General features: G+C 63.7%; 46 protein-coding genes and 2 pseudogenes. 19 read left to right on the top strand and 29 right to left on the bottom strand.

From position 1 onward, the window contains the following. Positions 1-1210 precede the first annotated feature (1210 nt). From JQ558_RS33725 to JQ558_RS33710, 4 genes are all read left to right on the top strand, one after another. Entirely contained in the window at positions 1211-4408 is a 3198-nt protein-coding gene (locus tag JQ558_RS33725; protein WP_212296440.1) for an acetoacetate--CoA ligase, read from the top strand. 688 nt (positions 4409-5096) lie between these two features. Further along, a complete protein-coding gene (locus tag JQ558_RS33720) occupies positions 5097-6938 on the top strand; it encodes a M48 family metallopeptidase (protein ID WP_212296439.1) in 1842 nt (613 codons plus the stop codon). Positions 6939-7152: 214 nt separating this feature from the next. Next, positions 7153-7809 (top strand): L,D-transpeptidase, encoded by a 657-nt coding sequence (locus JQ558_RS33715; protein ID WP_212296438.1) that lies wholly within the window; start codon positions 7153-7155, stop codon positions 7807-7809. Next, entirely contained in the window at positions 7806-9308 is a 1503-nt protein-coding gene (locus JQ558_RS33710; RefSeq protein ID WP_212296437.1) for a L,D-transpeptidase family protein, read from the top strand. Before JQ558_RS33715 ends, JQ558_RS33710 begins: the two co-directional genes overlap by 4 nt. 31 nt (positions 9309-9339) lie before the next feature. On the opposite strand, the gene JQ558_RS33705 is transcribed toward JQ558_RS33710, so the two are convergent. The 5 genes from JQ558_RS33705 to JQ558_RS33685 all read right to left on the bottom strand — a co-directional run bounded on the left by JQ558_RS33705 (position 9340) and on the right by JQ558_RS33685 (position 13521). Then, on the bottom strand, positions 9340-9984 hold the full coding sequence (locus tag JQ558_RS33705; protein ID WP_249142755.1) for a hypothetical protein: 645 nt from the start codon (positions 9982-9984) through the stop codon (positions 9340-9342). After that, complete coding sequence (locus tag JQ558_RS33700; protein ID WP_212296444.1) at positions 9984-10508, bottom strand: c-type cytochrome; 525 nt, start codon at positions 10506-10508, stop codon at positions 9984-9986. The genes JQ558_RS33705 and JQ558_RS33700 overlap by 1 nt, the downstream gene beginning before the upstream one ends. A gap of 93 nt (positions 10509-10601) precedes the next feature. Continuing rightward, the gene (locus tag JQ558_RS33695) at positions 10602-12389 is read right to left on the bottom strand and encodes a PQQ-dependent dehydrogenase, methanol/ethanol family (protein WP_212296436.1); all 1788 of its coding nucleotides are present in this window, start codon (positions 12387-12389) and stop codon (positions 10602-10604) included. A gap of 175 nt (positions 12390-12564) precedes the next feature. After that, the gene (locus JQ558_RS33690; protein WP_212208558.1) at positions 12565-13059 is read right to left on the bottom strand and encodes a copper chaperone PCu(A)C; all 495 of its coding nucleotides are present in this window, start codon (positions 13057-13059) and stop codon (positions 12565-12567) included. A gap of 204 nt (positions 13060-13263) precedes the next feature. Further along, positions 13264-13521, bottom strand: coding sequence for a hypothetical protein (locus JQ558_RS33685; RefSeq protein ID WP_212208559.1), 258 nt, complete (start codon positions 13519-13521; stop codon positions 13264-13266). A 130-nt stretch (positions 13522-13651) separates the two neighbouring features. Here JQ558_RS33685 and JQ558_RS33680 point away from each other — a divergent pair, with 130 nt between their 5' ends. After that, positions 13652-15145, top strand: a complete 1494-nt coding sequence (locus tag JQ558_RS33680) for a diguanylate cyclase (RefSeq protein WP_212296435.1) — start codon at positions 13652-13654, stop codon at positions 15143-15145. Positions 15146-15411: 266 nt separating this feature from the next. Here JQ558_RS33680 and JQ558_RS33675 read toward each other — a convergent pair whose 3' ends face one another. Beyond that, the gene (locus JQ558_RS33675; protein ID WP_212208561.1) at positions 15412-16290 is read right to left on the bottom strand and encodes a UTP--glucose-1-phosphate uridylyltransferase; all 879 of its coding nucleotides are present in this window, start codon (positions 16288-16290) and stop codon (positions 15412-15414) included. Positions 16291-16515: 225 nt separating this feature from the next. Between JQ558_RS33675 and JQ558_RS33670 the strand changes: the two genes are divergently transcribed. After that, positions 16516-17940 carry a lytic murein transglycosylase gene (locus JQ558_RS33670; RefSeq protein ID WP_212296434.1) on the top strand — a complete coding sequence of 475 codons (1425 nt, stop codon included), beginning with the start codon at positions 16516-16518 and terminating at the stop codon, positions 17938-17940. A 159-nt stretch (positions 17941-18099) separates the two neighbouring features. Then, positions 18100-19827: an SGNH family hydrolase gene (locus tag JQ558_RS33665; RefSeq protein ID WP_212296433.1), complete on the top strand. Its 1728-nt coding sequence runs from the start codon at positions 18100-18102 to the stop codon at positions 19825-19827. A gap of 229 nt (positions 19828-20056) precedes the next feature. On the opposite strand, the gene JQ558_RS33660 is transcribed toward JQ558_RS33665, so the two are convergent. The 3 genes from JQ558_RS33660 to JQ558_RS33650 are packed head-to-tail and all read right to left on the bottom strand — an operon-like array spanning position 20057 to position 21914. Continuing rightward, entirely contained in the window at positions 20057-20455 is a 399-nt protein-coding gene (locus JQ558_RS33660) for a CsbD family protein (RefSeq protein WP_212273419.1), read from the bottom strand. A 59-nt stretch (positions 20456-20514) separates the two neighbouring features. Continuing rightward, positions 20515-21249, bottom strand: a complete 735-nt coding sequence (locus JQ558_RS33655; protein ID WP_212208565.1) for an SDR family NAD(P)-dependent oxidoreductase — start codon at positions 21247-21249, stop codon at positions 20515-20517. A gap of 14 nt (positions 21250-21263) precedes the next feature. After that, positions 21264-21914 (bottom strand): GNAT family N-acetyltransferase, encoded by a 651-nt coding sequence (locus JQ558_RS33650; protein ID WP_249142754.1) that lies wholly within the window; start codon positions 21912-21914, stop codon positions 21264-21266. Positions 21915-21952: 38 nt separating this feature from the next. On the opposite strand from JQ558_RS33650, the gene JQ558_RS33645 reads away from it, so the two are divergent. Continuing rightward, positions 21953-22732, top strand: a complete 780-nt coding sequence (locus JQ558_RS33645) for an SDR family NAD(P)-dependent oxidoreductase (RefSeq protein ID WP_212296432.1) — start codon at positions 21953-21955, stop codon at positions 22730-22732. A gap of 205 nt (positions 22733-22937) precedes the next feature. Then, a complete protein-coding gene (locus tag JQ558_RS33640) occupies positions 22938-23828 on the top strand; it encodes a TauD/TfdA family dioxygenase (RefSeq protein ID WP_212296431.1) in 891 nt (296 codons plus the stop codon). 163 nt (positions 23829-23991) lie between these two features. On the opposite strand, the gene JQ558_RS33635 is transcribed toward JQ558_RS33640, so the two are convergent. From JQ558_RS33635 to JQ558_RS33625, 3 genes are all read right to left on the bottom strand, one after another. After that, the gene (locus JQ558_RS33635) at positions 23992-24927 is read right to left on the bottom strand and encodes a GTP-binding protein (protein ID WP_212296442.1); all 936 of its coding nucleotides are present in this window, start codon (positions 24925-24927) and stop codon (positions 23992-23994) included. Position 24928: 1 nt separating this feature from the next. Then, the gene (locus JQ558_RS33630; RefSeq protein ID WP_212296430.1) at positions 24929-26419 is read right to left on the bottom strand and encodes an amidohydrolase family protein; all 1491 of its coding nucleotides are present in this window, start codon (positions 26417-26419) and stop codon (positions 24929-24931) included. Between the two features lie 336 nt (positions 26420-26755). Beyond that, positions 26756-27418 (bottom strand): YqgE/AlgH family protein, encoded by a 663-nt coding sequence (locus JQ558_RS33625; RefSeq protein WP_212208571.1) that lies wholly within the window; start codon positions 27416-27418, stop codon positions 26756-26758. Positions 27419-27553: 135 nt separating this feature from the next. Here JQ558_RS33625 and JQ558_RS33620 point away from each other — a divergent pair, with 135 nt between their 5' ends. After that, the gene (locus JQ558_RS33620; RefSeq protein ID WP_212208572.1) at positions 27554-28393 is read left to right on the top strand and encodes a protein-disulfide reductase DsbD domain-containing protein; all 840 of its coding nucleotides are present in this window, start codon (positions 27554-27556) and stop codon (positions 28391-28393) included. 254 nt (positions 28394-28647) lie between these two features. After that, positions 28648-30024, top strand: coding sequence for a polysaccharide biosynthesis C-terminal domain-containing protein (locus JQ558_RS33615; RefSeq protein WP_212208573.1), 1377 nt, complete (start codon positions 28648-28650; stop codon positions 30022-30024). 238 nt (positions 30025-30262) lie between these two features. On the opposite strand, the gene JQ558_RS33610 is transcribed toward JQ558_RS33615, so the two are convergent. The 12 genes from JQ558_RS33610 to cysG all read right to left on the bottom strand — a co-directional run bounded on the left by JQ558_RS33610 (position 30263) and on the right by cysG (position 41755). Then, positions 30263-31051: a 3-hydroxybutyrate dehydrogenase gene (locus JQ558_RS33610; protein WP_192736915.1), complete on the bottom strand. Its 789-nt coding sequence runs from the start codon at positions 31049-31051 to the stop codon at positions 30263-30265. Positions 31052-31056: 5 nt separating this feature from the next. Further along, positions 31057-32235: a DUF3734 domain-containing protein gene (locus JQ558_RS33605; protein ID WP_212296429.1), complete on the bottom strand. Its 1179-nt coding sequence runs from the start codon at positions 32233-32235 to the stop codon at positions 31057-31059. A gap of 186 nt (positions 32236-32421) precedes the next feature. Then, positions 32422-32919 carry a CAP domain-containing protein gene (locus JQ558_RS33600; RefSeq protein WP_192736918.1) on the bottom strand — a complete coding sequence of 166 codons (498 nt, stop codon included), beginning with the start codon at positions 32917-32919 and terminating at the stop codon, positions 32422-32424. A 184-nt stretch (positions 32920-33103) separates the two neighbouring features. Further along, positions 33104-34153 (bottom strand): sulfate/molybdate ABC transporter ATP-binding protein, encoded by a 1050-nt coding sequence (locus tag JQ558_RS33595; RefSeq protein ID WP_212273427.1) that lies wholly within the window; start codon positions 34151-34153, stop codon positions 33104-33106. After that, positions 34143-35105 carry a sulfate ABC transporter permease subunit CysW gene (gene cysW, locus JQ558_RS33590; RefSeq protein WP_212296428.1) on the bottom strand — a complete coding sequence of 321 codons (963 nt, stop codon included), beginning with the start codon at positions 35103-35105 and terminating at the stop codon, positions 34143-34145. The genes JQ558_RS33595 and cysW overlap by 11 nt, the downstream gene beginning before the upstream one ends. A gap of 7 nt (positions 35106-35112) precedes the next feature. After that, positions 35113-35919: a sulfate ABC transporter permease subunit CysT gene (cysT, locus tag JQ558_RS33585; protein ID WP_283814204.1), complete on the bottom strand. Its 807-nt coding sequence runs from the start codon at positions 35917-35919 to the stop codon at positions 35113-35115. 76 nt (positions 35920-35995) lie between these two features. Then, positions 35996-36985: a sulfate ABC transporter substrate-binding protein gene (locus JQ558_RS33580; protein ID WP_212296426.1), complete on the bottom strand. Its 990-nt coding sequence runs from the start codon at positions 36983-36985 to the stop codon at positions 35996-35998. Between the two features lie 121 nt (positions 36986-37106). Continuing rightward, a complete protein-coding gene (locus JQ558_RS33575; RefSeq protein ID WP_212296425.1) occupies positions 37107-37838 on the bottom strand; it encodes a phosphoadenylyl-sulfate reductase in 732 nt (243 codons plus the stop codon). Continuing rightward, positions 37835-38350 carry a DUF934 domain-containing protein gene (locus JQ558_RS33570; RefSeq protein ID WP_212208579.1) on the bottom strand — a complete coding sequence of 172 codons (516 nt, stop codon included), beginning with the start codon at positions 38348-38350 and terminating at the stop codon, positions 37835-37837. Before JQ558_RS33570 ends, JQ558_RS33575 begins: the two co-directional genes overlap by 4 nt. After that, positions 38337-39992, bottom strand: a complete 1656-nt coding sequence (locus JQ558_RS33565) for a nitrite/sulfite reductase (RefSeq protein ID WP_212296424.1) — start codon at positions 39990-39992, stop codon at positions 38337-38339. Before JQ558_RS33565 ends, JQ558_RS33570 begins: the two co-directional genes overlap by 14 nt. A gap of 12 nt (positions 39993-40004) precedes the next feature. Next, positions 40005-40322 (bottom strand): DUF2849 domain-containing protein, encoded by a 318-nt coding sequence (locus tag JQ558_RS33560; protein ID WP_192737192.1) that lies wholly within the window; start codon positions 40320-40322, stop codon positions 40005-40007. Next, positions 40319-41755, bottom strand: coding sequence for a siroheme synthase CysG (cysG, locus tag JQ558_RS33555; RefSeq protein WP_212208581.1), 1437 nt, complete (start codon positions 41753-41755; stop codon positions 40319-40321). The genes JQ558_RS33560 and cysG overlap by 4 nt, the downstream gene beginning before the upstream one ends. Positions 41756-42009: 254 nt before the next feature. Here cysG and cysD point away from each other — a divergent pair, with 254 nt between their 5' ends. Next, the gene (gene cysD, locus JQ558_RS33550; RefSeq protein ID WP_192737217.1) at positions 42010-42804 is read left to right on the top strand and encodes a sulfate adenylyltransferase subunit CysD; all 795 of its coding nucleotides are present in this window, start codon (positions 42010-42012) and stop codon (positions 42802-42804) included. A 24-nt stretch (positions 42805-42828) separates the two neighbouring features. Continuing rightward, on the top strand, positions 42829-44745 hold the full coding sequence (gene cysC, locus JQ558_RS33545) for an adenylyl-sulfate kinase (protein WP_212296423.1): 1917 nt from the start codon (positions 42829-42831) through the stop codon (positions 44743-44745). A gap of 164 nt (positions 44746-44909) precedes the next feature. On the opposite strand, the pseudogene JQ558_RS37620 reads toward cysC, so the two are convergent. Further along, a pseudogene (locus JQ558_RS37620) lies at positions 44910-45142 on the bottom strand (transposase); the annotation flags it as partial. Positions 45143-45296: 154 nt separating this feature from the next. Here JQ558_RS37620 and JQ558_RS33540 point away from each other — a divergent pair. Further along, positions 45297-47465 (top strand): malate synthase G, encoded by a 2169-nt coding sequence (locus JQ558_RS33540; protein ID WP_212296422.1) that lies wholly within the window; start codon positions 45297-45299, stop codon positions 47463-47465. A gap of 62 nt (positions 47466-47527) precedes the next feature. On the opposite strand, the gene JQ558_RS33535 is transcribed toward JQ558_RS33540, so the two are convergent. Beyond that, the gene (locus JQ558_RS33535; RefSeq protein ID WP_212296421.1) at positions 47528-49216 is read right to left on the bottom strand and encodes a methyl-accepting chemotaxis protein; all 1689 of its coding nucleotides are present in this window, start codon (positions 49214-49216) and stop codon (positions 47528-47530) included. Positions 49217-49479: 263 nt separating this feature from the next. On the opposite strand from JQ558_RS33535, the gene JQ558_RS33530 reads away from it, so the two are divergent. Further along, positions 49480-49680, top strand: a complete 201-nt coding sequence (locus JQ558_RS33530; protein WP_212208585.1) for a CsbD family protein — start codon at positions 49480-49482, stop codon at positions 49678-49680. 45 nt (positions 49681-49725) lie between these two features. On the opposite strand, the gene JQ558_RS33525 is transcribed toward JQ558_RS33530, so the two are convergent. After that, a complete protein-coding gene (locus JQ558_RS33525; RefSeq protein WP_211999735.1) occupies positions 49726-49881 on the bottom strand; it encodes a Thivi_2564 family membrane protein in 156 nt (51 codons plus the stop codon). Positions 49882-50073: 192 nt separating this feature from the next. Between JQ558_RS33525 and JQ558_RS33520 the strand changes: the two are divergent. After that, positions 50074-52169 (top strand): annotated as a pseudogene (locus tag JQ558_RS33520) (methyl-accepting chemotaxis protein). A gap of 140 nt (positions 52170-52309) precedes the next feature. Here the strand turns inward: JQ558_RS33520 and JQ558_RS33515 are convergent. Together JQ558_RS33515 and JQ558_RS33510 are read right to left on the bottom strand one after the other, a co-directional pair. Continuing rightward, entirely contained in the window at positions 52310-52942 is a 633-nt protein-coding gene (locus tag JQ558_RS33515; protein WP_212296420.1) for a DUF2865 domain-containing protein, read from the bottom strand. Positions 52943-52967: 25 nt separating this feature from the next. Further along, the gene (locus JQ558_RS33510; protein ID WP_212296419.1) at positions 52968-53729 is read right to left on the bottom strand and encodes a L,D-transpeptidase; all 762 of its coding nucleotides are present in this window, start codon (positions 53727-53729) and stop codon (positions 52968-52970) included. Between the two features lie 438 nt (positions 53730-54167). Here JQ558_RS33510 and JQ558_RS33505 point away from each other — a divergent pair, with 438 nt between their 5' ends. From JQ558_RS33505 to JQ558_RS33495, 3 genes are all read left to right on the top strand, one after another. Further along, positions 54168-55220, top strand: coding sequence for an AI-2E family transporter (locus JQ558_RS33505; RefSeq protein ID WP_212296441.1), 1053 nt, complete (start codon positions 54168-54170; stop codon positions 55218-55220). 81 nt (positions 55221-55301) lie between these two features. Then, positions 55302-55670, top strand: coding sequence for a YqjD family protein (locus JQ558_RS33500; RefSeq protein WP_212208589.1), 369 nt, complete (start codon positions 55302-55304; stop codon positions 55668-55670). Positions 55671-55785: 115 nt separating this feature from the next. Continuing rightward, entirely contained in the window at positions 55786-56226 is a 441-nt protein-coding gene (locus tag JQ558_RS33495; protein WP_212208590.1) for a hypothetical protein, read from the top strand. The last annotated feature ends 575 nt before the right edge of the window (positions 56227-56801 follow it).

The following is a 56801-nucleotide window of genomic DNA, read 5'->3' as shown; positions in this document are numbered from 1 at the left end:
ACCCGGCCTTCCCTGCGCAATGGCTTTACGGCTTATGCCGTGATCTCCCCGGAGACGAGTTCTTGGTTGACTCCGTCACCGCCGGTTCAGCTCTCGCCTACCCGACAGCTTGACGCCAGCAACGGGCGCCAGGACCACACGGTTTTGCCGTACGCCTATCCACGCCATCGTCTCAGCGTAAACCAGCGTCCACCGCAACCCGCCCAACGTCCGTGACGACGGCCGACGCCCTTCTGAGTAGGACGGGATGGGCAAACACATATCCCTGATTTGCCTTCCGGTAAACAGAAATATTTTTTATTCTGGGGCTTGACACGATTTCCGCAAATCAGAACTGATTTGCCCGTCGGGTTGATTTGTCGCACCCCCGTGCAGATTGCATGACGCCGCGTCGGCGGCCGACGTGAGCATGTCTGCCAGCCAGCGTGCGCGGCGCGCCATGTCGAAAAGCCACGCCATCCACTCCTGATCGCGCTTGCGTCGTTAAACTTCATCGGCAACGATCCACGAAACTGTCCTGAAGTCATTTTGTCGCCAGCTCGAAATCTGCCCAACGCGATTTCCCGGTAACTTGTGCGTCAAGCCGTTCCTGCAAAGTTCGACGGCATGACTGTTTCACAGGTGCACTATGCGCGACGAATTTGCCTCAAACGCGTTTCTTGCTGTGACCGCTGCAGGTATCGTCCTGCTGTGCTCAGGCCTTATGGCTTTGGTGCTCACTTAGCGAACTGCAGTCGGCAGCTTCCTGGCTGCCTTCTCGAGCTTGTTCCGCGGTGCGCAAAGCAAACGATGTCCTATCAACGGAGTAAGGCAGACCCCACGGTCACAAACATTGTTGTCTCCAAATGACCCGAAGCTGCCCAAGTCAGCGACCGACCAGAAGCGGACTTAGCTGCGCGCTGCCGGCACGGAATTCGATTGCAAGCTGGTGATGGACGGCAAAGCTGGCGCGCTGTCGGTCTCCCTCCCAAGAGTAAAAGGCGACCCAACCGCTCAGCACCTCCGGGAGTGAACTGGGCTTTGAGGGAAGCGCGCACTCACAATTCTTATTCAGATGCGCGAGACACTCGCTGAGGCGATGAAGACAAGGCTCATGCCTGCGCGAGTACCGCTAAATGATTACCTACGGATTTTATCTGCCATTACCTTCTTCCCAATTCGCTACCACTTCTTCCCAATTATAGTGTTAGCGCTTCAGGGGGAGGGCGCCATGGAGTTGCCTCTGACCAATAGCGCAAGGTCTTTTCATGAGAGTTTCGAGGAAGCGGCGCTCCGCTCCGATGATCAGGCCGTCGCGCATTCGCAACTGACGGCCTTCATGCAATGGTGCGAGGTCCGGACCGGACAGCACTTGCCTGACCATTCCGCGATGGACCGCTTCTCGGTGGCGGAGTTCCGCAATTTTTGGCGCCTCTTCCTGGAGTGGTCCGACCTGCCCCGGCACGGCGCGCTCGAGCCGGTCTGCGTCGGCGATGCCTGCGAGACCGCCCGCTTCTTCCCGGATCTCCGTCTCAATTACGCCGAGTGCCTCCTCGCCGGCAGTCCCGACCAGACGGTCCTGACGGCCTGTCACGCTGGCGGCAGCCGCGACCGGTTCACACGGGGCGCACTGCGCATCGCGGTCGCCCGGCTGGCGACCTCGCTGCAGCGGCTGGGTGTGCGCCCTGGCCTCCATGTCGCGGCGATCGGACGCAACAATGCCGAGGCGGTCATTGCCGCCCTGGCCACCGCTGCCATTGGCGCGACTTTCGCTAGCTGCGCGCCGGACATGGGCGTGCCCGCCATCCTCGCGCGCTTCGCCCCTCTCGAGCCCGTGGTGCTGTTCGGCTGTCTCCGGGCGGAGCCATGGGATCCGGGCGTCGCCGTCGCCGAGCGCGTCGCCGGCGCGGCGGCCGGTCTGCCGGGCCTTGCCGCGATCGTCGCGTTGGACAACGGCTCGTTTCCCGCCGGCGAGAGGACGGTGCCCCTGCACAGGTTCGCCGATCTGCTCCGCGATGCCGTTGGCCGCGACGCCCGACCCGGCTGGCTGCGCCATCCGTTCAACCAGCCACTGTTCACGATGTTTTCCTCCGGCACCACGGGCGCGCCGAAATGCATTCAGCACGGCACCGGCGGCACGCTGCTGGAGCATGTGAAGGAGCACCGGTTGCACTGTGATCTCGGGCCGGGCGACAAGCTGTTCTTCCAGACCTCCTGCGGTTGGATGATGTGGAATTGGCAGCTCTCTGCCTTGGCCTCCGGCACGGAGCTCGTCCTCTACGATGGGCCGCTCGAAGGGCCGGACACCTTCTGGCGGATCGTCACCGAGGAGCGCGTGACCGTCTTCGGCACCAATCCTGCCTATTTGCACTTCTGCGAGCAGGGGGGCTTCTCGCCGGGCCGGGTGTTCGACCTTTCTGCGCTCCGGGCTGTGCTCTCCACCGGCTCCATCCTGCATCCCCGCCAGTACGACTGGGTCCGCGATCAGGTGAAGGCGGCGATGCCGCTGCAGTCGATCTCAGGCGGCACCGACATCATCGGCTGCTTTGTCCTGGGCAATCCGAACCTGCCCGTTCATCGCGGCGAGGCACAGTGCCGCAGCCTCGGCCTCGATGTCCGCTCGCTGCCGCCGCCTGACAATCCGGAGGCACTGATCGGCGAGCTGGTCTGCGCCAACCCTTTTCCCTCGCGCCCCCTCGGCTTTCACGGTGATGCCGACGGCACACGCTTCCATGCCGCCTATTTCGCCCAGAACCCCGGCTTCTGGACGCATGGCGACCTGATCGAGGCCACGCCCCATGGCGGTTGGCGGCTGCATGGCCGTTCCGACGGGGTCCTCAATGTACGCGGCATCCGCATCGGCACCGCAGAGATCTACCGCATCCTCGATCACACCGAGGAGATCCTCGAGGCGATGGCGGTCGAGCAGCAGGCAGAGGAGGAGCCCGGTGGCACGCGCATGGTTCTCCTGATCGTGCTGCGCGAAGGCCTGATGCTCGACAACATGCTGGCGAAGCACATCCGCTCGGAGCTTGCGCGCTGCGGCTCCGCCGCCTTCGTGCCGGCGCGCATCGCACAGGTCGAGGCGCTTCCTGTCACCTTCAACGGCAAGCGGTCCGAAGCCGCGGCGCGCGATGCGGTGAATGGCCGCCCTGTACGGAACCGAGCTGCCCTGCAGAACCCGGAATGCCTCGATGCCATTGCCACGCATCCGGTTCTCCGGGCGCCTCCGGCCGTCACGGTGCCGCGGGGGCCGCCGCCAGGCCGTGGGGTGATCCCGGACCCTGAGCGGCTACCACAGGAGCTGCAGGCGATCTGCGAGCGCGTGCTGGGCGTCGCGCCCATCGGCTGGTCCGACAATCTTCTTGGCCTCGGTGCGGACTCGCTGGCACTGCTGAGCCTGCTGCTCGAGATCGAGAGCTATGCTGGGCGTCCCGTGGCCCCCTCGGCCTTTCTGGCGGCGCCCTCGATCGAAGGCTTGATCACGGTCCTCTCCGGCGGCGAGGAGGCAATGACGGCGCAGCAGTTTGGTCAGTCCGGCCCGCATCTTCGTGCCGTGGGTCCGGAGGACTGGGAGCCGATCTGCCGCTTCCTTGAGGAATCCTTCCGCGACTCGGGCATCAATGCCGCGACGTGGCGTCGGTTGTTCGAGCATGAGTGGTCCGATCACGGGCGCGGCTTCATACTCCTCGACCGCAACGCAGTCGTCGGCTTCATCGGAGCTGTTACCGCCCGGCGTCAGGTGAACGGGGAGGCAGTGCTCGTCTGCAATCTGTCTTCCTGGGTCGTACACGCGCAGTACCGCGGCTGGGGCATGGCCCTGCTTGCCTCGCAGCTGGAAGGCGCGCAGCTCACCTACACCTCCTTCACCCCACAGCCGATCTCTTGGACTGCCCTCATGGCGCAGCGTTTCAAGCCGCTGGAGTCGCACAGGATCGCCATGCTTCCGTTGCTACAGGCCGAGACGATGTTTGGGCCGAACCGGCCGGTCATCAGCTTCGATCCGGCCGTGGTCCGCGAGAGGCTGACCGGCGAACAACGACAGATCTTCGACGATCACGCGCGGTATGACTGCCTGCAGCTAACCGTCAGCGACGGGTCCGATTATGCCTATCTCGTGGTGAAGCGCCGCATTCACCGTGTTGCAGCGGGCCGACTGGGAGGACTGGCGCGAGTTCTGCCGTTGCGAATCCCCTATTCGGACATCCTGCATTGTAGTGCACCGGAATTGCTGTTGCGGCATCTCGAGCGCGTCAAGCTGACGATCCTGCGTCGACAGCGGACGGCAGCGCTCGTGGCGGACGCGCGGCTCTTTCCTGTCCGGCCACGGGGCGTGCTGCTCCCGGTGAGCAACTGTTACCGCTCCGCGTCGATCGCTGCCGGTGAACTCGACAGGCTATATTCGGAAATCGTGCTCCTGCCCATCTGATTTTGGCACATTTCGGACCTCGGCAATTCCATGCTTGAGTCCGTCATGCGCACCAAAGCGGACGTAACGCCTACGTCGGCAGCGGCGTATCGGTCCCCCGACGCGCAGTTGCGCATCTGAGATCGTGTGCGCTGCGCTCCATGTCGAAGAAGCGACGCCACCCACTCTGGATCGCGCTTGAGTCGTTAAACTTCATCGGTAACGATCCACGAAACTGTCCTGAAGTCATTTTGTCGCCAGCTCGAAATCTGCCCAACACGATTTCCCGGTAACTTGTGCATCAGCCGTTCCTGCAAAGTTCGACGGCACGACTGTTTTACAGGTGCACTATGGGCGACGAATTTGCCTCATACGCGTTTCTTGCTGTCACCGCTGCAGGTATCGTCCTGCTGTGCTCAGGCCTTATGGCTTTGGTGCTCACTTAGCGAACTGCAGTCGGCAGCTTCTTGGCGGCTGCCTTCTCGAGCTTGTTCCGCGGTGCCCGAAGCGGAAGAGCAGCACCGCTGACCCATTGCGGCGAGCCGTCCGCCGACGCTAACGTGTCGCAGCTACAGACATTGCAGTCGTCTTGCAGAACGGACGGAAACGTCTGAAAATTCGTTTCAGGGCCTCTTTGGATCCAGTTCCGACGACCCGCTGAAGCCCCAGATCCGGCAGCTTTTTTCTCCGCCCGATTTTGGAGCCCACCATGGCGACATTCACGCAATCGCAAAGCCTGCTGGTTTCCGTAAGTCTTGCTGCACTGGGCGGCACGGCACTGGCGACGCTGCTGGCCGGGGGCGGTTTTATTCTCGCGGACGCACGCGCAACCGCCGTGGATGTCTCGCTGCCGATCGCCCACGCCGATATTCCGACCTGCGGGCCGCCGACGGGAACCGCCCGGCCGAACATGATGTTTCGCCTGGTGCAGACGGAAGTGCCGCGCGCCGGGATGAGCGCAGCCAGCCCCGCGCCGGCATTTGCGGACACCGAGCCGCCGCTGTGGACCGGCATCGGCTCCACCACCTGGAAGGTCACGACCGCGAACGAGCGCGCGCAGGCTTATTTCGATCAGGGCCTGCGTCTCGCCTACGCCTTCAATCACGATGAGGCGCGACGCGCGTTTCGCATGGCGCAAAAACTCGACCCTGACTGCGCCATGTGTTTCTGGGGCGAGGCGCTGGTGCTCGGTCCCAACATCAATCTCCCGATGCCGGAAGACGCGGTCGCGCCAGCCTATGACGCCGCGCAGAAGGCGAAGACGCTGGCCGGCAAAGCGAGCCCGCGTGAGCAGGCGCTGATCGGCGCCATCGCGGTGCGCTACGGCAGCGACCCCAAGGCCGCTCGCGCACCACTCGACGCGGCCTACGCGGCCGAAATGGCGAAGGCAGCAAAACAGTTTGCCGAAGACGACGAGATTGCCACGCTCTATGCCGAGGCGGTGATGGATCTCAGCCCCTGGGACTATTGGAAGCCGGGCGGCCGCGACGCCAAGCCACAGAGCGTGGCGATCGTGCCGACGCTGGAGCGCGTGCTGGCGCGCAATCCCAATCATGCCGGCGCTATTCACCTTTATATTCATGCCGTCGAGGCGTCGGACCGGCCCAAGCGCGCCGAGCCCTATGCCGACAAGTTGCGCGGCGCGGTTCCCGGCGCAGGCCATCTCGTGCACATGCCGAGCCATATCTATTATCGGGTCGGCCGCTATCTCGACGCGCTGGAAGACAACAAGACCGCGGTCAAGGTCGACGAAAAATACCTGACCGAGACCAACGCGCCGATGGGCGTCTACAGGCTCGGCTATTATCCGCACAACGTGCACTTCGTGATGGCGTCGGCGCAGATGGCCGGCGACGGCCCGACCGTGATTGCGGCTGCGGAGAAGCTCGGCCAGCTCATTCCCAGCGAGGCAGCCAAGGGCATTGCGATGGTGCAGCCGGTCAAGGCGGCGCCATACTTCGCGCACGCGCAGTTCAGCACGCCGGAGACCATTTTGGCGCTGCAAGATCCCGGCGATGCGATCCCCTATGTCAAGGCGATGTGGCTCTACGTGCGCGGCGTCGCGCTGGTGGCGAACCGTGACTTCGCGGGCGCTACTGCCGCAGCCAGCGCCATCGAGACGATCGAGCGCACCGCGGACTTCAAGCTGCTGACGGATTCAGGCATCCCGGCGCAGGAGGTGCTCCGCATCGCGCGCACGGTGGTCCTCGCACGCGTAGCCCAGGCCAAGGGCGACTATCGTACCGCCATCATCCGGTTCGAACGGGCGGCGGCATTGCAGGACAACCTAGCCTACACCGAGCCGCCCTATTGGTATTATCCGATCCGGCAGTCGCTTGCCGCCGTCCTGCTGCAGGCCGGCCGTTACGCCGAGGCGGAGCGGCAATTCCAGCGCGCGCTCAGCCGGGCACCCGCCAATGGCTGGTCGTATTACGGGCTCGCGGAACTGCACAAGTCACGCGGTAATGGCTCCGCAGCCCGCAAGGCCGAGGCCGACCTTGCCAGAACCTGGATCGGCGACCGCAAGCTGTTGCAGATTTCGAATCTCTGAAGCGAGCACCTCACTCGTGGCGATGAGATGATCGAATGAGGCGTCCCGGGACGCGAGCTGTTTCTGCACGCAGGTCGTTATCTTCCTTTTTCTGAGCGCGATTCCATCGACAGGCACCTGATCTCGTTATTGCACGGTTACTTTCCAGCGACGCCTTGATTTCTGCACTTTTTGAGAAGCAGATGGCCAATGTAACGCTTTGGAGGGACAGGCCATGCCGAGGTCCGGGCTGGCGTTGTTGCTTTTGGGGCTGCTCGGGTTTGTGCTCGGCGGCTGCATGCAATCGACGCTCGCGCCGTCGTCGAATGCCGGTTTGACCCCGAGGGACCGGCAGCTGCTGGCCCACACGCCTTATGCGCAGGCCAGCATTCCCGAGACCTATCGCCGGCATATTGTCGATTACATGCGCAAGGAGCAGCCGGGCACCATCCTGGTCGATAGCAGCGCGCGCTATCTGTATTACGTTCTGCCGGGAGGCAAGGCGATCCGCTATGGCGTGACGGTGGGAGAGGAAGCGCTGGCCTGGTCCGGCGTCGCAACGGTTGGCCGTGTGGCTGAATGGCCGGACTGGATCCCGACGGCGGAGATCCAGGCCAGGCTCGGCCCCTACCCCAAGCGCGTTCCCGGCGGTCCGGCTAATCCCCTCGGCGCGCGGGCGATCTACCTCTACGAGGGCAACAAGGACACCCTGTACCGTATCCACGGCACCAACCAGCCGGAATATATCGGCCACGCCATCTCGTCCGGCTGCATCCGCATGACCAACGAGGATGTCATCGATCTCGTGAATCGGGTGCAGCCAGGCGCGATCGTCGTCGTCCTCCCGCCCGGGCGGACCGCGTGGATGGGCCCTGTCGCGGGACGCGCATGACGTCTCGTTTGAACCCGAAGCACAGGCGGACGCGGCTGCGGCCCGTGTGGCTTGCCGTTGCGGGTCTGGCCGTGCTGATCGCGGCAGGGGACGATGCGCGTGCCAGAAGCGGCGAACGCCTGATCGAGTCCATCGAGACGCGCAGTGCCAGCGAGCCGCTGATCGCCATCGTTTCGCTCCGCGACCAGCGGATCACCGTCTACGACGCCAAGGGGTGGATCCTGCGGGCGCCAGTGTCGAGCGGCTCGAAGGGACGCGAGACGCCCGCCGGGATCTTCAGCGTCATCCAGAAAGTCGAGGAGCATTACTCGAACCTGTATGACGATGCCTACATGCCGCACATGCAACGCATCACCTGGTCGGGTATCGCACTGCATGGCGGTGTCCTGCCGGGGCGTCCGGCGTCCCATGGCTGTATCCGGTTGCCATTCGACTTCGCCGAGCGCCTGTTCGACGCGACCAAGATGGGCATGCGTGTGATCGTGGCGCCAACCGATGTTGCGCCCATTGAGCTTGCCCATCCGCTGCTGTTCCAACCCAAGCCGGGTGCCGGCGCCATGGCCGCCGTCCGCACCGCAGAGGCGCAGGAGGCGGCGAGGAAAGCGGCCCAGGCGAGGCTCGCCGCGGAAACGGCGTTCCGGGAGGCCTCGCGCGCCAGGGAGCCGGTTCGCGCGGCGGAACATCAAAAGCGCAGAGCCGAGGTGCAATTGGCGGCTGCCGAGGCCAGACTCGGCGCTCCCGGCTCGGCGGAGGCAAAGGAGCAGGCTGAGGATGACAAGGCAAAGGCCGCCGTCAGGGTCGCCGAGCTGCAGCTGCAATCGGACGCCGCCAGCGCGGACCTGCAATCGAGGCTCGATGCGGTCACGTCTGCGCGCGAAGCTGCCGCCGCGGCGGAGACGGCGCGGGCCGCGGCAGCCGAGGCGGCCCGCCAGGCCGAACGCGAACTGCAGCCGATATCGGTGTTGATCAGCCGCAAGACCCAGCGGCTTTACGTCCGTCAGGCATTCAAGCCCATCCATGAAAGTGAGGTGACGGTCGCGGATCCCGATCGTCCTATCGGCACGCATGTCTTCACCGCCGTCGAGCGCTCGAGCGACGATACCAGGTTGCGATGGAGCGCCGTCTCAATGGGCGGCGGTCGTCCACCCGGCGCCACGCTTGAGCCGGATGACCGGGCGCGTGCGAAGCGTGATCGCGACGCTGAGCCGGTGCCGACGGACCCCGGCAGCGCAAAGGCTGCGCTCGACCGCATCAGCATTCCGCAGGACGCATTGGATCGCATCGGCAACATGACGCCGCGATCTTCCCTGATCGTCACGGACGAGGCGTTGAGCACGGAAACCGGCAAGGGTACGGAGTTCGTGGTGCTGTTGAGCGGCGAGCCCCAAGGCGGCATCAAGAAACGGCGACGCAGTCCGGGGACCGATTTTCGCTACGCGCGCCCACGCAGCTCGCCTTTTTGGGGCTCGCCGTTCGGGAACAGCTTTTCTGCCTGGTGAGACCGTTCTTTGCGCGGCCGAAGTTTGCTCCCTACTCCCTGGCTCGCACGATGCTGATCCGCGTTTCGTCGACGAAGTTCTTGATGTCCTGATCGGGCCGGCGGAACAGGTTGCGTTCGACGGTGAGCGAACGGCCGCTGATCGTCTTGGTGCAGCGCTCCTTCAGGTAGACGCCGCCGACCGGCTGGTCTCCCGCATCGGGCTGACCTTCGCTGCAATTCCACCCCTCCGGCCCGTAGCGTGACTTGGCCTGGATCCCGAGCAGGAATGCCTTCTTCCGGATATAGAGCCGCGCCTTCGGATCGGTCTCGATCTGCAAGCCGGCGACGTGGCCGGTGTCGTCGATCAGCAGGGTCAGGATCGCCGGATGGCCCGCCACCATCGTGCCGTCGCGGCTGGTGAAGGGATCGTAGCCAAACCGGATCGCCCGCATCGCCTTCGCGTCGGCGGAACAGTCGCGCCAGTTCTTCCACCCGGTCAGCGTTCGCTTCGGATCATCGGCGCAAGCAAAATCGACATAGCCGGTTTCCGGCAGTTCGCCCGCGGACATTCCGAGGCGGATGTCACGCAGGTCGTTGCCGCCGAATTCTTCCGTTCGTGCCGGAGAGTGCGCCAATGCGACCGCCTGCCAGAGCAAGCCCGCAGCAACAACGCCCGATAGCTTCAATCTGTTCATCACTGGCTCTTCCCCGTGTTGGCGGTCGCGTGATCCGGCTTTTGCGCCTCGGCCTTGTAGACGTCGCAGACCCGCGACGAACTCGAGAAGAAGGCGACGCATTCGGCGTAAGTGGGCTCGCCCGCCCCCTTGATGTGGGCGATCACGTAATCGGCGACGGCTTCGATATCTTTCGGCCGCAGGAATGATCCGCCCTCGGGCGGCATCTGTGCCCCCGCATCCTGGCGGGTCATGTCGAAGCATTTCACCTCATCGTAGGCGCCGCGCACGAAGAACGGCATCCCGGTGCCCGGCCGTCCGCAGCCGACGGTCTCGATGATCTGTTCGCGCGTCAGCTCGGTCCTGCGCAGCGACAGCGCATCGCCGCCGTAACCGCCGCCGCCATTGCCGTGCCATTTGTGGCAGCCCATGCAGTTGGCGCGACCGAACACCGCCTTGCCGGCGTTGGTCGGATCCGAAGCCGTCGCCTGCGCCGACTGACCATAGGCAGAAAAATTCAGCGCGACGACGCTGACGAGCAGCATGCCCGCCGCCGGCAGTTTGTTTGACATCATCATGGCGTCTCTTGTCGGGGAAACGGGAGGGCCCGCCAGAGGCAGGCCCTCCTTCGGGGAATGTCAGAGCGCGAAGACGTAGAGCATCGATCCCGGCTGTATCTTCTTCAGTTCGGGCGTCGAATCGATGAACCACTTGTCCCAGGCGCCGCCGAGGCCGACGAGGATGGCGAGATATTGCTTGCCGTCGACCGAGAACGTCATCGGCGGTGCGTTGACGCCGCCGCCGGTGTTGAACTCCCAGAGCTTCTGCAACGACTTGGCATCAAGCGCCATCACCTCGCCGGAGGGCTGGCCGGTGAAGACGAGATCGGACGTCGCAAGCATGCCGCCGAGATTCGGGAACGGCGTTTCCAGCTTGCCGGCGATCTTGCCGGTCGTGACGTCGATCGCCGTGACGCTGCCGGTGATCCTGAAGGGCTGGCTCGGGCCACCGCCGGTCCAGAACTCGCGCGGCTTCAGCTTGTCCGGCGTCATCACCTCAACCTTGATGCGGTTGCAGCTTTCGATCACCGGGATGTACCAGAGCTTGAGGTCCGGATTGTAGGCGGTCGGCGGCCAGTTCTTGCCGCCCATGTTGCCGGGGCAGATGTCGGTTTCCATATTGGTGCGGCTCGGCGTCACCGACGCGATATAGGTCTGCACCGACTTGTTCGGGTCATACTCGATCGGCTTGCCGCTCTCCGGGTCGAGCCCCTTGGTCCATGTGACCTTGTTGACGAACGGCAGGCCCCAAACGAATTTGCCGTTGGTTCGATCGATCGCATAGGCGAAGCCGTTGCGGTCCGCTTCGAGCGCAAGCTTGCGCGGACCGCTCGGCCCGGGGATATCGACCAGCACGTTTTCCGCCACGCTGTCGTAATCGTAGGGATCGTTCGGCGTGTGTTGATAGTGCCACTTGATCTTGCCGGTATCGGCGTCGAGCGCCAGCGAACTGTCGGTGTAGAGGTTGTCGCCCGGCCGATACGCATTATCCCAATCCGGCCCGGGATTGCCGACGCCCCAGATGATGGTGTCGGTCGCGGGATCGTAGGTGCCGGTCACCCAGGTCGAGCCGCCGCCGGCGGCCATCGCGTTGTTGTTGTCCTTCCAAGTCTCGCTGCCGGGCTCGCCCTTGCCGGGGATCGTATAGGTGCGCCAGACTTCCTTCTGGGTCGACAGATCGGTGGCGGCGATCCAGCCGCGGATACCGTATTCCGCGCCGGCCACGCCTGTGATCGCCATGTTCTTGACGATCAGCGGCGCGCCGGTGATGACCTCACCCTTGTCCGGATCGGCCACGGAGCGCTGCCAGGCGACCTGGCCGGAATCCTTCTTGGTTGCGATCAGCCGGCCGTCCAGCGTGTGAGAAATCACGAGATCGCCCCACAACGCGACGCCGCGATTATCGACGCCGCAACAGGCGACGGCGCCGGCCCAGTCACGGTCGGTCTTCGGATCCATCTTCCAGACCAGTGCGCCGCGGCCGCCATGCGCATCGATCTTGTAGACCGAGCCCCATCCATCGGTGACGTAGAGAAAGCCGTTCTCGGCAATCGGCGTGCCTTCCAGGCCGCCATGGCTCCAGATGCCGCCGGGCTCGATGCCGCCCAGGTGCAACGTCCAGGCGACCTTCAGGTTCTTCACCGTGTCGCGGTTGATCTCCTTCAGCGTGGAGAACCGGTGACCCGCATAATTCTGATGATGATGAAGCCAGTTGCCGGCTTCCTTGTCGACGTTGAGCAGCCGCTCCTGATTGACCTCGTCCGCGGCAAAGACGGGCTTTACGCTCGCAGCGCCTGCGGCAGCCAATGCAACGGCAAGCAAACAGGCTCGCGTTGACACTTTCGTGGGACCTGAAGATCGCTCCATGATTATTGCCTTCCTTGTTGGCAGGTTGTTGTTGGCAGTTCATGTTGGCATTCTTGTTGGCAGTTCTTGCTTGTTGGCAGTTCTTGTCGGCAGTTGTTGTCGGATCAAACGTCCGGTCTGTCCGGGCGTCCCGCCGACGGGCCCTGTTCAGAGCTTCACCGCTGCGCTGTCGCGATCAGGGCGTTCGCGAAATTTGCACCTCCGTTTCCTTGGTGCCGGCCTTCTGGAAGACGACGGTGCAGGTGAAGGCCTCGCCGGCAACGAGCTTCTGCCGCGTCTGCAGCAGCATGACGTGATAGCCGTCCGGCTTGAGTTCGATGGTCTTGCCTTGCGGTATAGGGATCGACTTGATCTCGCGCTTGGCGGGTGCGCCTTCGCCGCGATCGACGGTGTTTTTCTCGGAGAAATTCGCAAACGGACAGCGGACGCGCAGCAAGGCGTCGGCTTCGGCCGCATCGTTCTTGATCGTCATCAGCAGCGGAAGATTGATGCCGATCTCGTCGGACGCGGCCACCCGGGCGTCGGTCACCTGGAGCGCATCACCGGCAGCGGCGAAGCCGGGCGTCAGCCCAAAGTTCAGCCCAAGCCCGGCGGCAAGTCCAACCGCGAGCAGCGGCCATCGGGAACTTGCAGGCGAGGGATGTCCAAAGGAACAGGCGGTCCGATTCATCGGCGCCATCCTCCCACGATCTTTTCTTGTTTCTTGCGTTTTAGATTACGCCCTTGGGTATTCCAATTCTTCCTAAATTGGGGCGGCGATAGGGCCGCGTGTGGAAAATGATTCCAGCAACTCGCTCGCGTGGCGTATTTCATACCAATCGTGTCGAGATGATCCCTTCAGCCGATAGACCATCACGAGGATGCGGGCGGCGAGCTATCTCCTCACCTTCATCTTCTTGAACTTCACGCTCTTGCCGTCCGCCTGCCTTGTCGCGATGTAGCCGGCCTCGAGGCAGGCTTCGCGCTGCGGCATCTTCTCCTGCGGGCTACGCTCGGTTTCCCACCACGAGGCCCGGTGCGCCGCGCGCGGCAGCGCGGCGTCGATGATCTCCTCGATCTGTTCGAAGGTCAGCACGAATTCGGGCAGCGTCTGCTTCTTCAGATAGTCCCGCAGCAAATCGTAATCGTTCACCCGTGTCCCCGTAGTTTTGCGCAAAGCCGCCGATCCCGGCAACCAAGCGTTAACCGATCGGCGCATCCTTGTCGCCATTTAAGGCCGCTGCAACGATTCCCGGCGCATTTCAGGGGATTGGGAGCGGACGATGCTGTTCGGACGGCGAAAAGACATGGCCAGAAGGCGCTGGCGGCTATCAGCAAAATTGCTGATCGCCTCCTCCGTGGCCACCGTGATCGGCTTTTCCGCGATCTGCGCCAACGTGATGCTGGAGATGCGGCGCGGCGAGGAAGAGCTGGCGCGCCAGACGCTCGAAAACCTCGCCGCCGGCATCGACGCCGATATCGGACGCAACATCGAACTCTACGACCTGTCGCTGCGCGCGGTCGCCAGCAATCTGGTGATGCCGGAGCTCAAGGACGTCAACAAGGAAATCCGCCATCTGATCCTGTTCGACCGCGCCGCCTCCGCCAAGCATTTCGGCGCGATCCAGGTATTCGACGCGTCAGGGCGATTGTGGATCGATGCGTCCTCGCTCGACCCGCGGCCGGAGAACCGCGCTGATGAGGAATATTTTGCGGTCCATCGGAGCAATCCGGACGAGGGCCTGTTCGTCAGCCGCCCGATGCTGCATCGCGGAGCCTATTCGATCGTGCTGAGCCGGCGCATCTCCGACGCCGAAGGCCGCTTTCTCGGCGTGGCCGCGGGCTCGATCCGGTTCAGCTACTTCCATGAACTGTTCGACCGCCTCAACCTCAGTCCCGACGATACGATCACCGTGCTGCGCCGCGACCGCACCGTCATCATGCGCAAGCCGTTCAACCTCGACATCATCGGCAAGAACCTCGCGACGGTGCGAAGCTGGAGCGCGAACAATCTGAAGCCCACCGGATCCTATGCCGGACAAGGCCCCGTCGATGCGACACCCCGGCTCTATGTCCGGCGCGACAGCAGCGGTCCGCTGTATGTCGTGGTTGGAAAACCGCTCGAAGCCATCTTCCGCGTCTGGCAACGGGAAGTGATCCGGATCGGCGCCATCATGACCGCGCTGATCCTGTTCGTACTTGGCACCACCTTCTTCCTCGGACGCGAAATCAGCCGCCGCGCCCAGGCCGAGGACAGGCTCGAGGAACTCGCCACCACCGACGCGCTCACCGGCCTGAAGAACCGGCGCAAGTTCGATCTCGAGATCGATACGGAGTGGCGGCGCGCGGTGCGCGGCAGAACGCCGGTCGCGCTATTGATGATCGATGCCGATCACTTCAAATCCTACAACGACAATTATGGCCACCAGGCCGGCGACCAGGTGCTGGTCGGCATTGCGATCTGCATCTCCGACTCGGTCAGGCGCGCCGGCGATTGCGTAGCGCGGTTCGGCGGCGAGGAATTCGCGGTGCTGTTGCCGGGGTTCTCGGTCACCGAGGCGCTCGCGGTCGCCGAAAACATCCGGCACAAGGTCGCGCATTGGTCTGACGAAGAAGTCACGACCGTCAGCATCGGCGTCGCCAGCATGATGCCATCAGCCGGGCTGGACTGGCCCGACCTGATCGCGGCCGCCGATAAGGCGCTCTATGCCGCCAAGGCCAATGGCCGCAACCAGACCGTGGTCGCCAACGTTCCGAAACTGGCGATGGTGGCTTGAGGCAAGCCCTATCCCCGTCATTGCGAGCGAAGCGAAGCAATCCATAGCGCCGCAGAGGAAGCATGGATTGCTTCGTCGCAAGGGCTCCTCGCAATGACGGTCGTAACTTGAGAGTTCGTCATTCCGGGATGGTCCGTAGGACCAGACCTCAGGTGCGCAATTGCGCACCGGGGAATCTCGAGATCCCTCGATGTGCAATTGCACATCTAAGGTTCGCATCTTCGATGCGCCCCGGGATGACTTCAAAAGCGCGTGCGCTTTTGAAGTCACTTCTCCAGATACTTCTTCATCTCCGCGCGCAGGCCGTCGCGCAGATCGGCGCGGGCCATGCCGTAGGCGATGTTGGCGCGCAGGAAGCCGGGCTTGGAGCCGCAATCGTGCCGCTCGCCCTCGAACTCCAGGCCGTAGAATTTTTGTGTGTTGGCGAGCGCTCGCATCGCATCGGTGAGCTGGATCTCGCCGCCGGCGCCGCGCTCCTGGGTCTCGAGAATCTTGAAAATCTCCGGCTGCAGGATGTAGCGCCCGGTGATCGACAGATTTGACGGCGCGGTGCCTTTGGCCGGCTTCTCCACCATGCCGTCGACCTCGAACATCTTGCCGGTGCGCTTGCCGACGCCGCAGATGCCGTATTGATGGGTCATGTCTTCGGGCACCGCCTCGACCGCGAGCACGTTGGATTTCTCACCGAGCTTGCTGGCGGCCTCGATCATCTGCGCGAGGCAGCCCGGCGTGTTCAGCACCAGTTCGTCCGGCAGCACCACGGCGAACGGTTCGTCGCCGACGATGTCGCGCGCGCACCAGACCGCATGGCCGAGACCCAGCGGCGCCTGCTGGCGGGTGAAACTGGTGGCGCCGGCGGCGGGTTGGTCGCGCGCCAGGATGTCCTGCTCGGCCTTCTTGTTGCCGCGCGCGGCGAGCGTGGTGTCGAGCTCGAACATGCGGTCGAAATGGTCCTCGATCACGCCCTTGTTGCGCCCGGTGACGAAGATGAAATGCTCGATGCCGGCTTCCTTGGCCTCGTCATAGACGTACTGGATCAGCGGCTTGTCGACGATGGTCAGCATTTCCTTCGGCATCGCTTTGGTGGCGGGCAGGACGCGGGTGCCGAGACCGGCGACCGGGAAGACGGCTTTGCGGATTTTCATGGGAATATCGGAAGTCCCTTAAGCGTGAGGAGTATGCGTCTGATGGACGTTGGTAGCCCGTTTGCAGCCGGGAACAAAGGCGGATGTGTGGTGCAACAAAGTCTGCATCCCGCTTTGCGCCCCCTTGCGGCGGAACAGGGAAAGCAACAAATTCCGGCCTCTGTTAAGCTGTTGGAAACCGTGACAGGGCCTTGTGAAACGGGGACGTTGGAGGGCGGAGACGACATGCGTTGGACGGGAACCGCGGTGACCTACCGGACCGCCGCGATCATCATTGCGGTGACGCTGCTGCATGCTGCTTTTTGCACCCAGGCTTTTGCCCAATCATCCGGCAACAACGGCGTCTCGAACTTCCTCGGCAACATCTTCGGCCAGAAATCAGCCACCTCGCCGCAGGCGCAGGCAGCACCTGCCCCGGAAGGCGTCCCCTCCGCGCCATCAGCACCATCCGCACCGCCGCCCTGGAGCGGCGAAGACGGCGGTTCGGGCCATCCACTGATGACCGCAAACGCGATCCGGCAGGCGGCGGCGAATTTTCCCAACTGCGTCGCTTCGATGTGGCCCGATGCCGCACGGCGTCACGTGACGCAAGCGAATTTCGAACGCTTCACCGCGGACCTTTCGCCCGACCTGCGCATCATGGACCTGATGGATTCGCAGCCCGAATTCACCAAGGCGATCTGGGACTATCTCGACATCCTCGTGAACGACAACCGGCTCGCCAAGGGCCGCGAGATCCTCGCCAGGTACAAACCGCAATTCGACGCGGTGGAGAAAGCCTATGGCGTCGACCGCTACGCCATCGCGTCGATCTGGGGCATCGAATCGAACTACTCGACGCAGATGGGCGATCGCAACGTGCTCAATTCGACCGCGACGCTGGCCTGCATCGGCCGCCGCCAGGGCTATTTCAAGGACGAGTTCCTGACCGCGCTGGAGATCCTGAACCGCGGCGACCTGCGTCCCGAACAGATGCGCGGCTCGTGGGCCGGCGCGTTCGGGCCGACGCAGTTCATGCCGACCGCCTTCAAGCGCTACGCCGTCGATGCCGATGGCGACGGCCGCCGCGACGTCGTCGACAATCCGGCCGACCTGATCGCCTCGACCGCCAACAACCTCAGGAAAGACGGCTGGCAGTCCGGCCAGACCTGGGGCTACGAGGTCGTGCTGCCCAAGGGTTTCAACTTCATGCTGGCCGACAAGGCCAAGGCGATGCCGATCGCGCAGTGGGAACAGCAGGGCCTCAGACGCGCCGACGGCAAGCCGTTCGGCAATCAAGCCGACAAGGCCTATTTGCTGGCGCCCGCCGGGGCTGACGGGCCGGGATTCCTGATGCTGCAGAATTTTCGGGTGATCATGAAATACAACCCGGCCGAGGCCTATGCGCTGGCGATCGGGCATTTCGCCGACCGCCTGCGCGGCGGCGCGCCGTTCGTACAGCCCTGGCCGCGACAGGAACGGGTGCTGTCGCGGGCCGAGCGGCTGGAGCTGCAGCAGCTGCTGGCCCAGCGCGGCTTCTACCGGGGCACCCCGGACGGCCAGTTCGGCGGCATGACCCGCGAGGCGCTGCGCGGCTTCCAGGCCTCGATCGGGGCCCCTGCGGACGGTTTCGCCTCCTCCGACGTGCTGGACCGGCTGCGGGGGCGCTGAAACAGCGTTTTGGTCCCCAAAAGTAACCCTGTAGCGCACATTTTCGTGCCGCCCTTGACGGGGGTGGCGGTTGCCCGATTTATGGCAAGGAATATGCCCGCTTGCGGCCTGATTCCGCTATTATAGCTGACACCTTCACGAGCATTGCGATCGAGCCGGATGTCGAAGCCAAAGTCCTTTTTCCGCGTGTTCACCGAAACCGGTCCGCTGACGGCGGTGGCGGTGGCGATCGCGCTGTTGATCGGGATCGCGGGACCGGCGTCGGCGCAGTTTTTCAATTTCGGAGGCTTCGGCGGTCCGCCGCAGCAGCAGCGGCAGGCGCCGCGCAACAATGGCGGCGGCTGGTTCGGCGGCGACTTCTTTGCGCCGTTCCAGCAGCAGGCCCCGCAACAAGCGCCACGCCAGGATTTTTCCAGGGCGCCGGCGCCCGCCAAGCGCGATACCGCTCCGGAACGTAACGTGCTGGTGCTCGGCGATGCGATGGCGGACTGGCTCGCCTACGGCCTGGAAGACGCCTACTCCGAACAGCCCGACATGGGCGTGATCCGCAAGCACCGGACCGTGTCCGGCCTGATCAAATATCAGCCCAAGGGCGAACCGTCGGATTGGGCCGCCGCCGCCCGCAGCATCCTCGCCAACGAGAAGCCGGACGCCATCGTCGTCATGCTCGGCCTCAACGACCGCGTCGCGATGCGCGAGCCCGCGGTCGACAAAACGAAGAAAGACGAGAAGAAAGACGACAAGAAGACCGCCAAACCGGCCGACGCCAAACCCGATGCCAAGCCCGGCGCGAAACCGGAAGGCTCGGCGGAGACCGCCGCCAAGCCGGATGACAAGCCGGCCGATGCCGAAGCGGCCGACGACGCCGACAGCGATGCGCCGCAGACCGCAGCGCCGGAGAAGAATTCGCGATCGGCGGGCGGGCTCTACGAATTCCGCGACGAGCGCTGGGTCGAACTCTACGCCAAGAAAATCGAAGAGATGATCGGCATCCTGAAATCCAAGGGCGTGCCGGTGCTGTGGGTCGGTCTGCCAGCGGTGCGGGGCGTCAAGGGCACGTCCGACTCGCTGTTCCTCAATGCGCTCTATCGCGACGCATCAGCCAAGGCCGGCATCACCTATGTCGATATCTGGGATGGCTTTGTCGACGAGGCCGGCCGCTTCCTGCAGAAGGGCCCCGACTTCGAAGGCCAGATCCGCCAGCTGCGTTCCTATGACGGCGTGTATTTCACCAAGCCCGGCGCGCGCAAGCTCGCGCATTATGTCGAGCGTGAAGTCACCCGCCTCCTGGCTTCGCGCTCGGGACCGATCGCACTGCCGGTCGAACCGGCGACGCCCGACGCCAATGCCGTGCCGGGCCAGCCGGCGCCGCGGCCACTGGCCGGACCTATCTTGCCGCTGGTGGCCTCCTCCGTCGGTACCGATCAATTGCTCGGCGGACCGGGCACGCGTCCCGCCGCGGTCGATGCGCTTGCCGCGAGGACGCTGGTGAAGGGCGAGCCGCTGGCGGCGCCGGCCGGCCGCGCCGATGATTTCGCCTGGCCGCGCCGCGAGATCGGCCGCGAACAGGCCAAAGAACCGGGCAAGGAACCAAGCAAGGACCAAGCCAAGGGTGAATCGCCGGTCGCGGCCACCTCACCTGACGGTACGGCCCCGGCAGCCGCGCCCGCCGCGCCGCCGAAACCCCTCGCGCCGAAGCGGCAATTCCGTCCCGCGCAGACCGAACAGCCGGCATTGCGCGATTTCTTCGGCGGCTTCGGTGCGCCGCCGCGCCAGATTGCACCAGCGCCGCCACGCGCGCCTGGACCCATCGCGCCGGGCGTGCCGCGCCCGCCGGGTAACGTCGGACGAGCGGCAGAAGCCCCGGCAGGCGCGTTCATGAGATAGACGCCATTCCCACGCAGATGGACGGTGTGGCTTGGCTCGCACGTCATCCCCGCGCAATGGCTTCGCCATTGTCGCTGGAGGCGCGAGCGAAGCGAGCCTCCAAGATGGGCCACGGGCCGTACTCATCCTTCGAGGCGCGCAAGTCTGCAGCGCAATTGCGCCGCTGAGCGCACCTACGGGTGAACGCAATTGCGTTCACCCCGGGGATGACGGAGCGACAGTGTGAGGCTCAGCCGTAATACCGCCAGCGCGATGGCGGCGGGCGGCGCGGTTGACGGGTCATCAACAGCGCCAGGGCGAATCCGATCCCGCCTGCGACCAGAAGCGCGCCGAGCGGATTGTCCTGCACGGTTTTCGCCATCGCCTTCTGACCGTCGCGGATGGTGTCGCCGCTGTTGTCGTAGGCGTCCTTGACGGTATCCACGGCATCCTTGGCGTAGTTGGCCGCCGCATCGGTGGCGTCGCGCGCGGCGTCCTTGGCCTGACCGTACAAATTCTGCACGGTGCCTGCGGCCTCGCGCGCGCGGGCCTCGGCTTGCGTCTTGGCATCGCCCGTCATGCTACCGACAGCGCCTTCGACCTTGCCGGCGAAATCCTTGGCTGAACCTGCAATTCGATCCTTGTCCATCACGATCACTCCCTGTTTCAGAGGAAGTAACCGACGAGACGCGTCGAGGTTCCTGATGCCTAAAGTATGAGCCCGCCATCGACCACAATGGTCTGGCCGATGACATAGGACGCCAGCGGCGACGCCAGGAACAAGGCGGCGCCGGCCATGTCGGCGGGGGTGCCGAGACGCTTCAGCGGAATCCGTTCAAGCGCGCCTTCAAGCCGCTTCGGATTTGCCGTCGTCGCCTTGGTCATCTTGGTGTCGACCAGCCCCGGCGCGATGCCGTTGACGCGGATGCCGTTCTCGGCCCAGGCCTCGCCCAGCGTGCGCGTCAAGCCGACCGCGCCGGTCTTCGAGGCGTTGTAGGCCGGATTGCCCATGGTCGAATGATAGGCCGCGGTCGAACTGACGATGATCAGCGATCCCTTGCTGGCGCTCAGCATCGCGTGGAATTTCGTCGCGCACGCCATCAGGCTCATCAGATTGACCTCGAGCACCTTGCGAAAGCCATCCATTTCGAATTCGCCGCGCCGGTAGATCACCGCGCCCTGCGCCAGCACCAGCACGTCGAGGCCGTCGAACGACGGCTTGAACTGCTCGATCGCCTGCGCGTTGCTGACGTCGAGCTGCGCATATTCGAGGCCTTGAAGGTCCGATCCTTCGCCGGCGAAATAATCCGCCGCTTTGGCGCGGGTGCCGCAGACCGCAACCCGCGCCCCCTTGGCGCGGAACGCCTGCGCGATGCCGTTGCCGATCCCGCTGGAGCCACCGACCACCAGCACCTGCTTGCCGCTGAAATCGAGTTCGTTCATCGCCTGCATCCTTTCTAGCTTGAGCTCTCATCGAGGAAGTTGACCATGAGAACCTCGTCGTAATATCGCCCGTTGTGCTTGAGGGCTTGCTTTTCATAGCCGTATTCGACGAAACCCATCGCGCGATAAAGTTTTCGCGCGCTTTCATTCTCGCTCACCACAGTCAGCTGCACCAGCTCCACGCGCCCGCGCGCATGGTCGAGCACCGCCGCAACCAGGCTTTTTCCAAGCCCCATGTTCCGCGCCGCCGCCCGGACATACATGGTCCAGAGGCGTCCCTTGTGCGCCTGCTTCAAATTTTCCTGCGCGGAATATCCGGCTATTCCGGCGAGCGTGCCATCGAGGAACGCAGCGAAAATATCCGCAGCCCCGAGCCTCGCCTCGAACCACGACAGCGGCTCTGCGCTTTCGCGTCCGAACGTGCTGCCGAAGGCTTCAGGATTTTTCTGCAGCGCCTCCAGCCGGATGTCCCGGTAAAGCGCGGCGTCCGAAATCTGCAGGCGGCGAATTTGCAGTCCGGGAATATTGGCCAACGTTGCACCTGTTACTGCAGAATCTTGTTTTGACGCGTTTTCTTCACGCGAACCGGAGTCCACTTCGCTGGAAAACGCTCTGGTTTGACCTGTCTGCGGATCGGTGCCAGCCTTGTCAATCCTGCAACGCAATGCACAAATTCCGCGAACATTTTAGGTCAGAATCCGCGATGTCAGATTTCAGAGAGCTCAGCCGTTCGGTCAAGGGCCTGACCGTTCTCGTCACCGGCGCCGCCAGCGGCATGGGCCGCGCCACCGCGCTGGTGTTCGCCGCCGAAGGCGCCAACGTTGCCGCCACCGATATCAACGCCGAGGCCACGCAGGCCGTCGCCGATGAAATCAAGGAAAGAGGCGGCAGCGCCAAGGCCTGGACGCTCGACGTCGCCAGGGCCGATGACATCGTCACGGTCGTCGGCGCCATCGCGGCGCATTTCGGCGGCCTCGACATCCTGATCAACAATGCCGGCCTGTCGCTGCGCGCCCCGATCGACGCGGACGGCTATGACGAGGCCTGGACCAAGGCGCTGGCGGTCATGCTATCAGCGCACCCGCGCATCATCCGTGCCGCGCTGCCGCATTTGCGCCAATCCAAATGCCCGCGCATCGTCAACATCGCCTCCACTGAAGCGCTCGGTGCCACCGCAACGAACAGCCCGTACGCGGCCGCCAAGGCCGGCGTCACCGGCCTGACCCGCGCGCTCGCCGTGGAACTCGGCCGCGAGGGCATTACGGTGAACTGTATCTGCCCGGGACCGATCCGGACCGGGATCACCGAGCGGATTGCGGAGGAGCACAAGACCATCTTCGCCAAACGCCGCACCGCACTCGGCCGCTACGGCGATCCCGAGGAAGTCGCCCATATGACGTTGAGCCTGTGCCTGCCGGCCGCTTCATACCTGACCGGCGTGGTTATTCCGGTAGACGGCGGGTTGATGGCGCGGAATGCGTGATGCCACTTTGTCATTGCCGGGCTTGACCCGGCAATCCATCCCCTTCGAAAGGCATTTATGAAGATTGATGGATGCCCGGATCAAGTCCGGGCATGACAGCTGTGCGCTCGGCAAGCGCTGGAGAACGTTGACTTGGGCCCGTCACGGAGTAGTTTTTTACAAAACGAAGCGGGACAACCGCCCGCCGCTTAACGGAGAAAACGCCATGACGGTCACGATCCGGCAGCTGGGTAAGCACTTCTTCGGCGAGGTTTCCGGCGTCGATCTGCGCAAGCCGCTGACGCCGCAGGAGGCCCAGGACATCGAAGCCGGCATGGACAAATACGCCGTGCTGCTGTTTCGCGGCCAGGACGTTACCGACGAGCAGCAGATGGCGTTCGCGCTGAATTTCGGCGAGCGGGAAAATCCGCGCGGCGGCAGTGTCGTCAAGCCGGAGGATTCTCGGCTGGCTCAGACCGGGCTCAACGACGTCTCCAACCTCGGCAAGGACGGCAAGCCGCTGCCGCGCGACAGCCGCATCAACCTGTTCAACCTTGGCAATTGCCTGTGGCATTCCGACTCATCGTTCCGTCCAATCCCGGCAAAATTCTCGCTGCTGTCGGCGCGGGTGGTGAACCCGAAGGGCGGCAACACCGAGTTTGCCGACATGCGCGCGGCCTATGACGCGCTCGACGACGAGACCAAGGCCGAGATCGAGGACATGATCTGCGAGCATTCGCTGATGTATTCGCGGGGATCGCTCGGCTTTCTCGACTACACCGATGAAGAGAAGGAATTGTTCAAGCCGGTGCTGCAGCGGCTGGTGCGCACCCATCCGGTACACGGCCGCAAATCGCTGTACCTATCCTCACATGCCGGCGCCATCAAGGGGATGACCATGCCGGAAGCGCGGGTCCTGCTGCGCGACCTCAACGAGCACGCCACGCAACCCGAATTCGTCCACGTCCACAAATGGACGGTCCATGATCTCGTGATGTGGGACAACCGCCAGACCATGCATCGCGTGCGCCGCTACGACCAGTCGCAGCCCCGTGACATGCGCCGCGCCACGGTGGCGGGAACGGCACCGACGGTGGCGCAACAGGCGGCGGAGTAGATTACTGTCGTCCCGGCCTTGAGCTTCAGATGTGCAATTGCACATCGGGAGACCCATACGCCGCGGCCCATCGGTTAGATCGCCGGCGTTAGTGACCTTCTGAAACAACGACTGCCGGGAGTATGGGTCCCGGCTCGAGGCCGGGACGACGCTGTGAGTGTGGTTACGCCTGCCCAGCCTCGATGCATCCTTCCATGATCCCATCGATCTCGGCGCGCGAGAGCACGCCGATCTCCGCAACGAACACCATCCGGGTCCGCGGCATTCCAGCGGCCGGCGGCCCGCCCGGGGCCAGCGTCGCGCGTCCGCCGGCGAACTGAAGCAACATCAACCTGCCGGGCTGCTCCACGGATTCGAACAGCCCCTTCGCCCGCGCCAGCTTCGGCGCGAGCCGATTGATCGCCGCCTGCAATCGGGCCAACGACAGCGGCCGTTCCGACGTCCAGCTCAGCGCCTCGAAGCGATCCGTTGCTGGCCGTCGCTGCCCCGGCTGGCGTGGCACCGGCGCTCGATCCGGATCCGAAGGGAAGAGCAGCGCCATCGGAACCTCGCCATGCGGCGCATCGACCAGCACCGCCGTGGGGCGGATCGCGCGGATCGCATCGCGGACCGGCGTGTGGCTGGCCGCGTCCGCGAGGTCCACCTTGCTCAGCGCGATCACATCGGCCGCCCGTATCTGGGACCGCAGCAGGGCGTCGTCGAACCTGGCGAGCGAAGTCGTGGCGTCCACGACGCAGAGCACCGTTTCGAGCGGCGCCTCGCGCCAGATCACTGGATCCATCAGGTTGCGCACGATGTCCTGGGGATCGGCGACGCCGCTGGTTTCGATCACGATGAATTCCGGCCGCGGATCACGCCGCAACAAGCCGGCCAGCGTGCGCAAGAGATCGCCTTCGAGCGAGCAACAGATGCAGCCATTGCTCAGGCTCACCACGCCGTCGGCGGCGCCGGTGATCAGTTCCGCATCGATATTGATCGCGCCGAAATCGTTGACGACGGCGGCAATCCGCCTGCCCCCGGCATGCGCCAAGAGATGGTTCACGACCGTGGTCTTGCCTGCGCCGAGGAAGCCGGCCACGAGCACGACCGGGACCGCCACCTCAGCCCCCGGTAACGGGCCGGCGCACCGGCTGCCCGGGCCGCGCCGCCACATCGAGCACGCCGTCTGATATCAGTGGCTGGCCGCTGACCACCAGATGACGCACGCCTTCCGACGGGCGGTTCATCGCAGAGAATGTCGCCCGGTCGCTCAGCGTTTCGTAATCGAACACGACGATGTCGGCATCCGCACCCGCCTGCAGCCGGCCTTTCGCGCGCATCGCCGGCGTGGAGGCGCCAAGAATTTCCGCGGGGATCAGCGCGCATTTTCGGATGCCTTCGAGCAGCGACACTTTGCGGCGCTCGCGCACCCACTCGCGGATGAAGCGCGTGAAGCAACCCGCCGAGCGCGGATGCGAGGTCGCATCGTCAGGCAGCGGCCAGGCGTCGCCGGTGTAGGCGCGGCCGTCCGTCAGCGTCCAGGGCATGGCGTCGGAGGCGATCGCGCCGCCGGGATAGAGCACCGCCATGTCGAGGAGGTCGCGATGATGCGCGTTATTGTCGATATCCAGAACGTGCCACAGAACCAGCGTGGAAGGTTCGGCGGCCTGTGCCGCCATCAGTTCCTGCCGGTCGCGGAAACGATGCCCGTCGGTCACCCGCTGCACCGAATCATAGCCGAGGCCGTTGCGCGCCTCGAATTCGGGGTCGCTGAAGAACGCGGCCGCCAGCACCGTCGAACCGGTACCGTAAGGATAGGCTTCGACCGTGATGGGCAACCCTTGCGCCTGCGCCTTGGCGATCAGCGCGACGCAACGCTCGATGTCCGTCTTGCTGGAAGAATTGAAATGGCAGATGTGCATGTGCGCGCCGGTGGCGCCGGCATAGCCGATCAGGCGGATATAGGCTTCCGCAGCGCTCTCCGGATCGATGCGCGACATGTAGGCGACATGGGTGAAGGTCGGCACCTCGCGCGCCGCCGCCAGCTGGCACACGGCGGTCAGTTCCTGCACCCCGGCGCCCGGGGCATAGGCGTTGAGGATGCCGATGCCGATGCCGCCCTCGCTCAGCCCGCCCGCGATGCGATCGAGAATGCCGGCCACTTCGGTATCGCTGGCCACGTTGTCGATCCAGCGGCGGTCGCGCATCGCATTGCCGAACGCCTCCAGCGAGCTTTCCGCGTTGGAGCCAGTCATCGCGCCAATGCGCGCGAACGCCCAGTTGACAGCTGCGCCGTAGTTCAGCACGCGGCCCTTCTCGGCCTGGCGGCGATACCAGGATGCGACCGGCAAGACTCCCGCTTCGAGGTCGAGCGACGTCGTGACGCCGTCGAACGCCTGCATGCGGTCGGCCGGGATCGACTGGCCGTGCGCGTGCAAATCGATAAAGCCGGGGGCGATCACCAGTCCGGTGGCGTCGATGGTGCGCTCGGCGCTGCCAAGCCCGGTGCCGACGGCGGCGATCTTGCCATCGAGCACCGCCACATCGCCGATGGCGTCCATGCCGCTGGCCGGATCCACCACCCGGCCGCCCCTGATTACCAAACCAGCCATCTCGTCACTCCCGCGTACTGAAGACCTGTTCCCTGCGAAGCCGGCTCAGCTTCGAAGGCGCGCAGACTGGCGAATAAGGGCCGTCGCGACCCCATAGAGGCAGATTTTCGGACGGGCAACAACCTCTGCCGGCGGAGGGCACGCATCCGCGAGTGGCGCAATGGAGTTGCGCCCGCGCTTCAGCACGCAACTCGTCATACGCGGGCTTGACCCGCGTATCCATCAACTGCGCAAAATGTCTTTCTTGGGGGATGGATTGCCGGGTCATAGGCGAGCGGAAGCGACGCCGTCCTTCAGACGGCTATGCCCGGCAATGACAGCCAGGGGCAATGACAGTCAGGCGTGGCCGGCTTCGTTCGACAGCATCGCCAGATCGATCCCGATCTTGCGCAGCGCACGCTGGTATTTCTCGTCGACGTCGTCGCCGAAGATCAGGTCCGCGTCGGCGGCGCAATGCAGCCAGCCATTGTGCTGGATTTCGTCCTCGAGCTGCCCCGGCGCCCAGCCGGCATAGCCCAGCGCCAGGATTGCGTGCTTGGGTCCCGAGCCCTTGGCGATCGCTTTCAGGATATCGACGGTCGCGGTCAGGCAAATGCCGTCGTCGATATTGAGCGTGGCATCCTTGATGAAGAAATCGCTGGAATGCAGCACGAAGCCGCGGCCGGTATCGACCGGACCTCCCTTGAGCACCTTCATGGTCTCGGCGTTTTCCGGCAGCGTGATCTGGTCCGATGTCTTGATGATATCGAGTTGCACCAGCAGGCCGGGAAAATCGATGCTGCCGGCCGGGCGGTTGACGATGATGCCCATCGCCCCCTCGGACGAATGGGCGCACATATAGATGACCGAGCGTTCGAAGCGCGGGTCGCCCATGACCGGCATGGCAATCAGCAGCTGGCCGTCCAGGTAGCCCTCATTGGGCGAATTGTGGCCAATGCCGCCGACTTTGCGGCGAGCAGTCTTCGGTGCCGTCTTCGGTGTCTTGCCTTCAGGGCTCATCCGCAAAGGCCTCTCTTGCTGATTCATATCCTGATATCGGGTGGCGGTTCTGTCAATCAAGCCGCGCGTTGTATTCGATCGCGGATCACAAGCAATTCAATGGTTTGCGGCCAAACTTGCCTGTAAAGACGTTTCATGACCGTCATAGTTCCCATGCGGGCCGCGTTCGGCATTGCCGCCACTTTGGCTGTCGCATGCGCGGCCATCGAGGTTCGCGCCGAGGATGCCTCGCCCTGGCAGCGCGACACCCATTCCGCGATCCGGCTGCTGGCGGGATCGCGCAGCGGCGCGGTGCTGCTCGGCGGTATCGCTATCCAGCTGCAGCCGGGGTGGAAAACCTATTGGCGGACGCCCGGCGATTCCGGCGTTCCGCCCCGCTTCGACTTCTCCAAGTCCGACAATGTCGAGGCGGTGACGGTATTGTGGCCGGCGCCGATGAAGTTCGATGACGGCGCGGGCGGCTTCTCGCTCGGCTACAAGCAGCAGGTCGTGCTGCCGCTGCGGATCGTCGCCAAGAACACCGACAAGCCGGTGACGCTGCGCGCCGACATCAACTATGCGGTCTGCGACAAGCTCTGCATCCCGGTCGACGCCAAGGCGGAGCTGGCCTTTGCTAGTGTGGCAAGCACCGAGGACGGCAATCTGTCCGATGCACTCAACGCGGTGCCGAAGCCGGCCAATGTCGGCGATCCCAATCCCCTCACCATTCGCGACGTCAGGCGCGAGGGCAAGGCCAACGTGCTGGTCGACGTCACCGCGCCCGGCGGCAAGGAGGTCAGTCTGTTCGCCGAAGGTCCGACGCCGGACTGGGCGTTGCCGATTCCGAAGCTGATCGAGGGCGGTCCGCCCGGCGTCAAACGCTTTGCCTTCGAGCTCGACGGCCTGCCGCCGGGCGCGAGCGCCGACGGCGCCGCGCTGAAACTGACGCTGGTCGGCGGCGACCGGGCTTATGAGTTCAATGTGAATTTGCAGTAGCTTCGCCCCGGCGAACGCCGGGGCCCATACGCCGCGGCGGGTGTGTTGAAACACGGCGGGAGACACCTTTTTCCAACAACAACCTCCTGTGGTTATGGGTCCCCCGATGCGCAATTGCGCATCTGAGCTCAAGGCCGGGACGACGCGGAGATTGAGGCCCGCGCCCCCACCCAACCGAATCTTAACGAATCGTTGATACATCGGAGCATCGCCGCCGCCTCGCGGCCTTTCGAGGATGCCTTGCTGTGGCCGTGATGGACACCGAATCCGCCTCCGCTTCGCCCGCCGGCCCGATCGCGCGCCTGCGCTCGCTGCTTCGCGGTCTCTTTGGTGGTTCGGGCGAAGCGTCGCTGACAAAGCGGCTGGCCGGCACGATCTTCATCATCCGCGTCGTCAGCGCCGCGCTCGCCTATTTCTCGCAGATCCTGCTGGCGCGCTGGATGGGCGGTTCGGACTACGGCGTCTATGTCTATGTCTGGACCTGGGTGCTGCTGCTGGGCAGCATGATGGATTTCGGCATCTCGGCGTCGGCGCAAAAGATCATTCCGGAATACCGCGCCAGCGGCCAGCACGCGCTGCTGCGCGGCTTCCTCTCCGGCAGCCGCTGGATGACGTTCGCGGTTTCATCGCTGGTCTCGCTGGCGCTGGCGGGTGTGGTGAAAACACTGTCGCCGTGGATGGAGCCCAACACGGTTGTGCCGCTCTATATCGGCTGCCTGACCCTGCCGGCCTTCGTCGTTGCCAACACCCAGGACGGCATTGCGCGCTCGCATGACTGGATGCGGCTTGGCCTGATGCCGCAATTCATCGTGCGCCAGTCGCTGATCATCGGCCTCACTGCCGGCGCCTTCGCGCTCGGTTTCAATCTCGGCGCCACGGTGGCGATGCTGGCTAGCGCCGCCGCGGTCTGGCTTGCGATGATCGGCCAGATGGTGGTGCTGAACCGAAGGCTCGCCGGCCACGTTGAGGCCGGCGCGAAAGCCTATGATTTCCGCGGCTGGCTGGCGGTCTCGCTGCCGATCCTGCTGGTCGAGAGTTTCTATCTGCTGCTCTCCTACACCGACGTGCTGATGCTGCAACAATTCCGTTCCTCGGAGGAAGTCGGTGTCTATTTCGCGGTCGTGAAGACGCTGGCGCTGGTTTCCTTCATCCACTACGCGATGTCGGCCACGACAGCGCACCGCTTCGCGGAGTATCATGCGCTCGGCGACAAGGCGCGGCTGTCGGCCTATGTGGCGCACGCGATCCAATGGACGTTCTGGCCCTCGCTCGCGGCCACCATCGTTCTGCTGGCGCTGGGCAAGCCGCTATTGTGGCTGTTCGGGCCGCAATTCGTGGTCGGCTACGACATCATGTTCATCGCCGCTGTCGGCCTCCTGGTGCGCTCGGCGATCGGCCCGGTCGAGCGGCTGCTCAACATGCTGGGCCATCAGCACATCTGCGCGCTGGCCTATGCGCTCGCCTTTGTCATGAACGTGGTGCTGTGCCTGCTGCTGGTGCCGGGCTACGGCGGCCACGGCGCCGCGGCCGCAACCACGATCTCGCTGGCGTTCGAGACCGTGCTGCTGTTCTGGATCGTCCGGCAGCGGCTCGGCCTGCACGTGCTGGCGTTCGGGAAGCGTGGAGCCTAGTAATCCGTCGTAGCGATTGGAGTACGAACCCTCGCGTGTTATCGTTCTACGATGGCGACGGAGAAATCGAACGAGACTAGGCGACGGGGCAACGATTATGTTGCCACCCCCGACGAGTTGCGGATCATCGATGCCGCCATGGCATCCATCGACGCTGGGGAAACTGCGACCGCCGCAGAGATACGCGCAGCTTTCGCCAAATTTCGATCGATGCCCCGCTTTCGCGGGGCATGACGGTTCACTCCGCGGTCCAGCCCCCGTCGATCGAGAGGTTGGCGCCGGTGATCTGGGCGGCATCGTCGCCGCACAGGAACAGCGCCAGTGCGGCGACCTGCTCGGAGGTCACGAATTCCTTGGTCGGCTGGGCGTCCAGCAGCACGTCGCGGATGACCTGCTCCTTGGTAAGGTTGCGCGCCTTCATCGTCTCGGGGATCTGGTGCTCGACCAGCGGCGTCCAGACATAACCTGGCGAGATGCAGTTGCAGGTGATCTTGTGGGTCGCGACCTCCAGCGCCACCGTCTTGGTGAGGCCGGCAATGCCGTGCTTGGCCGAGACATAGGCCGACTTGAACGGCGACGCCACCAGCGAATGCGCCGAAGCGGTGTTGATGATGCGGCCCCAGCCGCGCTTCTTCATGCCGGGCACCGCGGCGCGGATGGCATGAAATGCCGACGACAGGTTGATCGCGATGATCGCATCCCACTTTTCGATCGGGAATTCCTCGATCGGCGACACGAACTGGATGCCGGCATTGTTGACCAGGATATCGACCGAACCAAAGGTCTTCTCGCCGAGCGCGATCATTTCGGCGATCTCGGCGGGCTTGGTCATGTCGGCCGACGAGTAAAGGGCCTTGACCTTGTAGTCGGTCTCGATGCCGGAACGCTCTTTCTCGATGTCGGCCGGTGCACCAAAGCCGTTGATGACGACATTGGCGCCGGCGGCGGCGAAAGCGCGCGCGTAGGCCAATCCGATGCCGCTGGTCGAGCCGGTCACGACGGCGGTCTTGCCCTTCAAAATACCCATTCTGGTCACTCCTGTTTCTTGCTTTCGGGGGCGCTGGAAACGTCCCTCGTGAGATCGTAGGTCACCATGGTCTCCCCGGACTGCGGCCGTTCTAGCCATTCTTTGTGACGCATCGACAAATGCACGTCCCGGGCACCCGCATTCCAGTGCTCGACCACCCCGACATGCGAGAAATCGTAATCCTTGGACGAGGATTCGTAGTTCTTGCTGCGGTAGATCAGGTGCACCACCGTGACGGTGTTTTCCTTGACCGCGTTGCACAGGACCGCCACCGACGGATCATTCTTGAGATCATCGGGCAATTTGGCGACCAATTCACGGAGCGCCTTGCGCGTGTTGTGTACCTGCTTGTTCTTGTCGGTGTTCATCCGGGTACGGCTGGAAAAGCGGATGTCTTTCTCGCGCTCGGCGGCCTCCAGCAGCGTGGCCGGCAGATCGCCGCGCGCGCTGAACAGGTCGACCTGGAAGATCAGGAGATCGCGGTCGCTTTCCTCATCCAGCACGAAATCGAGCGGCGTGTTGGAGGCGATGCCGCCGTCCCAGTAATGCTCACCGTCGATGAGGATGGAAGGAAAACCCGGCGGCAGCGCGCCGGACGCCATGATGTGCTCCGGCCCGATCTTCTTGCCGAGCTTCTTGAATTCGACATTGTCGAAATATTTGAAATTGCCGGAGGTCACGCCGACGGCGCCGACGGAAAGCCGCATCTTCAGATCGTTGATGCGGTCGAAGTCAACCAGTCTTTCCAGCGTCTTCTTCAGCGGCGCGGTATCGTAATAGCTCAGCGATTGCGGGCTGCCCTGCGGCCACAGCGGCGCCGGCGGAAGCCGCGGCGTGAAAAATCCGGGCACACCGAAGGTCGCGATCAAAGCGGCGCTGGTCTCGTTGAACAGCGACCGCGCGCGATCACCCGGCGTAATCGGATTCCACGACACCGGCGACGATACCATGTCCCAGAATTCCTTCAGGCGATCGACGCGTGTCGCAGGGTCGTTGCCGGCAATGATCGCGGCATTGATCGCGCCGATCGAGATGCCCGCTACCCATTCCGGCTCGAAGCCGGAGCGGCACAGCGCCTGGAAGGCGCCGGCCTGGTAAGAGCCGAGCGCGCCGCCGCCCTGCAGCACCAGCACGCGCTGTGCATCAACGGGCTTCGTCGCGGGCGCGGAAACGGATGTATCCATCGTGACCGTCAATCAGAGGGCAATGATTTTAATACCGTGGCGGCAGTTCGCGACGGCGTCAATCAGCGAGATATCTGCAAGGATCACGCCGAGTTTATCGCGGCGCTATGTTTTTGTTTGCGCATGATCTTTTGGGAAAACCCGTACCCACTTGCGCCGGCAGGCCCTGCGGGTCCGGATCATGCGCTAGGTTGACGCCAGAATGAGTGTCCAGAACACCTTGTATTTGGTGTTGGGAGCATAAATCGCCGCGATGCCCAATTTTGTGACACCGTTCTTGAGCATGTTGGCCTTGTGCGGCGGCGAGTCACGCCAGCCCGAGAACGCTTCCGCCAGCGTGTGATAGCCGGCCGACACGTTTTCAACCGCGAGCTTGGCCGGATATCCGGAAGCGCCGAGGCGCTTTTCCAGCGGGCCCTTGACGTCATGATCGAGCTTGTTGCGCTTGGCCATCGCCTGCGATTGCGCTTCGGCGAGCTTCATGAGGTCCGGGTCAACCGCCACGGCGGCAAGGCCGTTGTTCTGGCGGTAGAGCGAAATCATCGAGGCCGCAGCCTGCGGATCCAGCGTAGCGCCGCCATTGGCCATGCTGAGATACATGGTCGGCTGGTCCGGCGCCCTGGCGGTGTCCGCCATGCAGCCGCCCAGCAACAAAAGTCCAGCTATCGCGGCCGCGGCGCGCATGAATCAACCCCCGTGATGTCACGCAGTTGTTGCATACCAACCGTGGCTGAATGGTGAACGTGGGGCTAAATCCAGCCGTCATTCCGGGATGGTCCACTAGGACCAGACCCGGAATCTCGAGATTCCCCGATGCGCAATTGCGCACCTGAGGTTCGCTTCGCGCCCCGGAATGACGACTTCGTCGTCAATCCTGGGCCGCAAAAATACGGTAGCGGCGGGGCTGCAGGCTGACGATTTCGCCGGCCTGGAGTTCCCGGTCGCGGGGGGCGTCGATCTCGATGATGGTCTTGCCCTCGCCGTCGGACAGCGCCACCTCGGCCCGCTGAATCGGACCGAACGAACGGACATGGCGCACCGCGCCTTCCAGCGATCCGGAGCCGGCGGGCCCGATCTGCATGTCATGTCGTCGGACGAACAGTTTCGAAGCCCCGGAAGCCGCGCCATTGGCGGCGATATTGAGCGGCCGGCCGCCGAGCCGCACCGAGCCGCCGCTGACATCCACCGGCAGCACGATCGACTCGCCGATGAAGCCATGCACGAACGCGGTCGCCGGGTGATCATAGACCTCGCCGGGCGTGCCGATCTGCTCGATGCGGCCCTTGTCCATGACGACCACACGGTTGGCGACTTCGAGCGCCTCTTCCTGGTCGTGGGTGACGAAGATCGAGGTGACGTGGATTTCCGAATGCAGCGAGCGCAGCCATTGCCGCAGCTCCTTGCGCACCTTGGCGTCGAGCGCGCCGAACGGCTCGTCGAGCAGCAGGATGCGCGGCTCGATCGCAAGCGCACGCGCGAGCGCAATGCGCTGCCGCTGGCCGCCGGACAACTGGCTGGGGTAGCGGTCGGACAGCCAGTCGAGTTGCACCAGATCGAGTAATTCCTTGACGCGGGCGCGGATGGTGGCCTCGTCCTTGCGAATGGCGCGCGGCTGCACCCGCAGGCCAAAGGCGACGTTTTCGAACACCGTCATGTGGCGGAACAGCGCGTAATGCTGGAACACGAAACCGACATGGCGCTCGCTCGCGCCGCGCGCCAGCGCGTCTTCGTCGTCGATCAACACCTCGCCGGCATCTGGCCAGTCGAGCCCGGCGATGATCCGCAGCAGCGTGGTCTTGCCCGAGCCGGAGGGGCCGAGCAGCGCCAGCAATTCGCCCTGGTCGACTTTCAGGTCGACATTGTCGAGCGCAGCGAAGCTGCCGAACTTCTTGACGATGTTTTTGACTTCAATGGTCACGCGGTTCCTGTCCTTCGTCCAGACGTCGCTCGAGAACGGTCTTCACGACCAGCGTGATCAGCGCCAGCATTGCCAGCAATGACGCAATCGCGAACGACGCCACGAATTGGTATTCATTATAGAGGATTTCGACCAGCAGCGGCATGGTGTTGGTCTCGCCGCGGATATGGCCGGACACGACAGACACCGCACCGAACTCGCCCATGGCGCGCGCGTTGCACAGCAAGACGCCATACAGCAGGCCCCATTTGATATTGGGCAGGGTGACGCGGAAGAAGGTCTGCAGGCCTGACGCACCGAGCGAGATCGCCGCCTCTTCCTCCTGGGTACCCTGCTCCTGCATCAGCGGGATCAGCGCACGCGCGACGAAGGGGAAGGTCACGAAGATGGTCGCCAGTGCGATGCCGGGCACGGCGAACAGGATGTGAATGTCATGCGCCTGCAGCCATGTGCCGAAAAAGCCCTGCGCGCCGAACAGCAGCACGAAAACGAGACCCGAGATCACGGGGCTGACCGAGAAAGGCAGATCGATCAGCGTGATCAGGAAGGTCTTGCCGGTGAAATCGAACTTGGCGATCGCCCAGGCCGCGATGACGCCGAACACCAGATTGAGGGTGACGGAGATCGCCGCCACCAGCAGCGTCAGCTTGATCGCCGCCAGCGCCTCCGGTTCGGCCAGCGCCGCCAGATAGGCGCCGATGCCTTTGGAAAAGGCGCTTGCGAACACCACGACCAGCGGCAGCACGACGAACACCGACAGGAAGCTGACCGCGAGGGTGATGATGATGAAACGGACCGGCCCAGGCTCGGTACGCAGATTGTCCGGCGATGTCCCGGTGCGCGGGCGCGCACGCTCAGTGCGCGAGGGCGGCGGGGAAACGGTGAGGTCCGCCGTCGGGGCATAGGCCCGCAGCTCGGTCGCTGACGTCACCACACTCGATTGCGTCGACATCAGTCCCTCAATGCGCCGGAATACGGGTTTGGGCCCAGCGCTGCAGGCGATTGACCGCGAAGATGATCAGGAACGACGCCAGCAGCATGACAACCGCAATCGCGGTCGCATCGGCGTAGCGGAACTCGGAGAGCCGGATCACGATCAGGAGAGGCGCGATTTCCGACACGTTCGGCAGATTGCCGGCAATGAAGATGACGGAGCCGTATTCACCGACCGCGCGCGCGAACGCCAGCGCAAAACCGGTCAACAGCGCCGGAATCAAGCTCGGCAGGATCACCCTGAACACCGTGTGCCAGCGGTTGGCGCCGAGACTCGCCGCCGCCTCCTCGATCTCGACGTCGAGATCCTGCAGGACCGGCTGCACCGTCCGCACCACGAAGGGAATGCCGATGAATACCATCGCGAGGAAGATCCCGATCGGCGTGAACGCGACCTTGATGCCGAGTTCGGCCAGCGGCGCACCGAGCCAGCCTTTTTGGGCGAACAGTTGCGTGAGAGCGACGCCGGCGACCGCGGTCGGCAGCGCAAAGGGGATGTCGACGATGGCATCGAACAGCCGGCGGCCGGGAAAGCGATAACGCACCAGCGCCCAGACGATGATGGTCCCCATCACCAGATTGACCAGGGCGGCGAGAAACGAAAGCCCGAACGAAATCTTCAGCGCATTGAGCGTGCGGCGGCTGGTGATGATGCCCCAGAACTGATCAAGGCTGAGCTCGAACGTCTTGAGAAACAGGCCGGCCAGCGGCAACAGGATAATAATGGAGAGCCATGTCAGGGTCAGTCCCATGGTGAGACCAAACCCCGGCAAGCTGCTCCGCCGTGCCACCGCTATGCTCACAAGTCCCCCTGATTGCTCGGTAAATCGCCCAGATCCGTTCTAGAGCTCAGTTCTTGTAGATCTGGTCGAAGATACCGCCTTCGGCAAAATGTTCCTTCTGCGCCTTTGCCCAACCACCGAAAACGTCGTCGATCGTGAAAAGTTCGACCTTGGCGAAAGATTTTTCGTATTCCCGGGCGATCTCCGAATCGCGCGGACGATAGGAATTGCGTGCGGCGATTTCCTGACCTTCCTTGGTATACCAGTATTTCAGGTAGGCTTCAGCCGCCGCGCGGGTGCCTTTCTTGTCGGCCACCTTGTCGACGACGGAGACCGGCGGCTCGGCCAGGATCGACAGCGGCGGCGAGACGATCTCGAACTTGTCCTTGCCGAATTCGCGCTGCGCCAGGAACGCCTCGTTCTCCCATGCCAGCAGCACGTCGCCGACACCGCGCTCGACGAAGGTCACCGTCGAGCCCCGCGCGCCGGTATCGAGCACCGGCACGTTCTTGAAGAGATCGCCGACGAATTTTTTGGCCTTGTCGGACGAACCGAATTTTTTCTCGGCATAGCCCCATGCCGCCAGATAATTCCAGCGCGCGCCGCCTGATGTTTTCGGGTTCGGCGTGATGACGCTGACGCCGGATTTAATCAAATCGTCCCAATCCTTGATGGCCTTGGGATTGCCCTTGCGCACCAGAAACACGATCGTCGACGTGTAGGGCGAGGCGTTGAGCGGCAAGCGCTTCTGCCAGTCCGGCGCCACCAGGCCCTTGCCGGCGATCGCATCGATATCATAGGCCAGCGCCAGCGTGACCACATCCGCCTGCAATCCGTCGATCACAGAACGCGCCTGCGAGCCGGAGCCGCCATGCGACTGCTTGATCTCGACGCTCTTGCCGGTTTCCTTACTGTAAGCGGCAATGAACGCCTTGTTGAAATCGGCATAGAGCTCGCGCGTCGGATCGTACGACACGTTGAGCAGCGTTACATCGGCAGCGAGCGCAGAACCTGCCCAGAGCAGTCCCGCGACGAGGGGCAGAATACGACGGAACATCTCAATCTCCATTCGGCCTGGTGAAGGATATCACCGGAACACGCGGGACATAACTCGCGGTGAAGTGGCCTTTAGTCAACGAAACCGCTTTTCATTGTTTGCGGCGGTGCAGTTCATTGTCCTATGAAGTCTTGATCGTGTGGATGCCGCATTCTGTCTTGGCTCTTCCGCGCCAGCGACCGGCACGCGCGTCTTCATCAGGCGAGGTCCGGCTGCTGCACGGCATGCATCCGACCGACAGGTAGCCCGACGCCACCAGCGGATGCGGCGGCAATTTCGCAAGCTGGTAGATCGCCTCGATGTCTTCGCGCGCGACATTGGCGAACGGGTTGAATTTCAGCCTGGCGCCGTCGTCTTCGACGACCGCCATCTCGGCGCGCAGGCCGCCCTGGAAGCGCTTGCGGCCGTTGATCCAGGCCGAAAACGGCGCCAACGCCCGCGCCAGCGGCTCGACTTTACGGATACGGCAGCACGCGTCGGGATCGGAGAACCACAATTCGCGGTCCGGATCCTCGCGCGACAAGGTTTCTTCAAGCGGCTTGATCGAGCGGACGTCGCGCAGGCCGAGCGTTTCGATCAACGTGTCGCGATAGGCCAGCGTCTCCTCGAACAGCCAGCCGGTGTCGAGGAAGATCACGGGAATCGCCGGATCGACGTCTGCCATCACCTTGAGCAGTGCCGCCGATTCGGTACCGAACGACGAGACCACCGCCAATTTATCGCGGCCGACGGTCTTCAACGCCGCTTCAATGACTTCCGCTGATGAGGCGCTACGCAGCGCGCGATCGAGCGCCTGCGCCGCCGACAGGTCCAAAGCTTTCTCTATCACGGCCTGGGGTACGAGCGCGTTCACTGGCCGGCACTCTCCGAATGACGCAGCTGCATCCGCCGATGCAGCGCGGTGAGGCGGCCGTCGCCGGTCGGCTGGTAGAACACCGAATAGCTTTTTGCGGTAGAAGCAAACGCCTCGGCGTCGCTGTTCTTCTTCACTTCGAACGTGTCGAAACCGGCGCGCAGCATGAACACGAACTGATCGCGCAACACCTGGCCGGTGGCGCGCAGTTCGCCGTCGAAGCCGTGACGTTCGCGCAGCAGGCGCGCCTGGCTGTAGGCGCGGCCGTCGCGGAACGAGGGAAACACCAGCGCCACCGCGGCCAGCCGGCCGAGATACGGCACGAGATCGTCGAGGTCGCGGTTGTTCGGCCAGATCACGCCGACCTTGCCCGCGCGCTTCAGCAGCGCTTCCGCATCCTCGAGGAACCGCGCCGCCGGAAGGAGGATCGCGCCGTCGCCGGGCAACTCGGCGCCGTCGGCCACATGGACGAACAGATCGGTGGTGATTCTACCCTGCTTAACGAGTGGCATAGACCCGCTCCTTGAATGGCTCGACACCCAGGCGCTTTACCGCATCCACGAACAATTCCTCGGGGCGATCACGCAGTGCGAGATAGGCTTCGACGATATCCTCGATCACGTCGGCGACTTCCGCATAGGGAATCGCCGGACCGATCAGCGTACCCATCTGCGCGCCCTCGTCGGCGCGGCCGCCGATCGTGATCTGGTAAAACTCCTCGCCGTTCTTCTCGACGCCGAGAATGCCGATATGGCCGACGTGGTGATGTCCGCAGGCGTTGATGCAGCCGGAGATGTTGATGTGCAGCCGGCCGATCAGCTCGGCGGTGTCGTGATTGGCGAACCGACGGGTCAGCTCCTGCGCGATCGGGATCGAGCGCGCATTGGCCAGCGAGCAATAGTCCAGCCCGGGGCAGGCGATGATGTCGGTGACCAGATTGACGTTCGGCGTGGCGAGCCCGATCCGGTCGAGCGCCTTCCATAGTTGCGGCAGGTCGCGCTTGGCGACATGCGGCAGGCACAGATTCTGTTCGTGGCCGACACGGATTTCGCCGAAGGAGTAGCGGTCGGCGAGATCGGCGACCGCATCCATCTGGTCGGAGGTGGCGTCGCCGGGCGGTGCGCCCACCGGCTTCAGCGAGATCGTCACGATCGAATAGCCCTGGACCTTGTGCGGGAACACGGAGTTCCTGCGCCAGCGTTCGAACAGCGGATCATGCGCGGCCTGTTTCAGCTCGTCCGGCATGTGCGGCAGCTTTTCATAGGCCGGATAGGAGAAGCGCGAACGCACCTCCTCGATGACGGAATAGTCGAGCGTCAATCCGACGTCGCCCATCTGCTTCCATTCCTCGTCGACCTCGCGCGCGAATTTCTCGATGCCGAGCTCGTGCACCAGGATCTTGATGCGGGCCTTGTAGATGTTGTCGCGACGGCCGTACTGGTTGTAGACGCGCAGGATCGCCTCGACATAGCTCAGGATGTCGCGGCCGTGCACGAACGGCTTGATGGTCTTGCCGATGAACGGCGTCCGGCCGAGACCGCCGCCGACCAGCACTTCAAAGCCGGTCTCGCCTTCCGCGTTCTTGTACAGGCGCAGCCCGATGTCGTGCACCTTGATCGCCGCACGGTCGTGCTCGGATGCCGTGATGGCGATCTTGAACTTGCGCGGCAGGAAGGAGAATTCCGGATGCAGCGTGGTGTGCTGGCGCAGGATTTCCGACCAGATGCGGGGATCCTCGACCTCGCCCGGCGCGACGCCGGCCCATTGGTCAGAGGTGACGTTGCGCATGTTGTTGCCGGACGTCTGCATCGCATGGATGCCGACCTCGGCAAGGTCCGCGAGCGCGTCCGGCAATTCGGCGAGCTTGATCCAGTTGAACTGGATGTTCTGCCTTGTGGTGAAATGGCCATAGCCGCGGTCGTAGCGGCGTCCGACACGGGCCAGCGCGCGCAGCTGCTTGGACGACAGCGTGCCGTAGGGGATCGCGACGCGGAACATGTAGGCGTGCAGCTGCAGATAGACGCCGTTCTGCAGGCGCAGCATCTTGAATTCGTCCTCGGTGAGCTCGCCGGAGAGGCGGCGCTTCACCTGGTCGCGGAATTCAGACACGCGTTCGTTGATCAGCGTGCGATCGAGTTCGTCATATGCGTACATGATGGATATGCCTTACGCCGGAACCGGAAGCAGATCGATGGTGAGGCCTTCCGACCGGATATGTTCGCGGAGATTGCCGGGCTTGATCTCGCCGCCGTCCTTGAGTTCGACCGGCGCGATATAAGGGCCGATCGCGCCGACGTCATCGGCGGTGGCTTCGCCAAGCAGTGTTCGCGCCTCATCCGAGGTGCGCACGATCGCGGCATCCGACAGGTTCGCCGACCAGCCTTGCTGCGCGGTGCGATAGATCACGACGCCATCCCAGGTGCGGTTGGCGGTGACCATCGAGGGCCCCGTGATCTTGATTTTTTGTTGTAACGGAGAAGTCATTCTGCAGCATCCCTCAATTCGGAGATCACTTGATCGAGATCTGATTGGCGCCACGGTGCGGAATGCGCGACCACGTCACCGATGATGAGAACGGCGGGACCGCCGTCGATTTGATCGACCAGCGCCGGCAAATGTTCGAGCGTGCCGACCACCGCCTGGGCGTCCGGCCGCGTCACCCGCGCGAACACGCCGACCGGCGTTTGCGGCAAGCGTCCGGCGGCGAGCAGGCCCGCACGGATCGCGGGTGCGGCGGTCATGCCCATGTAGACCACGATGGTCATCTTCTTGTCTGTCAGCACCGACCAGTCGACGGTCTCGGCGTCCCTCGCCTTGTGGGCGGTGAGGAAGGTGATGCGCAGCGCCTCGTGGCGATAGGTCAGCGGCGCTTCGAACTGCGCCGCGGCGCCCAACCCAGCGGTGATGCCCGGCACCACCGAGTAGGCGACACCGGCCGCGCGCAACACTTCGATTTCCTCGCCGCCACGGCCGAAGATGAAGGGATCGCCGCCCTTCAGCCGCACCGCGCGTTGTCCTGATCTCGCTGCCTCGATCAGCAGCTTGTTGATCGCATCCTGGCCGATGCCGGGCTTGCCGACGCGGCGGCCGACCGGAATGCGCGAGGCATCGCGGCGCACGCGATCGAGAATCTCCGGCGATACCAGTTCGTCATAAAAAACGACGTCGGCATCCTGCAGCGCGCGCAGCGCCTTGATGGTGAGCAGGTCCGGATCGCCGGGCCCGGCGCCGACCAGCGTCACCCGGCCTTCGGCCTTGCCCTGATCATTGGCACCGGCGAAAGCGGAAGGGTTCGCGATCGCCTGCAGTTGCTTCGCGGCTTCGTCCGTGCGTCCGGCCAGCACCAGCGCGCCGATCGGGCCGTCGATCACGCGTTCCCAGAAACGGCGGCGCAACGAAAATTCGGGGATCCGCGCATGCATCGCTTTGCGAAAGCCGCCGATGAAGCCGGCGAGGTCGCCGATCCGCGCCGGCAGGACAGCCTCGATAGACTCTCGCACGCGGCGCGCCACGACAGGCGAAGTGCCGCCGGTGCCGACGGCAACGACGACGTCGCCGCGATCGACGATGGCGGGAAAGATGAAAGTCGAATGGACGAGGTCATCCATCACATTGACGGGTAGTCCGACCGCCTTGGCGCGTACCGACATCGCCACGCCGATGTCGCCGGCCCCGGCGCAGAGGATCGCGATCACCCCAGCCAGATCGGCGGTGAGCGGATCACCGGCATCAGGCTCGATCCGCGCCACGTCGTCGGCGGCGAGGCCGGAGAGGTCCTGATCGCCGTCGGTCGCGAACCAGCGGACCTGCGCGCCGGCAGCGGCGAGCAAGCGCAATTTGGCGCGCGCGAGGTCGCCCGCTCCAACGAGCAGCACCTTGCCGCTTTGCAGATCCAGAAACACAGGCAGATAGCGCATCAGATACTCGCTTCCCCAACTTGGGGGTTGACTGAAATTATTTTCTATTTATCTCTCGATCAAGGCCTGCAAAGAGAAAATTATTTCTTCTCTATTGCGGTGCAACTTTAGAATTTTTCCACTCTCAAGTCCAAGGCCAAGAGATGCATCTTCTCAACAAGGAATCCGGCGGACACGGGTTGCAGTCCGCGGCCCTCAACCAGGCCTCATCCGCGCCCAAAATTCTGGTCCATGGGCAGCTGCCGCCGCCCTCGATGGACCACCTCGACGAGCTCGAGGCGCAGAGCATCTACATTCTGCGCGAAGCCTTCGCGCGGTTGAAGAAGCTGGCGCTGCTGTGGTCGCTGGGCAAGGATTCCAACGTCATGATCTGGCTGGCGCGCAAGGCCTTCTTCGGCCGCGTGCCGTTCCCGGCCTTGCATGTCGACACCGGCAAGAAATTTGCCGAGATGTATGCGTTCCGCGATCGCTTCGGCAAGGAATGGGAGCTCGATCTCAAGATCGAGCCCTGCCCTCCGATCGACGCCGTCGATCCGACACTGCCGCCGGCCGCGCGTTCCGCCGCCCGCAAGACCGAAGGCCTCAAATGGGCGCTGACCAAATACGGCTTTGACGGATTGATCGCCGGCATTCGCCGCGACGAGGAAGCCACCCGCGCCAAGGAGCGCGTGTTCTCGCCGCGCGGCCTCGAAGGCGGCTGGGATGTGCGCGATCAGCCCCCGGAATTCTGGGACCATTTCAACGCCTCGCCGCCGCAAGGGGCGCATTTGCGCATCCACCCGATCCTGCATTGGACCGAGGCCGACATCTGGGCCTACACCAAGCGCGAGAACATTCCGATCATCCCGCTGTATCTGTCGAAGGACGGCAAGCGTTATCGCTCGCTGGGCGATCAGGACATCACCAATCCGGTGGCGTCGACCGCCTCCAGCATCGATGAGATCCTGACCGAACTCGACGGCACCAAGGTGCCGGAACGTGCGGGCCGCGCGCTCGATCACGAAACCGAAGATGCCTTCGAGCGGCTGCGTGTCGCCGGTTATCTCTGACGGACATTAGGTGTGAGTGCTGCGATGAACATGATCCTCCCCTCAAGCGTATTGGCGACACCCAACGGCACCACGCGGCCGCAGATTCGCATCGTCATCGTCGGCCATGTCGACCATGGCAAATCCACCCTGGTCGGCCGCCTGCTGCATGAAACCGGCAGCCTGCCCGAGGGCAAGCTGGAAATGCTCAAGGCGGTCAGCGCGCGGCGCGGCATGCCGTTCGAATGGTCGTTTCTCCTGGATGCGCTGCAAACCGAACGCGACCAGGGCATCACCATCGACACCACGCAGATCCGCTTCCGCACCCGCTCGCGCGACGTGGTCCTGATCGACGCGCCCGGTCACGCTGAATTCCTGCGCAACATGATCACCGGCGCCTCGCAGGCCGACGGCGCGGTGCTGATCATCGACGCGCTGGAAGGCGTGCGCGACCAAACGCGTCGGCACGGCTATTTGCTGCATCTGCTCGGCATCAAGCAGGTCGCCGTCGTCGTCAACAAGATGGACCGCGTCGATTTCAGCGCCGATCGCTTCAAGGAGATCAGCGACGAGATTTCTTCGCATCTGACCGGCCTCGGCGTGACGCCGTCTGCGGTGATTCCGATTTCCGCGCGCGACGGCGACGGCGTTGCCGAACGCACGCCGCGGATCTCCTGGTACCAGGGGCCGAGCGTCGTCGAGGCGCTCGATGCGCTCGAACCGGCACGGCCGCTGGAGCAGCTGGCGCTGCGGCTGCCAGTGCAGGCGATCTACAAATTCGACGATCGCCGCATCGTCGCCGGCCGCATCGAATCCGGCAGTCTCAGCGCCGGCGACGAGATCGTCATCATGCCTGCCGGCAAGATCGCGAAGATCAAGACCGTCGAGAGCTGGCCGGTAACTCCTGTCAACGGCAGCCACGGCGCCGGCCGCTCGGTCGGCATCACGCTCGACCGCGAATTGTTCATCGAACGCGGCGACGTGATCGCCCATGCCGGCGCGACCCCGCGCGATACGCGGCGGATTCGCGCCCGGATTTTCTGGCTCCACGACAAGCCGCTCGCCAAGGGCGAGCAGATCCTGATCCGCCTCGGCACCCGCGAAAGCCGCGCCCATGTGGTCGCGATCGAGAAGGCGATCGATCCCGGCGAACTCTCCAACGCGGAGACCAGGTCGATCGCGCGCAATCACGTTGGCGAAATCGATATCTCGCTGGCGCAGCCGGTCGCGGCTGATCCCTATCAGGACAATCCGCGCACCGGACGGCTGGTGATCGAAGTCAATGGCCGCATTGCCGGCGGCGGCCTCGTGCTGTCGGTCGATGCCGGACAACGCGCCGTTCCGATCGATATCGTTCCGGTGGAATCTGCGCTGCGCCCCGAGGAACGCTCGGCGCGCTATCGCCACAACGGCGCGGTGATCTGGCTGACCGGCTTGCCCGGTTCGGGCAAATCGACGCTGGCCCGCGCATTGGAGCGCCGGCTGTTCGGCAATGGCGGTTCGCCCATCCTGCTCGACGGCGATACGCTGCGCGCCGGCCTCAATGGCGATCTCGGTTTCTCGGCGCAGGATCGCACCGAAAATATCCGAAGGCTCGCCGAAGTCGCAACCCACCTGGCGCGCAATGGCCACATCGCCATCGTCGCCGCGGTTTCCCCCTCGGCCGATGATCGCGCCGCGGCGCGCCGCATTGCCGACGCCGCATTCCGCGAAATCTATGTCGCAACACCGGCCGAAATCTGCGAAAGCCGCGACCCCAAGGGTCATTACGCCAAGGCACGCGCAGGCACGCTGCAATCCTTCACCGGGATCGGCAATGACTACCAGCCGCCGACCCAGAGCGAGCTGCGGATCGACACCTCGAGCGGTTCGGTTGCCGATGCCACCGATACGATCGAGCGGATGCTGGCGGAGACCGGCGTTCTGTTCGACGAACTGGTCGATCTCGCGGCCAATATCTAAAGCGCTGTCTGTAGGATGGGTTGAGCTCTTGCGAAACCCATCCTCTCGGCTCGAGCGGATTGATTGATGGGTTTCGCAAGGGCTCAACCCATCCTACGCGCTGCACGCCTAGGCCGTAGGATGGGTTGAGCCCTTCGCGAAACCCATCATCCTGCTCCGTGGGTTTAATCCCGTTCGCCAAACCTGCCGTCGTTTTCGGGCTCATGCACGTCGCCAGCCCAATCCTCCGGATAAACCCCAAGCTTCACCATGCGATGGAACGACGAAAACGGCCAGCCCCGCGCTCGCGTCACCAATCCATGCTGACCGGATTGATATGGATGTAATCGACGTGACGCGAGAAATCCCTCTCGTCGCGGATCGTATGCCCCCAGTAGCGCCGCTGCCAGATGCCACGCTAATCGGCCAATATCTAGGCTTTTTGGGGCCTTCTCATCGACCCGGCTTTAGGGCTAAAAGGGCGGCCGACGCTGCCGCTTTTGGCGCGCTTTTTGCTGTTTTCACACTGAAAACGCCCTCCTGTTCGCCGTTTCCACCCGAGAAAGCCCATCATGAATCGTGTCGATACCAACGGATTGAAGATCGCCCCCGAACTGTTCGATTTCATCGCCAAGGAGGCGACCCCCAATACCGGGATTTCCCCCGACGCATTCTGGGCCGGGCTTGCCGCCATCATCGCCAAACTGGGACCGAAGAATCGCGAACTTCTCGCCGTTCGCGACGCGCTGCAGGCCAAGATCGATGGCTGGCACCGTGCCAACAAGGGCAAGGCGTTCGACATGAACGCCTACACGGCTTTCCTCAAGGAGATCGGCTATCTCTTGCCGGAGCCCGCGACCCACAAGGTCGAGACGGCAAATGTCGACGAGGAAATCGGCAAGATCTGCGGTCCGCAGCTCGTCGTTCCCCTGACCAACGCCCGCTACGCGCTGAACGCAGCGAATGCCCGCTGGGGCAGCCTGTATGATGCTTTCTACGGCACCGACGCGATCCCGCACGATCCAAGCGAGGCTGGCCGCGGCTACAACAAGGCGCGCGGCGACAAGGTGATCGCCAAGGCCAAGGCATTCCTCGATGCCGCCGTGCCGCTCGCGACCGGCAGCCACACCAATGTGACCTCCTACAGCGTGATCGCCGGCCAGCTCTCGGCCAAGCTGAGCGGCAACGCCACCGCGCTGAAGTCGGCCGAACAGTTCGCCGGCTATCAGGGTGATCCTGCCGCGCCGACCGCAATCCTCTTGGTCAACAACGGCATGCATGTCGAGGTCAAAATCGACCGCAGCAATACCATCGGCAAGGACGATCCGGCCGGCGTCGCCGACATGATCCTGGAATCGGCGGTGTCCACCATCCTCGACATGGAAGACAGCGTCGCCGCCGTCGATGCCGAGGACAAGGTGCTGGTTTATCGCAACACGCTCGGCCTGATGGACGGCACGCTGTCGGCGGATTTCGAAAAGGGCGGCAAGACGCTCAAGCGCTCGCTCAACCCTGACCGCATCTACAAGACGCCCGACGGCAAGGACCTGACGCTGCACGGCCGCAGCCTGCTATTGATGCGCAATGTCGGCCATCACATGTTCACCGACGCTGTGCTGGATTCAAAGGGCGAGGAAATTCCGGAAGGCCTGCTCGATGCCGCGGTCGCCGGCCTGCTGGCGATCCACGATCTCAAGGGCTCTTCGAAGACGAAGAACAGCCGCACCGGCTCGGTCTATATCGTCAAGCCGAAGATGCACGGCCCCGACGAGGTCGCGCTGACCTGTGAGCTGTTCGGCGAAGTCGAGAAGATGCTGTCGCTGCCGGAAAACACCATGAAGGTCGGCATCATGGACGAGGAGCGCCGCACCACGGTCAACCTCAAGGCCTGCATCCAGAACGCCTCGAAACGGATCTGCTTCATCAACACCGGCTTCCTCGACCGCACCGGTGACGAGATCCACACCTCGATGGAAGCGGGTCCGATGATCCGCAAGAACGACATGAAGGCGCAGCCCTGGATCAAGGCCTATGAAGACTGGAACGTCGACATGGGCCTGATCGACGGCCTGCCCGGCCATGCCCAGATCGGCAAGGGCATGTGGGCCGCCCCCGACAAGATGGCCGACATGCTGACGCAGAAGATCGGCCACCCGCAGGCCGGCGCCACCACCGCCTGGGTGCCGTCGCCGACCGCCGCCACGCTGCATGCGCTGCATTATCATGAGATCAACGTGCAGGCGCGCCAGCAGGAGCTCGCCAGGGGCGGCCAGCGCGCCAAACTCTCCGACATCCTCACCATCCCGGTGTCGCAGTCGAACTGGGCGCCTGACGATGTGAAGCAGGAGATCGACAACAACTGCCAGGGCATTTTGGGTTACGTCGTGCGCTGGATCGACCAGGGCGTCGGCTGCTCGAAGGTACCTGACATCCACGGCGTCGGCCTGATGGAAGACCGCGCCACCCTGCGCATCTCGGCGCAACATCTGGCCAACTGGCTGCATCAGGGCGTCATCACCAAGGATCAGGTGATGGAATCCCTAAAGAGAATGGCGGTCGTGGTCGACGGCCAGAACAAGGGCGATGCGCTGTACAAGCCGATGGCACCCGCCTTCGACGGCGTCGCCTTCAAGGCGGCGTGCGACCTGGTGTTCAAGGGCCGCGAGCAGCCGAACGGCTACACCGAATTCATCCTCACCGCCCGCCGTCGCGAAGCCAAGGCAAGCCAAAGCGGCGAATAGGGAGTGGCGAGTGGCGAATGGAAATTCTATTCGCTACTCACCATTCGCCATTCGCGCCTTCTTCAGGCCGCGCGTATCGTCTGCAGGAATTTTCCGACCTCGAGTTTGAGGCAATTGCCTTCCTGCGAGAGCGAACGGGCGGAACTATGAACCTGTTCGGCCGCCGCCTGGGTGTCGGCCGAACCGCGACTGACATCGGCGAGGCAGCCGCCGACCTCGATGGCGCCCTGGGCGGCTTGCTGGACGTTGCGCGCAATCTCCTGCGTCGCGGTGCCCTGTTGTTCGACCGCGGCGGCGATCGCCGTTGAAATCGCGGAGATCTGCCCGATCGTGCCGCCGATCGCCTTGATCGCGGACACCGACTGCTCCGTTGCCGACTGCATCTGGGTGATCTGGGCGCCGATTTCCTCGGTCGCCTTGGCGGTTTGGGCGGCAAGCGCCTTGACCTCGGAAGCAACCACCGCAAAGCCCCGCCCCGCCTCGCCGGCGCGCGCCGCTTCGATCGTCGCATTGAGCGCCAGCAGATTGGTCTGCTCGGCCACCGCCGCGATCAGCTTGACGACTTCGCCGATGCGGCCGGCCGCCTGCGACAGTTCCGCGATCCGCTCATTGGTCTGCTCGGCCTGACGCACGGCGGCATGGGTGATGTCTTCCGATTGCTTCACCTGACGGCCGATTTCGGTCACCGAGGAAGCCATCTGCTCCGAAGCGGCGGCCGCCGATTGCGCATTGGCCGATGAACGGTCGGAAGCGGATGCCGCCTCTGCCGTATGCTTGTGACTGGTTTCCGCCGTCCTGGTCAGGCTGCCGGCGGCGAGTTCGATCTCGGAAGAGGCCGTTGAGACGGCCTCGATGATCTTGCCGATCGCCTGCTCGAAGCCGTCGGCGACCTGGCTCATCGCCAGCTTGCGTTCTTCCTCCGCCTTGAGCTTGAGACCGGCTTGCTCGGATTCCATGGCCTGAACGCGCAGCGCGTTTTCCCTGAACACCTGGACCGCGCGGGCCATGGCGCCGACTTCATCCGTCCGTTTGAGGGACGGTATTTCAATATCCAATCCACCGCCGGCGAGCCGTGCCATCACGCCGGTCATGCGGGTCATCGGCCGGATCACACCGAGGCCGACGCCGACAAGGCCGCCGCCAATGATCAGGAACACCAGGGCCGAGATGCCCCACAGAATAACGTTGAACGTGCCGACACGCTGGGTCGCGGCCGTTTCGATGGCCGCGTTGTCGTCAGTGGTCTTCTTGACGATTTCGTCGATCAGGGCGCGGTGCGCCAGATAGGCGGCCGAGATTTCCGAATACGCCTTTGCCGAGGCGGCGGCGTCTGCCTTGGCCAAGGCCGGCAGGAACGCCTGCTCGATGGCGGTCCAGAAGCGCTGCACCTCGCGATGCGAATCCACAACGAACTTCGCCTTCACCATTGGCTCCAGGTCAGACTTCACCCAGAACGCGTGGCGCTCGTCATATTCCTTTTTCAATTGCTTCAGCCGCTCGCGACGGTTGGCGAGTTCAGCCGGATTGTTCAGCGCAAGGGTGGCTTCGAGATAGGATTCGATCACATATTCCGGCGGCGGCAGGATGTCGGCGATCAGATCGTTGCCGAGCTTGAGTTTGTTGTAGAGGGGTCCGCCGACCTTGACCTCGCCGAGCGCGAAGATGCCGGTGAACACCACGGCCCCCAGGCCGATTGCCGTGACAAGACCGAACAGGACTATGGCCCGCGTGATCGTCAAACGAAGCTTCATTGCCAACGTTTCCTCAATATCGATCCGGTTCCGCTCTTGGTGAGCCGAACTTAAATTCGCTTGAAACGCGAAGATTATTGCCTACTCGCGTTAACGTTCAGTTTGCCGTCGCATACAACCGCAGTTTCTGCAGCCGGGCCCCGTTCAAATACGGGAGGTGGCGCGCGATCTGTCGCAGGGCTGGTGCCGCTTTGCCGCACCGCAGGAACGTTTGGATCGTGCGCCCGTTGAGAATTCATCCCAACTCACATGGAGAGATGACGATGGATTGGAACCGGATTGAAGGAAACTGGAAACAGTTCAAGGGCGCCGCCAAGGAGAAATGGGGCAAGCTCACCGACGACGATCTCGATGTGATCGAAGGCCGTCGTGAGCAACTCGAAGGCAAGCTGCAGCAACGCTATGGCTTCGCCAAGGACCAGATCCACAAGGACGTGGACGATTGGTTCAAGACCCTCAGATAATCACTGCAAGATGAAAAGCCCCGGCATCGCCGGGGCTTTTTGTCGCTAGATCACGGCGATGTATTTCAACAGCGAGATCACGCCGAGGATGATCACCACGACTCGCGCGATCTGTTTGGCGCGGCCATCAAGCGGCAGCAGGTTGATGAGATAGAGAACGAGAATAACGACGAGAAACGTGACGAGTACGCTGACAAGCATGCGGGCCCCCTCGGCTGGAATAGCGCTGTTGGTATTTTGTTAACGTGTCACCTCACATTGGGTTCCGGGCGGGGAACCTGCGTGTAAAATGAAAACTTCAACCATTTCAATGGCTCCGTAGTTCTACTACGCAGGCGCTGTCTAAGTATTTACCCTTTTCGCCCCAAATGACCGCGGCTTTGGGGGAGCATCATGTTGAACCGTCTGACCGTATCCGCGCTGCTGAAGACCGTCATCCTGGCCACCGCCTTCTGCATCGTGGTGGGCTTCTCGCTCAACGCCTGGGATGCCTGGGGCCGCCTGCAGGTGGCAAACCGCATCTCGGTGGTCACCGACGCATCCGCCAATATGTTCAAGGCAATGCATAATCTGCGTACCGACCGCTCCACGACCAACCGGTTGTTGAATGGCAACGCGCCGATGGACAGCGACATCGAAAAGTATCTGCGCGGCCTTCGTGACACGGAAATGCCGGCGATGAACAGCGCACTTGGTCAGCTCGGCAAGATCGAATTCGCGCAGCAAGCGACGCTGGTCTCCGAATTCGACCGCCTGTTCAAGCAACTGCAGGCACAGCAGAAGGAATTCTGGGAAGCCATGGCTCAGCCCAAGGAATCCCCCCGCCGTCCGGCGCTCGCCAAGGAGTACATGGACACGACGGGCGCGCTGCTCACCACCCTCGACAAGCTCTCGGGGACGCTTGCCGCCAATGTCAACCATCAGGATCCGGTGATCGACCAGTTGCTCGCGATCAAGCAGATCGCCTGGTTGCTGCGTAATACCGCGGGCGAAGCTTCGCTGTTGATTTCCAATGGACTGGGCACCGGAAAGGCGACGGCGGAGACCCGCATGGCCCACACCAAGTTCAGCGGTGGCGCCGAGGCCGCCTGGAATGCGCTGGAACTGACCGCCACTGGCATGCAACTGCCGCCGGCGCTTTCGAGCGCGATGGCTGCGACCAAGAAAGCCTATTTCGAACCGGATTATCTCGCCTTGCGCGAACGCCTGCTGACGGCGCTGATCGCCGGCGAGAAGCCTGAACTGACGGCGAACCAGTGGAGCCCGATCACGGTGGGACGACTCTCGGCCGCCGTCAACGTCGCCGAAGCGGCGCTCGACGCTGCCCGGGACCATACCGTGATGCAGTATTCCTCGGCGCGGCGTGCGCTGGTGGTGCAACTGGTGCTGCTGGTCGGCGCGCTGGCGTTGACGTTCGGCGCGCTGATTCTCGTCACCCGCCGCGTCATCAAGCCGCTGCACAATATGCGCGACGCCATGCTGAAGGTCGCCGCCGGCGACCTGACCGTCGACACCGGCTATGCGGTGCGCAAGGATGAAATCGGCGCGCTCGCCGGCGCGCTGGAGACGTTCAAGCAGCAGGCCGAAGACAAGGTCCGGACGAGGCGCAGGAGCGCGAACGCAATGCCGGCGCCACCGCGCGGCAGCAGGCGATCGAAACCTATGTCGGCGAATTCGAGAGCCTGGTGCGCCAATCGCTCGACCAGCTGGGCGACGCGTCCGGCCAGATGCGAACCACCTCGGACGGCCTGTCCGCGGTTTCCCGCCAGACCAACGCGCGGGTTGAGGTGGCCGAAAAGGCCTCCAGCGAAGCCTCGATGAGCGTCGAGACCGTTGCGGCCGCGTCGGAAGAACTGAGCGCCTCGATCAACGACATCAGCCAGCAGGCCGCGCACGCCGCCGGCATTGCCAGCCGCGCGGTGAGCCAGGCGCGTGAGACCGACGGCACCGTGCAGGGCCTTGCCGCTTCCGCCGGCCGGATCGGCGAAGTCGTCGGGCTGATCAACTCGATCGCCGCCCAGACCAACCTGTTGGCGCTGAATGCGACCATCGAGGCTGCCCGCGCCGGTGAAGCCGGCCGCGGCTTTGCGGTGGTGGCTTCCGAAGTCAAATCGCTGGCAAGCCAGACCGCGAAGGCGACCGAGGAAATCTCCGAGCAGATCTCCGACATTCAGAAGGTCGCGAACGAGGCGATCGAAGCCATCAAGGGCATCGGCGGCATCATCGGCGAGGTCAACGAGGTCGCGACCGCGATTGCGGCCGCCGTGCAGGAACAGGGCGCCGCGACGCAGGAGATCACGCGCAGCACGCAATTCGCCGCGCAGGGCACCAAGAACGTCTCCGACAACATCTCGGGCGTGAAAACCGACGCCGATGCGGCAGCCGCCGCTGCCGACGACGTCAAGCACGCCTCCGAGACGCTGGAAACGCAGAGCAAGCAGTTGGGTACTCAGGTCACTCAGTTCCTCGGCAAGATCCGCGCGGCCTGATTATTCCAACGGGAGCTGTCATGCCCGGGCTTGACCCGGGCATCCACGACTTACTTTTCCGTCGACACCACAGACGTGGATGGCCGGGTCAAGCCCGGCCATGACGGAAGTTGAGATGTCGCGTCCCTAACCAATCTCATTCACTCCCGCGCCACCACCGGCACGCGTTCATATTTCGCGCGCAGCTTGTCCGAGGCGGGTGAGAAGTTCAGCTCGGCGCCGCGCTTGTCGGCGCTGCGGCCGGCCACCAGCAAACCGTTTTCTCCGGCGACGATGTCGCCCTTGCGCAAGGTCGGATCGGCCTCGATCTTGACCTGTGCGAGCCCGATCTGATCCTTGTCGTTGCAGGTGCACCCGGCCACGAGTTCGTTGCGATAGCGGAACGCGTTCGGCAGTTCCGAATAGGGCTTTCCGTTCTCGGCGGCGTTGTCGATGTTGCTGCCGTAGAACACCTTGGTCTCGCTGGCCGGGCAGAAGCTGTCGCAGGACGCCGCACGGCTGGCATTGTCGGAGCCAGTCACCGGAAAATAGCGTCCGTCGCAGGTACGCACGCAAAACGCCTGACCGCCGCCGCCATAACGCCGCGCCTCGCTGCGCTGAACCGGCATCGGTCCGCCGTCGTTCGCAAACGGCAACGAAATATAAGGGCCCCTCGCCCGACCCATGCCGCCGAACAGGGCCGAGAAGAAGTCCTGGGCCTGCGCCGCAGGCGCCAGCGCAGAAGCGCCTGCCAAAGCCGCCGCGCCCAGGATTGCCATTCTACTCACGTGCATTCGCTTCTCCCGCTGGGTCGTCGGCTCAGTTGAGCTGCGACGCCGTCAAATTCATTGCCTGCCGCCCCGAGGGCGGCGGCGTCAGCGCCGGACGTGCCGGCCGCACGCTGATGGTGGTGCGCGTCTCCATGCGCGGCGCGTTCTTCGGCAGCACCACGACCTTGGTGCCGACATCGACCCGGCTGAAGAGATCACTGACGTCCTCATTCGTCAGGCGAATGCAGCCTGAGGAAACGAACTTGCCGATCGTCGAGGGATCGTTGGTGCCGTGGATGCGGTACTGGCTGGACCCGAGATACATCGCCCGGGCGCCGAGCGGATTGCCTGGGCCTCCGGCCATGAAGCGCGGCAGATAGGGCTGGCGCGCGATCATCTCGGCCGGCGGATGCCAATCCGGCCACTCCGCCTTGCGGCTGATGGTCTGTACGCCGGACCAGGTAAAGCCTTCGCGGCCGACGCCGACGCCATAGCGAACGGCGCGGCCCTGCCCAAGCACGTAATACAGCGCGGTGTTGCCGGTATCGATCACGATGGTACCGGGCGCCTCCGACGTGTTGAAAGCGACCACGGCACGGCGCAGCCGCTCCGGCACGACGCCCGCGTCGGGCGTTGCCGGCTCAACCATCACCTCATCCGCGGGAAACGCGTTTGGCTGGGTGGAGGCATAACCCAGCAGCTGCGCGCTCGCCGCGCTGGAGAATACCGAGGGGGCCAGCAGCATGGTGCTGATGAAGACGAGCGCGTGGGTTACGCGCGACGGACGCCGGCGATGAGAGGACTTCGTCATGGGACTGCCCCGGTTGGATACGCATCGTGTGATGCTCTGGATGGGCAACGCGACCGGGGCTGCGCAGTTCCCTGCGACTCGAGCTGGCAGGCTTGCTGTCAAGCCACCGGCACTCACGCTTCCGCGATGGAACTTTTGCCTCGACCTTCTGTTGTGTGACCTGAGAATTCGGTTCGCGGGGCGACGTCGCGGCTGCCATGTCATCACCGCCTCGCGCGGGGGAGAACCGTTGTGCGTGTCTCGCCGCCCAAACCTTTGCCAGAAGAACGCAGGGCGCCGTCCGATGAAAGCAGCCCGACGGAACGCAGGCCGGCGCAAGGCGAGCACAAGCCAACTGAACGAAAGCCATCCGACGGCAAGGCCTCAGACAACAAGACCTCTGACCACAAGGCTTCGCAGGGCGACCGTCAAAAAGCTAGTGCGGCAGAAGGCAAACCGCTGCCCGACGGCCATGTCGAACTGCCTCCGCTGATCAGCCGCGCCGAAATCGTCGCCTTCTCGCTGGTATCGTTGCTGATCATCTGCATCGTCGCCGTGCTCTACGCCGCGAAACCGTTCTTCCTGCCAGTCACGATGGCGTTCATCGTCGGCACGATGCTGTCGCCGGCGGCGAACTTCCTCGAGCGCTATCGGATACCCCGGGCGCTGGGCGCCGTCCTGATCGTGTCTGCCGTCGTCACCGGCGCAGCCTTCATGATCGGCCTGATTGCGTCGCCGGTGATGGAATGGAGCGGCAGGCTTCCGGAACTGGGGGCAGAGCTGAAGGAAAAAATGCACGTCTTCGACCGGCCGCTGGCGCTGTGGCGTCAGCTGCAAGGCCTGCTCGGCAGCTCCGACACGCTGGCGACATTCCACATACCGAAATTCGAATGGGTGCAGCCGACGCTTGAATTCCTGTCGCCGACCCTCGCCGAGTTCCTGCTGTTCGTCGCCACCCTGATCCTGTTCATCGCGAGCTGGAAGGACCTGCGACGGGCAATGGTGATGAATTTCGGCGACCGGCCGGTACGGTTGCGAACGCTGCGGATCCTCAACGAGATCGAGGAGCACCTGGGCAGCTATCTGATCATGGTGACGATGATCAATGTCGGCGTCGGCATCGCAACCGGCATCATCTGCGCAGTCACGGGCATGCCCAATCCGGCAGCCCTCGGCGCGCTGGCCGCGACCTTGAACTACATTCCGATCATCGGACCGGTCGCGATGTTCGTCGTGCTCGTGGTGGTCGGCCTTGTCGCCTTCCCGACGATCAGCGCAGGGCTGCTCGCGCCGCTGCTGTTTGCGGCGATGACCTTCCTCGAGGGCCATTTCCTGACGCCGACGATCGTCGGCCGCAGGCTCGAGCTCAACGCGCTGGCGGTGTTCATCGCGCTGGCGTTTTGGACCTGGCTGTGGGGACCGATGGGCGCATTCCTGGCGTCGCCGATCCTGATCGTCGCGCTGATCCTCAAGGAGCATCTGATGCCGGTCAATTCGCCGCAGTTGCCCTAGAATCAAAGGGTTTCGCAGCAGGAACTTCCGCTTCGGGCAGGCGTTTCCTCGATACGCAAATTGAGTGCCCGGGAGCTTTTGATGTCGATGACGAATGGCGAAGCCGCAAAGAGCATGACGGATAAAGCGACCTACGAACGCCTGGAAAAGGATGTAACCGCCGTGAAAAACGATATCGCAGCCCTCACCGACCAGATCACCGATGCGCTCAACAGTTTTGCCGGCACCGCGGGCAAGCAGGCGCGCCGCGGCTACAGGCAGGCGCGCGCCAATGCGGAGCAGGCGGTGGACGACATGTCCGAGCGCGGCAGCGCCATGATGGACGCGGCTCAGGATGCGGCTTCCTCGATCGAGGAATCGCTGGAAGACGTCATCACGCAGCGGCCGCTGGCAACCGTCGGCCTCGCACTCGGCGTGGGCTTCCTGCTCGGCGCGATGTGGCGCCGGTAATCCGGCGATGATGCAATGATGACCCGCGCCGGAAAGCCAGCCTTCGTCTCTCGATGGCGGCGCTGGCGCGAGGTCGTTTCTTTTGTTGATGCTCTTTTCAGATCGAGGCGGGCCCATGTTTCAGCGACTGATCGATGACTTCAAGGATTCGACCGGCACTGCGCTCCGGCTGACCTCGCTGGCGGCAGCAGCCGCCGTTGCTTTGCTCGTCACCACATCGTTTCTGTGCGCGGCCGCCTTCATCTTCGTGCTGGAGAAGTATGGCCCCGTTTATGCTTGTCTGACCGGCGCCGGCATCTTCTTCGTGGTGACGATGATCGCGACGATCTCCTACATGGTGCGCAAAAAACAGATCGAGACGCGCGTCAAGGAGACCACAAAATCCGCCGCCCAAACCATGCTGGCCGATCCGATGCTGGTCGCGGCCGGCGTCCAGTTGGTGCGCGCGATCGGCATCAAGAAGCTGATTCCGATTCTCGCGGTCGGCGGCCTGGCGCTCGGATTTTTGGCCAGCCGCGGCCAGAGCCAGGCCGGAGGCGAGGCCCCGGCGGAGTAGGTTGGTACTCTCTCTGCTGTCGTCCCGGCCTTGAGCCGGGACCCATACGCCGCGGCAGTTCTTGTTTGCAGAAGGTCTCTAACGCCAGCGCTCCTAACCGATGGGCCGCGGCGTATGGGTCCCGGCTCAAGGCCGGGACGACAGCGTGCTTGTTGCTGCACTGTACTGAACACACCTTCGCGTTCTCGCGACGCATTGCGCCCGAGCTTTGCCAGAAATCCTTGCCCTCGAAATATGAGGGCGCAGGGAAGACCGGGTGCGCGCTGCACCCGCGGTCCCGTGTGCGGTTAGCACAAAACAAAATGCACACGAGCATACAGGGCAGCGGAGAACACCCGGCCTTCCCTGCGCAATGGCTTTACGGCTTATATCGCGCTCTCCCCGGAGACGAGTTCTTGGTTGACTCCGTCGCCGCCGGTTCAGCTCTCGCCTACCCGACAGCTTGACACCTGCAACGGGTGCCAGGACCACACGGTTTTGCCGTACGCTTAATCCACGCCGTCGTCAGACGTGAACAAGCGTCCACCGCAACCCGCCCAACGTCCGTGACGACGGCCGACGCCCTTCTGACCAGG

It is taken from the genome of Bradyrhizobium sp. AUGA SZCCT0160, assembly GCF_018130105.1.
Classification (GTDB): Bacteria; Pseudomonadota; Alphaproteobacteria; order Rhizobiales; family Xanthobacteraceae; genus Bradyrhizobium.
This window is presented reverse-complemented; position numbering and strand designations above follow the sequence as displayed.

Bases quoted from the DNA above. Each gene is read 5' to 3' on its own strand.
- JQ558_RS33655 (WP_212208565.1), bottom strand. From the start codon at position 21,249: ATGAACGAACTCGATTTCAGCGGCAAGCAGGTGCTGGTGGTCGGTGGC.
- JQ558_RS33525 (WP_211999735.1), bottom strand. From the start codon at position 49,881: ATGCTTGTCAGCGTACTCGTCACGTTTCTCGTCGTTATTCTCGTTCTC.
- JQ558_RS33725 (WP_212296440.1), top strand. From the start codon at position 1,211: ATGGAGTTGCCTCTGACCAATAGCGCAAGGTCTTTTCATGAGAGTTTC.
- JQ558_RS33715 (WP_212296438.1), top strand. From the start codon at position 7,153: ATGCCGAGGTCCGGGCTGGCGTTGTTGCTTTTGGGGCTGCTCGGGTTT.
- cysW (WP_212296428.1), bottom strand. From the start codon at position 35,105: ATGTCGACGCAATCGAGTGTGGTGACGTCAGCGACCGAGCTGCGGGCC.
- JQ558_RS33500 (WP_212208589.1), top strand. From the start codon at position 55,302: ATGTCGATGACGAATGGCGAAGCCGCAAAGAGCATGACGGATAAAGCG.
- cysG (WP_212208581.1), bottom strand. From the start codon at position 41,755: ATGCGCTATCTGCCTGTGTTTCTGGATCTGCAAAGCGGCAAGGTGCTG.
- JQ558_RS33690 (WP_212208558.1), bottom strand. From the start codon at position 13,059: ATGAATCGGACCGCCTGTTCCTTTGGACATCCCTCGCCTGCAAGTTCC.
- JQ558_RS33605 (WP_212296429.1), bottom strand. From the start codon at position 32,235: ATGGATACATCCGTTTCCGCGCCCGCGACGAAGCCCGTTGATGCACAG.
- JQ558_RS33705 (WP_249142755.1), bottom strand. From the start codon at position 9,984: ATGAACAGATTGAAGCTATCGGGCGTTGTTGCTGCGGGCTTGCTCTGG.
- JQ558_RS33645 (WP_212296432.1), top strand. From the start codon at position 21,953: ATGTCAGATTTCAGAGAGCTCAGCCGTTCGGTCAAGGGCCTGACCGTT.
- JQ558_RS33530 (WP_212208585.1), top strand. From the start codon at position 49,480: ATGGATTGGAACCGGATTGAAGGAAACTGGAAACAGTTCAAGGGCGCC.
- cysD (WP_192737217.1), top strand. From the start codon at position 42,010: ATGGACCACCTCGACGAGCTCGAGGCGCAGAGCATCTACATTCTGCGC.
- JQ558_RS33675 (WP_212208561.1), bottom strand. From the start codon at position 16,290: ATGAAAATCCGCAAAGCCGTCTTCCCGGTCGCCGGTCTCGGCACCCGC.
- JQ558_RS33540 (WP_212296422.1), top strand. From the start codon at position 45,297: ATGAATCGTGTCGATACCAACGGATTGAAGATCGCCCCCGAACTGTTC.
- JQ558_RS33680 (WP_212296435.1), top strand. From the start codon at position 13,652: ATGCTGTTCGGACGGCGAAAAGACATGGCCAGAAGGCGCTGGCGGCTA.
- JQ558_RS33510 (WP_212296419.1), bottom strand. From the start codon at position 53,729: ATGACGAAGTCCTCTCATCGCCGGCGTCCGTCGCGCGTAACCCACGCG.
- JQ558_RS33565 (WP_212296424.1), bottom strand. From the start codon at position 39,992: ATGTACGCATATGACGAACTCGATCGCACGCTGATCAACGAACGCGTG.
- JQ558_RS33515 (WP_212296420.1), bottom strand. From the start codon at position 52,942: ATGCACGTGAGTAGAATGGCAATCCTGGGCGCGGCGGCTTTGGCAGGC.
- JQ558_RS33665 (WP_212296433.1), top strand. From the start codon at position 18,100: ATGTCGAAGCCAAAGTCCTTTTTCCGCGTGTTCACCGAAACCGGTCCG.
- JQ558_RS33580 (WP_212296426.1), bottom strand. From the start codon at position 36,985: ATGTTCCGTCGTATTCTGCCCCTCGTCGCGGGACTGCTCTGGGCAGGT.
- JQ558_RS33630 (WP_212296430.1), bottom strand. From the start codon at position 26,419: ATGGCTGGTTTGGTAATCAGGGGCGGCCGGGTGGTGGATCCGGCCAGC.
- JQ558_RS33700 (WP_212296444.1), bottom strand. From the start codon at position 10,508: ATGCTGCTCGTCAGCGTCGTCGCGCTGAATTTTTCTGCCTATGGTCAG.
- JQ558_RS33720 (WP_212296439.1), top strand. From the start codon at position 5,097: ATGGCGACATTCACGCAATCGCAAAGCCTGCTGGTTTCCGTAAGTCTT.
- JQ558_RS33660 (WP_212273419.1), bottom strand. From the start codon at position 20,455: ATGGACAAGGATCGAATTGCAGGTTCAGCCAAGGATTTCGCCGGCAAG.
- JQ558_RS33615 (WP_212208573.1), top strand. From the start codon at position 28,648: ATGGACACCGAATCCGCCTCCGCTTCGCCCGCCGGCCCGATCGCGCGC.
- JQ558_RS33670 (WP_212296434.1), top strand. From the start codon at position 16,516: ATGCGTTGGACGGGAACCGCGGTGACCTACCGGACCGCCGCGATCATC.
- JQ558_RS33640 (WP_212296431.1), top strand. From the start codon at position 22,938: ATGACGGTCACGATCCGGCAGCTGGGTAAGCACTTCTTCGGCGAGGTT.
- JQ558_RS33535 (WP_212296421.1), bottom strand. From the start codon at position 49,216: ATGAAGCTTCGTTTGACGATCACGCGGGCCATAGTCCTGTTCGGTCTT.
- JQ558_RS33610 (WP_192736915.1), bottom strand. From the start codon at position 31,051: ATGGGTATTTTGAAGGGCAAGACCGCCGTCGTGACCGGCTCGACCAGC.
- JQ558_RS33695 (WP_212296436.1), bottom strand. From the start codon at position 12,389: ATGGAGCGATCTTCAGGTCCCACGAAAGTGTCAACGCGAGCCTGTTTG.
- cysC (WP_212296423.1), top strand. From the start codon at position 42,829: ATGAACATGATCCTCCCCTCAAGCGTATTGGCGACACCCAACGGCACC.
- JQ558_RS33620 (WP_212208572.1), top strand. From the start codon at position 27,554: ATGACCGTCATAGTTCCCATGCGGGCCGCGTTCGGCATTGCCGCCACT.
- JQ558_RS33625 (WP_212208571.1), bottom strand. From the start codon at position 27,418: ATGAGCCCTGAAGGCAAGACACCGAAGACGGCACCGAAGACTGCTCGC.
- JQ558_RS33570 (WP_212208579.1), bottom strand. From the start codon at position 38,350: ATGCCACTCGTTAAGCAGGGTAGAATCACCACCGATCTGTTCGTCCAT.
- JQ558_RS33560 (WP_192737192.1), bottom strand. From the start codon at position 40,322: ATGACTTCTCCGTTACAACAAAAAATCAAGATCACGGGGCCCTCGATG.
- JQ558_RS33600 (WP_192736918.1), bottom strand. From the start codon at position 32,919: ATGCGCGCCGCGGCCGCGATAGCTGGACTTTTGTTGCTGGGCGGCTGC.
- JQ558_RS33710 (WP_212296437.1), top strand. From the start codon at position 7,806: ATGACGTCTCGTTTGAACCCGAAGCACAGGCGGACGCGGCTGCGGCCC.
- JQ558_RS33495 (WP_212208590.1), top strand. From the start codon at position 55,786: ATGTTTCAGCGACTGATCGATGACTTCAAGGATTCGACCGGCACTGCG.